Source organism: Actinomycetota bacterium (assembly GCA_013152275.1).
Lineage (GTDB): Bacteria > Actinomycetota > Acidimicrobiia > Spongiisociales > UBA4744 > BMS3Bbin01.
In genome coordinates this window covers 1-57,671 of the sequence record JAADGS010000090.1, presented here as the reverse complement: position 1 = coordinate 57,671, position 57,671 = coordinate 1, and the positions used below count along the sequence as shown (strand labels likewise).

Sequence of the window (57,671 nt, the reverse complement as noted above, 5' to 3'; positions counted from 1 at the left end):
GCGCGGATCCCCTCGGCCATCGAGCGGGTCGATTCTTACCCTCACGAGTTCTCCGGTGGGATGCGACAGAGGGCGATGATCGCCATGTCACTGGCCCTCGGCCCCGAAATCCTCATCGCCGATGAGCCGACGACCGCACTCGATGTCACCGTGCAGGCACAGATCATGGATCTCCTCGCCGAACTCCAGGGTGAGACCGGGATGGGGTTGATCCTCATCACGCACGACTTGGCGGTCGTCGCGGAGGTGGCCGACCGAGTCGCCGTGATGTATGCGGGCAGACTCGTCGAGACCGCGCCGATCCGTGAGCTCTATCGTGACTCCGCTCACCCGTACACACGCGGCCTCATGCGGTCCCTCGCCCGAGCGGATCGTAAAGGTGAGAAGCTGCATCCGATCGTCGGGTCCCCTCCGGATCTCATGTTCGTCCCATCCGGCTGTGCCTTCCACCCGCGTTGCCCATACGCTCGAGACATCTGCCTGCGAGAGATTCCGGCGCTGCACGAAGTGGCGCCAGAGCGGATGAGTGCGTGTCATTTCGCGGAGGATGTGATGGCCGATGGCTGAGCCGATCCTCGTGGTTCAGGATCTCGTCAAGCATTTTCCGATCTTGCGGGGGATCCTGCTGAAACGTCAGGTCGGCACGATCAAGGCGGTCGACGGCATCAGTTTCGACCTCCACAAAGGGGAGACGCTTGGCCTCGTCGGCGAATCCGGCTGTGGCAAGTCGACGGTGGCCCGGACGCTCTTGCGACTAGAGAAAGCGACGAGTGGCGCCGCGTACTTCGATGGACACAGCATTTTCGACTTGCCGAAGGCGGAGATGCGGGAGCTGCGGAGAAACATCCAGATCATCTTCCAGGATCCCTACGCGTCACTGAACCCGCGCATGACCATCGGAGACATCGTTGCGGAGCCGTGGGCCATCCACTCGTCGATGGTGCCTCGAGAGCAGCGACGCGCACGAGTCCGGGAGCTCCTCGAGGTCGTGGGATTGAATCCGAACCACGTCAACCGTTATCCCCACCAGTTCTCGGGGGGACAGCGCCAGCGGGTGGGAGTGGCTCGCGCCCTGGCGTTGAATCCGAGCATCATCCTGTGCGACGAACCGGTTTCGGCACTTGATGTCTCGGTCCAGGCCCAGGTTGTGAACCTGTTGGAGGAGCTTCAGGGGGAGCTGGGTCTTTCGTACCTCTTCATCGCTCACGACCTGTCGGTGGTTCGACATATCTCCGATCGGGTTGCGGTGATGTATCTGGGCAAGATCGTCGAGTTCGGTACCGAAGCCGAGATCTACGACCGGCCCGGCCATCCGTATACGCAGGCTCTGTTGTCTGCAGTGCCGATTCCGGATCCCGACATCGATGCCCGCAAGGATCGGATCCTGCTCGAAGGTGACGTCCCGAGTCCGGCGAATCCACCGTCGGGGTGCAGGTTTCGAACGCGATGTTGGAAGGCCCAAGACATCTGCGCCGAGGAGGAGCCGGAGCTGAAGATTCGTCCGGGTCTCGATCACCCCAGCGCCTGTCACTTCGCGGCACTGCGAGAGCACTCGAACTGATCCACGATTGCCCGTTTACACTCGCTGTGATGGCCTATCAGCGCACCGACATCGAGCGTGTCAGATCCTCTATCAATATCGTGGATCTACTCGAAGCCGTCACCACCGTCAAGAGGACGGGCCGCAGCTACAAGGCGATCTGTCCGTTCCACCAGGAGAAGACACCGTCGCTGTCCATCGACGTCGCTCAGGGTCTCTATCACTGTTTTGGCTGCGGTGCCGGTGGAGACATCTTTCGATTCGTACAGGAAACACAGGGTCTCGAATTCAGTGAAGCAGTCGAGTACCTCGCTGCGCAGGCGGGTGTCACACTGCACCGTGATCCGCAGGCCGCCCGCCGCAAAGGGGAGAGGGAGGCCCTGGTCGACGCCGTCCGGATTGCTGTTTCGTTCTACAACGAGCGTCTTCGCAGCGGTGTCGATGCAGGCCGGGCGCGTGCCTACCTACGTGGCCGTGGCTACGACGGTGACGTGATCGATCGGTTCCAGATCGGCTTTGCGCCTGAGCAGTGGAGCGCCCTCATCGATCACCTTCGAGAGCGCAAGGTGTCGGAGAAGGTGATGGTGGGTGCCGGCCTCGCAACACGGACGAGCAACGGGCGGCTCAGGGACTGGTTTCGAAACCGGGTGATGTTCCCGATCTTCGATCTTCGTGGCGACCCGGTCGGATTCGGAGCCCGCCTCCTCGAAGGCACGGGGCCGAAGTACCTGAACAGTCCCGAGACCCGTATCTATCGGAAGGCGAGGCTGCTCTACGGCTTGAACTGGGCGAAGGGGGACATCAGCCGTTCCGGGTTCTCGGTGATCGTGGAGGGATACACCGACGTGATGGGCATGCATCAGGCCGGGATCCCCCAGGCCGTGGCAACGTGTGGCACCGCTCTCGGTGAGGATCACTTCGACGTGTTGCGCCGCTTTGCCGACCGTGTGGTTCTCGCGTTCGATGCCGATCAGGCGGGAGCCGGAGCAGCGATCCGTGGCGACGAGCTGCGCACCCCCGTGCAGCTGGACCTCGACGTGCGTGTCGCCGTCATGCCCGAGGGAAAAGACCCTGCAGACATGGTGCAAGACGGGAGGGTCGATGAGCTGCGAGAGGCGATCGAGCAGTCCCGGCCTCTGCTGCAGTTCCGGATCGAACGGGAACTGTCCGGGTACAACCTGGACGAACCCGAGGCCCGGGCACGGGCGATTCGGTCGGTTGTCGGCTTGCTCGCCCGACAGCCCGACTCGCTGGTGCGTCGTGAATACGCCCGTTTTCTCGCGAGGAAGGTCGGCTCCGAATTCGCACCGGTTCTCTCTGCCGTCGAGGAGGCGTTTGTCGGTGGGCACGGCAAGCCGGTGAGGGACCGTCCACCCGCACGCCGGTCCGGAATCGAGAAGGCGGAACGTCAACTCCTTCGGGCTCTTGCCGTCAACGATCCCGGACTCGAAGGACTCGAGATCGACAGGGATCTCTTTGGTGCAGAGGATCATCGCGATGCATATGATCTGCTCAAGGGGGTGTTGGCCGGCCTTCCTCCCGGCATGCGCCCTCAACTGGGTGGTGTGGTTGGTGAACGGAACGACCGGATCGGCCAGATGATTCGAGCATTGATCGTCGACGAACAACCGCTGGAGGATCCTGTAGCACTCGTCCGCAGGTTGGAGATTGCCCGGATCGACTCCCAGGCCGCGGAGATTCGCCGGCGCCTGGAGCAGATCGATCCCGGATCGGAACCACAGACCCATTCCACGTTGTTCGGTGAGTTGATAGGTTTGGAGCACAAGAAGCGCGAGATGGGAAAGAGGAGCTAGTTGGAATCCTTCCGTGATCTGATCGAGGTCCTCGTCAAACGTGCTCGCCAGCGTGGATTCGTGACCGTGGGCGAGATACAGCAGGAACTCGAAGACCTGAAGGCACCCGTCGAGGCGTTTGACCACGTTGCCGATCGGCTGAGGAGCCGAGATGTACGCATCGAGGAGGACAGCGAAGATGTTCTCGACATCCGCGTCGTCGAGGATGATCTGATGGCGGTCTCCGATCCCGTGCGAATGTATCTGAGGGAGATCGGACGAGTTGCGTTACTCACCCCTCAGCAGGAAGTCGAGCTTGCAATGCTGCTCGAGGCGGGGCGGCGCGCCGCAGAGCGGCTCGAGAGCGAAGACACGTCGCTGAGCACCGAAGACCGTGCGATCCTCGAGCGTGACCGGCGCCGAGGGGACTCGGCGCAGCAGCGACTCGTGGAGGCGAACCTCCGGCTGGTGGTGTCCATCGCCAAGCGGTACGTGGGACGCGGCATGCCGCTCCTGGACCTGATCCAGGAAGGGAATCTCGGCCTCATGCGTGCAGTGGAGAAATTCGACTATCGCAAGGGGTTCAAGTTCTCGACGTATGCAACCTGGTGGATACGACAGTCGGTGACACGGGCCCTGGCCGACCAAGGGCGAACCATCCGGGTTCCGGTGCACATGGTGGAGACGATCAACAAGCTCGCCCACGCGCAGCGGCGGCTGTTGCAGGAGCTCGGCCGTGAACCGACGATTGCAGAGATTGCCACCGAACTCGAGGTCGACCCCGACAGAGTCTCCGAGCTTCGTCGCATCGCTCAGGATCCGGTGTCGCTCGAGACGCCGCTGGGGGAGGAGGACGACTCCACACTTGGCGACTTCGTGCAGGATCCGGAAGCCGCCGTTCCGGTCGAGGCGGCAGCGTTCAAGCTGCTCCAGGAGTACGTCGCGCACGCGCTCGAAGAACTCAACGAGCGGGAACGACAGGTCATCGTGATGCGGTTCGGCCTCGAGGACGGGCAGGTGCGCACGCTCGAAGAAGTGGGGAAACATTTCAACGTGACCAGGGAGCGGATCCGCCAACTCGAAACGAAAGCCCTGGCGAAGCTGCGTCATCCGGCCCGCTCGAAGCGGCTCGAAGGTTTCCTTGGTGACGACTGAGTCGGGGCGTCGCGAGGTCAGGTCTCTATGCGGTCCCGGATCAGCTGCGACGCCGCCGTCATCCCTTCGCCAACGGTCTCTTTCACCTTGCCGGTCGCGCTCTGGACGCCCTCGACTTCGGTGAGTCCACGGCATGCTTTGACGATCTGCTCGTAGCGTTCCCTGCCGGCCTTTGCGCCAAGAATGTATCCGAGGGCGAAACCGAGCAGCAGTCCGAGTCGAAATCTCATCATTGCTCCCTTCGTATGAGACCCAATTCTACGGTGGTACCATCCCTCTCCGATCCGGGGTAGCTCAATTGGCAGAGCATCGGACTGTTAATCCGCAGGTTGTGAGTTCGAGTCTCACCCCCGGAGCGATCGAAAGCCCTTGTGCCGACAGGAGTTTTCGTGTTTGGTCGTTTCGTGCCTGCAGGCCGCGGGGAGGGCGCGATAATTCGTGCAGCGGCGCGTTCGGCGGGCGATTTCCCTGTCCCGATGAGCCTCCAGACGCCGGGCGATTTCGTCCTTGGAGTCCTCGTAGAGATGCCCGTAGACGTCCATCGTGACGCGGATGCTCGAGTGGCCGAGGTGCTCCTTGACGTGGCGAGGATGGGCGCCGGCGGCGATGAGGAGCGAACCACACGAAGGTCGGACGCAACAAACCGTGCCCGTGCGGGTCGGGACGCAAGTACAAGCACTGCCATGGCGCGGCCGGCAGCCGAACATAAATGCCAGATATGGGAAGGCGATGTGTCAGACTTGGAAGTGTGATCCCTCGGTGTTTGACACAGGCGACGGCCAGATGACCAGACCGCGTTCTCGTTCGAGTGTCGGAGCGGTAGCGCTGGTGGTAGTCCTGGGTCTCATTGGGGCTGGATGTACTGCGGAGTCGTCCGATTCTGATGGCGCTGTGAACTTCTACGAGTCTCTTGATTTGGAGTCTCCGTCTGCGGCGGTCGAGACGTTCGCCGATGCGTTTGCACGGAATGACTTCATGACGGTATGGCTCACGTTCGACATGAGAACCCAGGAGATTCTTGGGGCCTCATTCGACCTGTTGCAGTGGCGCAACGTCATTGACACTGACGCCGTGCCGGACATGGGTTCCGAGATAGCTTCAGTCTTGTCGTTCGACAACCTCGAGACCACCGACCGGTGGTACCTCTTTAGCGAGGTCATGATGATTGCCGATCGCAACGATGCGTATCTCATCGATCTGAGCGGTGATGTCACCCCAGGCGATGAGACACAGGTGGGGGACGACATCGAGGTTTCCTCCGTCGTTGCAGGGATCGATGGAGAAGTCCGGTTCCGCTTGGCGCAATCACCTAGCGGCAGGTGGCGTGTCTTGCAGGTCATCGTTCCTGGCGGGGACGAAACCGCCATTCCATGGTCGGTTCCATCAGGCTGAGGTCGCGCATCGGTATGAAACCGGAACGTCCCGCGACACCGCCTGCATCATCAATCAGACACTCATCGCGGCCTGCCGAGGACGCACAGGTTTCTACAGCAGGAAGATGTCGCCGAAACCCGGCGGTGGAACACACTGGGCCTGGGCCGCGAGAGGTTGAGAAACGACGGGAACCGGTGCAAACCGGTGAGCGGCGAGAATTGATGTGCCGCATGGATTTCAGCCGTGTCCTCAAGATTGCGAGGAGCCGTGCTAATGAGTACGGATCAGCGGGTGAAGAGCGACTGATGGGACCGACCGCGCCCTGTCGTCCAGATTAGATACACCGTGCGCATCGAGGCAGTGTTCCACGACACATCCGATTCGGGGTCGGTTCTCGCGACCACATCGCGTCCACATGATGCTGAGAAACACCGAGAAGAGACGCGAAACGATGAGAGCCGGAAACCCATAGTGCACAAGGCTTCTCGTCCTATCACCCCGATTCTGCGCAGACGCACCAAGGCCTCCAGAAACCTTCACACGGCAGATGTCACCGATTCGATCCCAGTATTGCCCACCACGCGCAACCCCTGGTAGACGGGGGTTTCTGCGCCTTCACTGACCTGATATCTGGGCACGCTCTTGGAGCCCACGACCACAACGCGACTCTGAAAGCTCTTGTAGCGCCGTTCCGCAACCGATCCCATATTGAGGGACGGGGGCTCCACCCCTTCTGCATTCGCTTGGACCAACCGGAGATTCGGCCACCCTCCGGTTGTACCGCAATGATGAGGGAAGGCGGTGGAAGGCGTCGAGTTCGAGGGGCTCGACCTTTCGGACGTGGCCACGGAAGACTCGATTGACTCCGGTCCCGACGGGACCAGCTTGCCTGGTTCTTCGACAGCGAGCGGAGCATCATCAACCTGATTTCAGGTTTGCTGCGTGGCCGCGGCATGATGGTGTCTGTGAGATCGAGATCTCTGGCATGGACCTTGGCCGGCTTGGCGGTGCTGGCGGTGGCGGCGATTCTGGCGTTGGTGCTCGGCGGCGGGGGAGACGAGAGCGGCGATGGCGCGGTGCCGGACGAACTGGTCGCGGCGGAGACCTCCGTGACCGAAGCTTCGCCGCCGGACCCCGCACCCAGGTCCGCTACGGCGCCTTTGCCTCCCGCTACCACCACGACGACCACTTTCGCACCCTCGACCACCACCACTGCACCGCCGGCGACGACGACTACGTCAGTGTCCCCGGCCTCGCCGGCGAGCGGGTACGCCCCAGTACCCAAACCCACTGCGGGGCCGGACACGGTCGCTCCGGGCGGCGCTCTCACCAAGCACCTGGCGGCGGATATCGCCACCGCTTTTGGATTCAACACCGCCGAGGTGGAGGTGGCGATCGCCGAAGTGGAGCTGCCGCCCGAGGCCGGCGGCAACGCGGAGGGCTGGCTGGCGCCCGGCACCTACGAACCGGCCGACGGTGCAAGCGCAGGGGAGATCGTGCAGGCGATGGTGGATCGCCGGGTGGCGCAACTCGAAGAGCGCAACGTTCCCCGGGATCAGTGGCACCGGGTGCTGACCGCCGCCTCGGTGATCGAGAAGGAGACGTACAACCAGAACGAGAAGCCCAGAGTGGCGCGCGTGCTCACCAACCGGCTGGCTGGCGGCGGGCCTTTGCAGATGGATTCAATCATCCTCTACCCCGTGCCCGAGGACCGGATCTTCACCACCAGTGAGGAACGGGCATCCGACCAGCCGTACAACTCGTACCGGCACGACGGTCTGCCGCCCACGCCGATCTGTTCCCCAGACGATGCGTCGCTCGACGCCTTCCTGGCCCCGCCGCCGGGCTACGTGACCATCGACTTGCACTCGGGCGAGACCCGCTATGCCGTCACCTACAAAGAGCACCAGGCGAATGTGAAGCTGCTCCGAGCCTGGCTCAGGGACCACCCCACCCCGTGAACCGGCGCCCGCCGGTCGGGCCGAAGTGATCTTGGGCGGCGGGAGGGGTGGCCTCGCCGGGTCTCATCAGTGGGGACATTCGAGTTTCCTGAGTCGGGGTCCGGCACGAATGGTGCATCGAGAGAACCACCGGTACACATCTCCCCGTGGAGCAGGGGCAGGGGGAGCGTCTCAGCCCTTGACGGAGCCGGTGAGGAGGCCTCGCACGAAATACCGCTGGAGGCCGAAGAACACGGTGAGTGGGAAGATCATGGAGATGAAGGCGCCCGCCGTGAGAAGTTGCCAGTCCGTACCGTAGCTGCCCACCATGTTGAGGAGCTGCACGGTGAGGACCTCGACGTTGCGGCCGGACCCCAGGAAGATGAGTGCGACGAGCAGATCGTTCCAGACCCAGAGGAACTGGAAGATGGCAAATGAGGCAAGCGCCGGAACCGCCAGGGGGAGAACAAGCCGCGTGAACACGGTGAAGTGGTTCGCTCCATCCACGAACGCCGACTCGAAGATGTCCCTGGGAAGCGCCGAGATATACGTGTACATGAGGTAGATGGCAAGCGGTAGGCCAAAACCCGTGTGTGCGAACCAGATGCCGACGTAGGTGCCGGCGATACCACCCGAGACATAGAGGCGGAGAATCGGGATCAGGGCGATCTGGAGCGGGATGACGAGCAGGGCGACCACCATCGTGAAGAGGATCAGACGGCCCGGGAACCGCATCCAGGCGAATCCGTAGGCGGCCAGCGCCGCGATGAAGATCGGGATGATCGTGGCGGGAATTGTGACGGCAATGCTGTTGAGCAGGGCATTCCCCAGATCGATTTGCCCTGCATTGCCCGATGCTCCCAACACGGCCGCGTAGTTCGCGACCGTGAAATGTGCCGATCCCGGATGAAGGATGGCGGACCACCACCCTGTCTGGTTGATGTCGGTCAGGTGTCGGAACGAGGTGACGAGCAAGCCGGCGGTCGGCAGGATCCACAGGAACGCGATGAGCGTGAGGGATCCGTAGACAGCGGCCCTGGCGAGAGGTCGACGGCTGGTCGGGTTCACCGAAACGCCTCCGTCTGACTACGGAAATTGCGGAGGTTGTACCACATCACCGGGGTCACCAGCAATAGCAGGACGATGGCGATGGCAGATGCCCGACCAGGTTGAAAGAACTTGAACTGCTGGTCGTAGTAGGCGTTGGCGATCACCTGGGTTCCGTAGTTGCCGCCAGTCATGGTGAGCACGATATCGAAGATCTTCAGCGTGAAGATCACGATTGTCGTGGTGACCATGACGACCGTGCCCCGGATGTACGGAAGCGTGATGGCGAAGAAGATCCGAGACTCGTTGCCGCCGTCGATTCGCCCCGCTTCCACCAGTTCAAGCGGGACGCCTTTGAGCGCGGCCGAGAAGATGACCATGGCGAAGCCCGTCTGGCCCCAGATGAGAATGGCGATCAGGAACAGCGTGTTCCAGGGTTGACCGAGCAGCCACGCCTGAGGTTGGCCACCAAGACCGGTCAGGACCGCGTTGAGAATGCCGATCTGCGGGCTCCCCGGCGGACGGTAGGCGTAGACGAACAGCCAGATGATGCTGGCGCCGACGAGTGAGATCGCCATTGGCATGAAGATGATCGACTTGACCGTGAGCTCGAACCAGTGGGCGGTACGTTCTGCCAGGACGGCGATGAGTAGTCCGAACCCCACACTGAGCCCCGTTCCAAAGATGAGCCAGAGAGCATTGTTCCTGAACGACGTGGTCATCGACTCGTCGGTGAAGGCGAAGATGTAGTTGGACAAGCCTACGAACTGGTGGGACTTGGGGCCCAAAAAGGATAGATACAGGGTCTCCACGGTCGGATAGACCAGGTAGAGGCCGAGGACGAGGACGGCGGGACCGACGAAGATGAACGGAGACAGACGCTGCTGTGCAGATAGCCGGAGGTGCCCGACGTAGGTGGCGGCAAGGGCGAAGAGGGCGATGACGCCTCCCACACCCCATACGATGGCGATCGCAGCGACGAGGAGCTTGGGGGCGGTCAGGGCATTGTCTCTGAGGAACAGGAATCCGCCGACGAGGGCGGCGACGACGAGGAGGGGTCCGCCGATCAGCCAGGCAGCCCGCAATACCCCCACGAGGGTGTCGCGTCGATTCGTGGTTTGAATCCGGCTGTTGGCGCCGTCCTTGTGCTTCTGTTCAGTCATGGTCCAGAAAAGTTGGAGGGTGGACCTCCGGGGAGGCCCACCCTCCAATCGGGTCAGCTACCGCTCGACCATGCCGCATCGATGTCGCTCTCGGCTTTCGAGAGTGGTGTACCTGTGACCCAGTCGGTCACGCCTTTCCAGAAGGCCTGGTTAACCGCAGGCGGCATCTGGTCCGACGCGTCGAACTGGACGCTCTCGGCGGTGGTCAGGTCCTGGGCGAGAGTCCGAATCACCTTGTTCGGATAGATGTCCAGGTTCTGGCCCTTGTGGGGGAACAGCGCGTTTCCGAGCGCAGCCCACGGCTCCGCCGACGCCGGCGTCGTAAGGAACTCCATGAACTTCGTCACGGCGTCGCTCTCGTGGCCCTTGAAGATGACGAACTGGTCGCCACCCACTTCGAGTGTGAATGGAACGTCGCCCATCTTCGGCCATGCGAAGACACCGAGCTCGGAGTCGAGGTTCTTCTGGACGCTGTCCGGGAAGAACCCGGTCACGAAGGAACCCTGCATGACGAGCCAGCACTTCGGTGTGGGGTCAAAGAGCATGGCGGCCGACTCCTTGAAGCCGGTGGTGGCGATCGTCTTTGGTCCGCCGTATGCCATGTCCGGGTCAAGCCAGATCTTTCCGACATCGGACCAGGCCGTATCGACCTGGGTCGACTCGAACTTCAGCTTGCCGGTGTACCAGTCGATGTAGTCACTGGACGGGTACATGCGGAGCATGTAGGTCTCCACCCAGTCGGTCCCCGGCCAACCGCTCGCATCACCGGACTCGTTTCCGATGCAGAACGGTGATGTCCCGCTCGACTTCATCTTGTTGAGGAGGCTCTGGAATTCGTCCCAGGTCTTGGGTGCCGTGTAGCCGGCGGCATCGAATGCCGGCTTGTTGTACCAGACGAAGCCCTTGACGTTCACCCGGTGGAACACACCGTACGGGGTCCCGTCGACCGATCCAAGATCGAGCCATCCAGGCTGGTAATTCGACTTGATACTGGTGACCACCGAGCCGGGAAGTGCCACGAGATCACCCGATTGCGCGAACTGTGCCACTGCTCCCGGCTGCGGGAACGCGGCGATGTCTGGCGGGTTGCCTGCCTTGACGCGTACCTGGATGTCGGTCTCGAACTGGGCCGAACCCTCGTAATTCACCTTGATGTTGGGGTTCTGCTTCTGAAAGACGTCGATGACTTTCTGGAAGTCGTCGGCCTCGGCGCCTCGAAACGCCCCCATCACGTCGATGGTGACCGTTTGTGCGGCTGCCGTGGTAGCTGTGGTGGCGGATGTCTCCTGGGTAGTGCTGCTGCCGCTGCTGCAGGCGGTTACCAACAGGGCCAGTACCGCACCCATCGTGAGCCATCTCACCCATCGGGTGGATAATGCCATTGTTTGCCTCCTTCTGGCTTGAATGTGATCTCTCGCTGTTCCGCCGGGTTCTCATCGACCGCGGCGGTAACACGACAATTCAGCCTAGCTTCCCGGCTGCCGTGCGTGTCGAGAGGTACGGTCCGGCTCGCCGGTATCACGTCAAGGCGCTACCTGTTCGCCGGCCAAGAATCCGTCTCGACTGCTCTTTGCATCTCTGGGCGAAACATGGGTCATATCCCAATGAAACATTGGCGACAACGCCGATTCCTTTCGGTGGCACGACCGCCGATAGTGCGGGTGGAACACCTGTGAAACACAGTGATGCCACCGATGGGAAGTCGAGAACAGGATGCGACAAGGGCATCGTGAAGATCTCGTGCCCGCCGCCGAATCGGGCAACGGGGAGTATGCGGGAGTCGACATCTTGGCGAGGTCGTCGACGGGCAGTTTGTGGCCGGGAACTCACTTCTATCTTGCGCGTGTACGGGCACCGGAGCGGCTTCCCACGCGGAGCCGGGAAGACCTTGGATGGGTGTGCCGGTCCGGGTTTTGCGGAGGCTCCATTTCCTGAGAGGACGCTCCTATTGGTTGTCAAGTCCGTTTTGAGGGTGCGGCAAAGATCGCGGGCGATCTAGCGTTTGAGGCAGCGTCGGATTTCGCGGTCGGTTTTGGCCTCGGCGTGCCGTTTCTCGAAGTGGGCGCGGAGTCGGGTGTCGTGCCGTTGGTGTTGGATCACGACGATGTGTTGGGCCGAGTTGAGATGACGATCGCCACGCCTGGTCAACCGGTGTCTGGTGGTGAGTTCGGAAGACGCGGGGATCGGTGTGACCCGGGCGAGCATCGCGAACGCGGCTTCGCTGCAGATTCGGCCGGGGTGTGACAGGAAGGTGTCGATCGCCGACACCGTTCGTGTATCCATGCCTACGCTTCAATGGTTGTGATGGGTCTGGAGCAGCATGAAGGCGCAGCGCCACGCCGTGAGATGACGGCGGACGTTGTCCACCGTTACGTTGATCTGTTCGATGAGCTCGGTCTTGCCGTCTGGCTGGATGGGGGCTGGGGCGTCGACGTGCCGGTTGGTGAGCAGACGCGCCCGCATGCCGATCTCGATACTGTCATCCAACGGGAAGACGTGCAGGAGCTGCGTGACGCACTCGCCGGATCTGGCTTCGAGGATGTCGAGACCGACGATCGTACCGATTGGAACTTCATCATGGCGAGTCAGGCCGGCCAGAGGATCGACTTCCACATCATCGTGATCGACGAGCAGGGTCGAGGGAACCACGGTCCTCCCGAGAGTGGCGTCTTCTACCCATCCTCATCGCTCCAGGCCACCGGAACGGTCGACGGGAGAACGATTCGCCGCCTCTCAGCCGAGCATCAGGTCCAGTCGCATACCGGATACGAGTTGGATGAGAACGACATCGAGGACGTCACGGCGATGCATGAACGTTTCGGTGAAGCGCTGCGTGACGGATACCCGGCGGACTTGTGGAAGATCGAAGAGGACTGATCCGTGACAAGGAAGCACCCTCAACGGACCCCCAGGTGCCACGTCCGTGGACGCAACCGGCGATCGGACCGGTGATGTGATGTCGTCTGCCGTGTCGAAACCGTCGTCTACGTCGCTCTTGACCGTTGCCGGTTGCCGGCTGGAGTATCGTGTCGTGAACGAGTCCGGCCTGCGGCCGACGGTCGTGTTCCTGCACGACGGGCTCGGCAGCATCGAGCTGTGGCGGACATTTCCCGACGATGTCGTGGGGGCGACCGATCATCGCGGCCTTGTCTACAGTCGGTATGGGCATGGCTGGTCCGACCCGGCCACCGAACCACGGCCGATCGACTTCGTCGACCGCGAGGCGCTCGTTGTCTTGCCGTCGGTGCTCGAGCAACTCGACGTTTCTGTCCCGGTGCTCATCGGGCATTCCGACGGCGGGTCGATCTCGCTTGTATACGCCGCTCACCATCCCGTCGCGGCGCTGGTCCTCCTGGCCCCTCACGTCTTCGTCGAGGCGGTCGGCCTCGACACGATCGCGACCTTGGGGCAACGGTTCGCCGATGGCGAGTTGGCCGGGAAGATGGCGAAGTACCACTGTGACCCGGTCGCCACGTTCCGGGCGTGGCATGACGTCTGGCTCGACCGACGCTTCGCCAGTTGGAACATCGAGTACCTGCTCAACCGGATCGAGTGCCCCGTGCTCCTGATACAGGGCAGGGATGACGAGTATGGGACGATGGCCCAGATCGATGCCATCGAGCGGCAGATCGCCGGGCCGGTGGAACGCGTGGATCTGAGCGAGTGCGGCCACGCACCGCACCTGTCCCAGCCGGTATCGACACTCGAGGCCACGGTCGGCTTCGTTCGCGACGTCTGCGGAAGCGCGTGATGGGCGCATCGACGACCATTCGACGGCGACTCGAGTGGATTGACACGGATGCCGCGGGCATATGGCACTACTCCACGGTCATCCGATACGCGGAGGCCGCCGAGAGCGCCCTCCACCGTGAGCTGGGCATCGTCGAGTTCACGTTCGGAGCGCTGCCCCGGGTCCACGTGGAGTTCGACTTCGTGCGCCCGGTCCTCTTCGATGAGGTCGTCTGTGTCACACTGACAGTCGACGAGGTCGGGGACAGCTCGTTGACCTACCACATCGAGTTGTCCGTGGATGGGCAGCAGGTGACAACCGGCAAGGTCGTCGTTGCACTCATAGATCGACAGACCGGGCAGGCAACGGCATGGCCGGAAGATATCCGTGCCAAGCTGGCGGGCACGTCGTAGGAACCCGTCTGGCAATGCTTCGTGGCGCCCTTGCATGGTTCGGCACGGTCCGGCGGAATCCATGAGGGTTCTCTCCCGCTCGACGCCGACGGCCGACCTTCCGGATGGGTACGATGGCATCTGCGAATTGTGCGGGCCGGGCAGATGGAGGGGGTGCGATCGTGCAGGACCATACCGTAACCGTGGCTCCGGAAGGGCTCACTCTGTCGTCGACGTTCAACGTCGCCGTGCCCTTCGTCGATCGGCACCTGGAGGAGGGACGCGCCGACAAGCCCGCCATCAGGACGAACCACGGGGCCGAGGTCACCTACGGGGAGCTGGCGGAGCGGGTGAACCGGGCAGGGAACGCACTGCTCGGCCTGGGCCTGGCTCGCGGGGATCGCGTCCTGATGGTGGTGAAGGATGACCCTGCCTTCTTCTATGTCTTTTGGGGCGCAATCAAAGCCGGGCTCGTCCCCGTCCCGTTCAATACGTTGCTGCGGGCCAAGGGCTACGAGTTCGTCATCGCCGACTCGCAGGCGGCTGCGGTCATCTGGTCTCCCGAGTACGACGAGGCGGTGGTTCCGGCCCTCGACGCCGTCACTCCCGGCCCTGCCCACCGTATCCGCACCGAAGGGGAGGGCACGACGCTGCGATCTCTCCTGGAGGCGGCTTCCCCCGATCTCGAGCCTGTCGCCGCGTCTCCCCTCGACGACTGCTTCTGGCTGTACTCCTCGGGGTCGACCGGTAACCCGAAGGGTGCGATTCACCGCCATCGGGACATGGTGGTCACGTCGCAGCACTATGGCGTGGAGATCCTCGGCGCCCGGGAGGACGACGTGTTCTTCTCTGCCGCGAAGCTGTTCTTCGCCTACGGCCTGGGCAACGCCATGACCTTCCCCCTGTGGGTGGGAGGCACCGCCGTCCTCTTCGATGGCCGCCCAACCGCCGAGTCGACATTCGATGTGATCGGCCGGTTCCGGCCCACGCTCTACTTCGGGGTTCCGACCCTGTACGCGGCGCAGCTTGCCGCTTATGACACCCTGGAGCCCGATACCTCGTCGGTACGGTGCTGCATCTCTGCGGGTGAGGCGCTTCCACCGGACATCCTCCGGAGGTGGAAGGAGCGCACCGGGCTCGACATCCTCGACGGCATCGGGTCGACGGAGCTCCTGCACATCTTCATCTCCAACCGGCCCGGAGACATCCGGCCCGGCTCGACCGGCAAGTCCGTCCCGAGCTACACGGCCCGGATCGTCGATGACGACGGCAACGACGTACCGGCCGGTACGGCAGGGCGTCTCCTCGATCGCGGCCATTCCGCCGCCCGGGCATACTGGAACGACCCGGAGAAGACCGCGGCGACGATGTCCGGCGGCGACTGGCTCGATACCGGTGACACCTACCTGTGCGACGAGGACGGCTACTTCTACTACCAGGGCCGTAGCGACGACATGCTGAAGGTAGGCGGGATCTGGGTCTCACCCTTCGAGATCGAGGCGAAGCTCATGGAGCATCCCCTCGTTCTCGAGGCGGCCGTCGTGGGCCGCCGGGACGACGCCGGCCTGGTGAAACCGGCCGCATCTGTCGTTCTCATCGACCCCGCCGCCGCCGGCGAGGAATTGGCGGTGGAGCTGCGAGCCCTGTGCCGGGAGGGCCTCGCACCCTACAAGTACCCCCGCTGGATCGAGTTCGTCGTCGACCTACCGAAGACCGCGACCGGCAAGATCCAGCGGTTCAAGCTTCGTTAGCCCCGAGACCGTCCAGTTCGGACTGCAGCGCGCGTATCGGGGGATGTCACGTGCAGGATGGAGGGAAGCGGCGTCGCCGAGAAGTGGAGTCGGCGTTGGATCACCGTGGACACCTCCCGTGTTGCGCTCGCTCTTGCTCGAACCCGCCTGATGCCGGCGCGCTTCCGCCACAACCTCGTGTCCGACTCCGCGGAGGTCGGCCGGAGGAATCGCCTGTTGTAGCATCCGGCCGATGAGCCGCCCTTTTGAGATGATCGACGTGTTCGGTTCCGGCGCGGTCTCGGGCAATCCGCTCGCTGTCGTGCATGACGCCGAGGGGTTGACATCAGACGAGATGGTGGCAATCACACGGTGGTTGAACTTGTCCGAGACGACGTTCCTGCTCCCACCGACGAGCGAAGCAGCCGACTATCGGGTGCGGATCTTCACGCTCAGGGGTGAGCTCCCCTTCGCCGGACACCCGACGCTCGGCACCTGCCACGCGTGGCTCGGCGCGGGTGGCACACCGAAAGGCGACATCATCGTGCAAGAGTGCGGACTCGGACTGGTCCCGTTGAAGAGAGGCGAGCGCCTGTCGTTCGAAGCACCTCCTCTCATCCGCAGCGGACCGGTGGATGATGCCTTCGTGGATGAGGTCGCCGCGGTGCTCGGGATCGGTAGGAGTGAGATCCTTGCATCGCAGTGGGTGGATAACGGTCCCGGCTGGGTTGGGATCATGCTCGAGGACCGCGACGCGGTGCTCTCACTCACACCTGACATCGGACGCCATGGCGGGGTCGGGGGTTTGGACATTGGCGTGGTCGCGCCACATCCGACCGGCAGCCACGCCGACTTCGAGGTCAGAGCCTTCTTCACCGACGACAAGGGCCGGCTGCTCGAAGATCCTGTGACCGGTAGCCTCAACGCATCCCTTGCCCAGTGGCTGATCGGAAGCGGTCGGGCTCCAGCTTCGTACATCGCGGCACAAGGAGCTGCCATGGGCAGGGCGGGTCGCATCCACATCACGAGTGACGACTCCCAGATCTGGGTTGGAGGGTCCACCGTCACGGTCGTTTTGGGCACGATCCACTGAGGTTCACACCATCTGTCTCCCGTGGCGTCGAGGCATCCGTGAACTCGGCTGCGGGCGGGCGTATTCGGCGAGGTCATCGACTCGGGTGGGGAACGTGATGTGTCGGGATTCCGCACGAGCGAAGCGCGACGATGACGGTACCGAAGTCGACTGGATCTCGTGATCCGACACTCTCGCGAGGCGACCCGCCGCGAACCGGTCCCGGACCTACCCCATGCGAAGTCGGGAGCAGGCCACCGGTCTCCGGCCGCCGGGCAGGGTCAGGCCCAGCGTTGGGCGACGATCTTGCGGTCGGTGAAGAACAGGTACGACTCGCCCCGACCGTGCACGGCTCCGTACCCGGACTCCTTGAGGCCGCCGAGCGTCGCCCACGCCTGGGTCGCCGGCACGCCGACGTTGATGCCGATGTTGCCGACGGGTACCCGTGACTCGAACGACCGAGCCGCCGAACCGCTCTTGGTGAAGAGCATGGCCGAGTGTCCGTAGCGGCTTCGCTCGATCAGCGCGATCGCCTCGTCGAGGCTGTCGACGGGGCTGATGGCCGCGACCGGGCCGAACACCTCATCTTGAGCGATCTTCATGTCGGGAGTGACACCGTCGAGAATCGTCGGACCCACGAACGCGCCGTTCTTCCAGTCCGGAACGTCGGGATTGCGTCCATCGAGCAGGGGGATGGCGCCTTCGGCCACGGCAGTGTCGATCATGCCGTTGATCCGGTCGCGATCGCGATGCGTGACGACGGGACCCAGGTCCACGCTCTCATCGAGTCCGTACCCCAGCTTCCACCGTGACGCCGCCTCCACGAATCGGTCGCGCAGAGGCTCGTAGATCTCACCGACCGGCACGAGCACCGATCCGGCAAGACAGCGCTGTCCTCCCGCTCCGAAGAACGAGGCGAGCGCGGCGTTCACGACGGTGTCGAGATCGGCGTCGGGCATGACCACGAAGTGGTTCTTGGCCTCGGTTGCCGCCTGCCCCCGTTTCCCCAACGATGCGGCTTTGGCGTACAGGGCCGCGCCGACGCGGGTGGATCCGACGAAGGAGAAACCTTCGGTATCGGGGTGCTCCATGAGGGCGTTCACGACGTTGGCTCCTCCATGGACCAGGTTGATCACGCCCGGTGGGAAACCGCACCGGTCGATCAGTTCGAAGATGCGTACCTGCGTGATCGGTACCCGCGACGACGGCTTGTTGATGTAGGTGCAGCCGGCTGCCACGGCGTACGGCAGGTACTCGAGGGGAACCATCGCCGGGAAGTTGAACGACGGGACCATGAAGAACACGCCGCGAGGGATGTAGGTGACCTTGAGGTCCAGGTTGGGGCCGATGTTCTCCTGCTGGTAGCCCCTGGTGGTGGTCGGGATCGCACAGGCGGCCTCGATCTCTTCGACGGCCCGCAGCATCTCGGCACGGGCGTCCTTGATGGTCTTGCCCATTTCCTGGACCAGCGAGCGCGCCAGGTCCTCCTTGTGCTCCTCGAGTAGGCACTTGAGTTGGAAGAACGGGCGGGTTCGCTTGACCACCGAGGTTTGCTTCCACTCCTGGAACGCTTCCTTGGCGACTGCCACGGCCTCGGCGACCTCCTGCGGGGTCGAGTCCGGCACGCGGGCGATGACCTTTCCCGTTGCGGGGTTGACCACGTTCCGAAGAGAGCCCGTCGACTCCTTCCACTCTCCGCCGACGTAGTTCTTGAGCGTGCCGTACTCCGCCTGTGGTTCGGGTAGCAGCGTCATCTTGTCTGTCCTCCTTCTTCCCGGGGTGGCGGGTGGTGTGTGCGTTTTGGAAACTCGTCTCGTTACTGGAGGCCGTCCTCGCCGATGACGTCTTCGAGTAGCAGGCCCCCAAGACGGAAGTTGGGGCGGCCCCGGTTCACGCCAGCGATGATGACGACGACCTCGTCGGGCTCGGGGGCGTCGTGGATGGTCACGGTCATCGTGTCGTAGAACGACCGGACCTTGAGAGCATCCTTGTGGGCGAGGGGCACGTCGATCGTCGTGCCTGGGGCGCCCCGCTTGCCGGTCGAAGAGATCCAGGCCTTGCCGCCGCCGACGGCCTCCCGGAAGCGATCGGCCATGGGGGTCGTCAAGAAGGCGTGGCCGTGTTCGATCTCGCCGTTCACACCGACGATGCTGGCCTTGCCGTACCCGTTGACCTGGTCGCCCATTGCAGTGACGAGCCGGCCGGCGAGCAGATCACCGAGGCCGACGCTGAAATCGATGATCTCTCCGAGATCCTCGGAGAACTTTCCGGCGTAGGGGTTCTCGATGACGGCGGCAACGGCAACCTTGCGGTACGGCGGGTCTACCGGAATGCCCGCCTCGGTGAGGCCGTCCTCTATGAAGGTGACGATTTTGCGGATGCTCGGCATCGATTGGGTCCTCTCGTGTGCGTGTGCCCGCCTGCGGTGCGGTGGGGCCCGGCCGAGTTCCGGTTGTCGCCGCACCGGCACCGATGGTAGGCTGTCTCTCTGTAAGAGACAACCCTAGTGCCTGACGGCGTGTCGGGCCAGGAGAGGAGGACTTCATGGTGGGCGAGCCTCTCGACGCAAAGGTCGTAAACGGGACCGTCGTCCTCGGTGACGGCCGGTATCGTGTCGGAGTCGGTATCAAGGACGGCAAAGTCGCTCTGTTGGCTCCCGACGAGTTGCTCCCGGACGCCAAGGAGACCATCGACGCCAGGGGACACTATATCCTCCCGGGCATCGTCGACTCCGAGGCCCACCCGGGCTGCTATGTGCCGTTCGACTACGACATGACCAGTGAGTCACGTGCCGCGGCCTGCGCCGGGGTCACCACGTGGGGCATCCAGGCGCCCGTCACTCGGCTCGGCACCAAGCCCTTCAAGGAGGTCGTCGCCAGAGCGGACGTCGTCTCGTTCAACGAGTCGTTTCCCGCCGGCAAGGAGGTCGTCGAGACGGTCAGCCATGTCGACGCGTATTTCACCTACATGCTCGAGACAGACCAGCACGCCGATGAGATTCCCCAATACGTTGAGGAGCACGGCGTCACTTCGTTCAAGCTGTACCTGCAGACCCGCGGCATGAAGGGAACGGCCGACGACGTCGACACCAACTGGCCGAGCCGCAGGGCGGGCCTCGGCACCGGTATCGACGACGGCACCGTCTATCGCGTGATGGAGGAGGTCGGGCATCTCGGTTATCCGGGGATCGTCCACATTCATCCGGAGAACTGGGAGATCGGCCGCATCTTCGAGGACCGTCTTCTCGAGGCCGGCCGTACCGACTTTGGCGCGTGGACCGATCGCTCCCCCGACTTCCTCGAGGCACAGCACGTCAGGGCGTACGCGTATCTGGCGGCACAGACTCCCGGCAACGTGCCGCTCTACCTGCAGCACTGCACCACCCGTCTCAGCTTCGAGGAGGTCCTCAAGGCCCGTGCCGAGGGCCTGGAGCTGTACGCGCAGACCGGCCCGGCCTGGCTGTGGGCGGAGCCGGAGTACGGTTGGCGGATCAACGTGCCACTGCGCCGCCGTGACAACATCGAGGCGCTGTGGGAGGCTCTCGCCGGAGGCATCGTCGACGTGGTGGGGTCCGACCACGTGGTCGGCTGGGAGCCGGCGTCGCGCGAGGAGATGTACAACGAGAATATCTGGAAGCTGCGCACCGGCTTCAGCCGTGTGGAGCTGTTCTTGCCGGTGATGCTGTCCGAAGGCGTGAACAAGCACCGCTGCTCTCTGGAGCGCGTCGTTCAAGTGTCGTGCGAGAACCCGGCCAAGACGTCCGGCCTGTGGGGCAAGAAGGGCTCACTCATGCCCGGCTTCGACGCCGACATCGTGATCGTCGACCTCGGGCGTGAAGTCGAGGTCAACAAGAAGCACATCAACACGAGGGCCGGCTGGTCCCTCATGGAGGGTCACACCTTCACCGGATGGCCCATCAAGACGATCATGCGCGGCAAGGTGACGGCGGAGTGGGCTGACGACTCACCGGGCATGCGGCCGGTGGGTGATCCTCGCGGGCAGTACCTGCCCCGCACTCTGCGCGATGCCGGCCCGCCGGCCCAGCTCACGAGTCCGGTGCGCTTGGCCCCCACGGATCGCTGGTTGAACGACGCCTTTGTCAAGCCCGGCTTCAGCCCTGAGACCACCAAGTACACCGGGCCCATCGGAGGCTGACCCATGGCGATCTGGGACGACGTGATCACCGACACCGACCGGGTCGTGTTCGAGGCTGCCGGCTGGGGCAGGCGCGCCGGCTACGGCAAGCGGCCGGCGGTAATGGTGATCGACGTGAACTACAACTTCTGCGGTGATCGTGAAGAACCGATCCTCGATTCGATCAAGCGGTGGCGGTACTCGTGCGGCGGTGTCGCCTGGTCTCGGGGCATTCCGGCGATCCGGTCGATTCTCGAGGTGGCACGTCGTAAGCGACTCCCGGTGATCTATACGACGAACCCGCGGCGCGAGGATGGATTCGACCTCGGCGTGTGGACGCTGAAGAGTTACCGAGCCGAGGACGAGGTCGATGTCATGGGTCACAAGGGCAACGACATCGTTGCCGAGGTTGCCCCCCTGCCGGATGATCTGTTCATCGAGAAGCGCAAGCCGTCCGCGTTTTTCGGTACGACGCTGATGAGTCATCTCAATCAGATGGGCGCCGACTCGCTCATCCTCACCGGGAGCACCACGAGCGGGTGTGTGCGGGCGACGGCAGTCGACGCCCTCTCCTACGACCTGCGGGTGACCATCCCACACGAGGCCGCGTTCGACCGGGGTGAGGTGTCTCACAAGATCGCTCTGTTCGACCTCCACATGAAGTACGTGGACGTGACCGACGTTGCCGATGTGCTCGAGTACCTCGAGGGTCTCGAAGAGGGGTTGTTCGACGAAACGTACCCGCCGGCGGCGAAGGCGGCACGACAGGAGGGCTAGCAGGGCGACAGCTCGGCGCGACCGCGCCGAGGCGCCATCACGGAGAGAGGAGGCGACATGTCCGAGCCGAAGACCACAGCCGTCATCAACATCGGGACATTGCTCACCGGTGATCTCACCGCGCCCGTCGCCGAGGCAGAGTCGCTGCTCATCGAAGACGGGCGGATCGCGACCGTCGGTGGTATCGCCGCGGGGGATGCCGAGCGGGTGATCGACGTCCACGGCGCCACCGTGGGTCCCGGCCTCATCGACTCGCATTGTCATGTGGTGATGGGCGATTTCACGCCGCGTCAGAACACGATCGGGTTCCTGTCGTCGTATGTCCACGGGGGGATCTGCCAGGCCATCTCGCCCGGTGAGATCCACACGCCGGGGCGGCCGCGAGACCGCATCGGTGTCAAGGCGCTGGCCGTGGCGGCAGCGCACTGGTGGGATACGTATCGGCCGAACGGCATGAAGGTGCACGGTGGAGCGGTGGTCATCGAACCGGTGCTCACCGACGAGGATTTCCTCGAGATCGCATCTCAGGGCGTGTGGCTGGCCAAGTTCGGGTTCGGGAACTACCAGGACCCCGCAGACGGGCTGCCTCAGATCAAGGCCGCACAGGCGGCCGGCATCAAGGTGATGTGTCATTCCGGTGGGGCGTCGATCCCCGGGTCGAAACCGATCACCGTCGACCATCTGCTGTTGCTCCGGCCCGACGTGTGCGGGCACATCAACGGTGGGCCGACGTCACTCGATGACGACGGCTTGCTCACCCTCATCAACGAGACCGATCTCGTTCTCCAATTGGTCCAGGCCGGCAATCTTCGCAGTGCCATCCACATCACCGAGGCCGTCCGAGAGGCCGGTGTGGAGCATCGGGTCATCCTCGGCTCGGATACGCCGACCGGCACCGGGGTGATTCCCCTGGCGATCCTCAAGACGATGGCCGAGCTGTGCTCGCTGGCCGGCGTGGAGCCCGAAATGGCGTGGGCGTGGGCATCGGGGAACATCACCGATGTCTATGACCTGGAGTCGGGCAAGGTCGAGGTCGGTCGGCCGGCCGACCTCGTGGTGTGCGATGCGCCGTGGGGAGCGCTGGCCGATGATGCGCGCGGCGCGTTGACACGAGGCGACATTCCGGGCATCGGCGCGGTCATCATCGACGGTGTCGTCCGGGCGCTGCGGAGTCGCAACACGCCGGCCGCTTCCCGGGCGGTCACGGTCACTCCCGAGATTCCCGAGCCGCCCGGTTCAGGCCATGTGTGAATGAGATCCAACGAGAGGAGCAGCGATGAGTACGACAGTCGAGGAGGTCCTCGTCCCCTCACGCGAGGGACGGGGCGTCTATGTCAAGAAGGGCCAGTTGCTCGACATCGTCGACGTTGTCGGCCACCAGGTGGGCGACATCGTCGCCTGGTTCCGCAACGACCCTTCGGAGTACATGTCGCCGACGCACACCGTGTCCTGCAATCAGTCGGTGGTGCTGAAGACCGGGTCCCAGGTCTTCTCCAATCATCGCAACCCGGTGTTCACCATCGTGCGGGACGACGTCGAGAAGCACGACATCATCGTGCCGTGCTGCGATCGTGAGCGGTACCTGAACGACTACGGTCTCCCCGATCACGCGCATTGCCTCGGCAACCTGGAGCAGGCCAGGGACCTCCTCGGGGAGGAGTACGAGCTGCACGGCGAGACCGCCTGGAACGTGTTCATGCACAACCGCGTCGAACCGGACGGCTCGGTCGTCACCGACCCTGCCGCCCACGGCGCGGGCGCGACGATCACGCTGAAGGCCCACGAAGACCTCGTGGTACTCCTCTCGGCATGTCCCCAGGATCTCACCCCCTGCAACAATTTCAACCCGACGCCGATGCTGCTGCGCGTCATCGACGAGGGCTGAGCCGATGAGTCTCCTGCCGGCCGATCGTCTCGCCGATTCACGGCGGAAGATCCGCGCTCCGTTCGAGCTGGATCCGACCCTGTGCATCTACTCTCCCCAGGCGAATCTGGATGCGCTCGAGCACCCGAGGGTGAAGGCGTGGGTTCGATTCCTCATGCACGAGTGGGAGCCGCCACAGGCAGGCGGCCGGCGGTTGGCGCTCATCATGCCGTGCACCAAGTACAAGCCGTACAGCACGAGCCGAGAGCACCGGGCCATCAACGGGGCGCTGCTTGCTGCGGGGTGGGAGCCGGAGGGCGACTTGGCGGTGCCGGCTCCATTGCGCGCCGTGCTCGACCCGGACGAGGATCCTGCGCTGCTGCACGTCGGACCGCTGCGCAAAGGGGACGTGGCACTGGACCGGATCGTCATGTCCGAGCCCATGGCGATGGTGCCCTATCCGTACATCTACGAGTGGCGCGGTGAGCAGAGTCCGGCGACCAGCTACGACGACCCCGGTTTGTTCGAAGCGCGGGGCACCTCGGTGTCGCCGGAGCGGGACGACTGCACCGCCATCGACCTCGGTAACGGGAAGTGGCGATGGGGCCCCAACGAGCGGGCTGCGTACGTGGAGATGCACAACCGACTCGTCGACATCATCGCCGCCACGTTGCGACGGGTGAGGCACCGCTACGCAGGCATCGGCGCCTGGGTATCACCCGGGCTCACCCACCGCTCGTTTCTGGCCGATGCGGCGCTGAGGAAGGCCGAGGGACTTCCCATGACCCGGAAGGGCCCGGAGGGCCCGATCGCGCTGCGTGGCGTGCTCGATCAGTTGCCGGGTGTCGTCACGATCATGCCGACGGTGGAGCAACTCGGCCAGGCGAAGGCGGCGCTCGCGAAGCGGCTGGCCCGCGAGGGCAGGTCGGCGACACCGGGTGCGGTCCGCGCCGTGTACGCCCGGGGCGATGGCAACGACACCCCGCTCGGGTTACCGGAGGCACTCGACCACTTGACGGCCTGGTTGGAAGGGAGGTGACGGCTGTGACCCACCCGCCGGACGGGGCGGAAGTACTGATGAAGAGAAGTGAGGAGAAAGACGGGCCATCGAAGGCCCGGCCCTGACGAAGTTGTGCCGCCGATCGGTGGCCGACTGCACGAGAGGAAGCCAACTCATGACACGACGATGGATACACTTGATCGGACTACTACTGACGATGGCCCTGCTGGCTGCGGCCTGTGGGGGTAGCACCACCGCGACGACCGCAGCCTCACAGTCGTCGACCACACAGGCAACCACGACGACCGCAGCCTCACAGTCGTCGACCACACAGGCAACCACGACGACCGCGGCGGCGGAGCCGATCAAGGTGGCTCTGGTCCTGCCGGGCTCGGCAAATGACAAGGGCTTCAACCAGCTGGCCTTCGAGTCGCTGGCGATACTCGAGAAGCAGTTTGGTGCGAAGACCGCGTACTCGGAGATGACGCCGGTGCCGGAGTTCGTGAAGGCGTTCGAAGACTATGCGTCGGCCGGATACGACATCGTGATCGGCCAGGGGTTCGAGTTCGGAGACATTGCCAAGAAGGTTGCGCCGGAGTATCCGGAGACCATCTTCCTTGTCACCAACAACAATGACCTGTCCGGTCCCAACATGCAGGGTCTGCAGCCAGAGTCCCAGGATGCCGCCTACCTCGCCGGAATCGTCGCCGCCATGGCAACGAAAACCGATCAGATCGGTGGGATCGCCGGCTTCGAGTTCCCGGTCATCGTCGCACAGATGGAGGCATATCGTCTCGGGGCGCAGTCCGTCAACCCCGATATCAAGGTGACCCTCACGTACCTCGGAACCTTCGACGACGTCGAGAAGGGCAAGGAGACCGCCCGGGCCATGATCTCGGAAGGTGTCGACGTCGTGTATCAGATAGCCGATGCCGCCGGTATCGGCGTCATCCAGGCGGCGCGGGAAGAAGGTGTTTACGCTATCGGCTGGGGTGGCGACCAGTACGATGTGGCACCGGAGGCGGTCATCACGTCCCAGATCGTGGATCAGCGTGCTCTCATCGTCGATGCAGTGGGTGACATTGTGAACGGCAAGTTCAGCGGCAAACAGCGCTTCTTCGGTCTTGATTCGGACGTGCTCCGTCTCGCGCCGATCAGGGCTGTTGATGACGCGCTCGCAAGCAAGATCCAGGCGGCCGTTGATGCAGCGAGTGCTTCGATCGTCGACGGCAGCATCAAGGTGCCGTTCATTCCGGAGCCGCAGAGCTGAGCGGTCTCGCTGGACAGCAGGCCATGGAGCCGCCGGTGGGTGGGACGCCCTCCGGCGGCACCGACCTGCTCCGGTTGGAGAGGATCCGGAAGCAGTATGCGACGACCGTCGCTCTGAACGGCGCATCGTTGTCGGTTCGACCTGGGGAGATTCACGCACTCCTCGGTGAGAACGGGGCGGGCAAGACCACATTGATGAGGGTGCTCGACGGGATCACGCGACCGAACTCGGGCGCGATCTTCTGGCGAGGGCGGCGTGTCGAGATCGCTTCGCCGCAGGCGGCCGCCGCATTGGGCATCGGCATGGTGCATCAGCACGATCGACTCGTCCCGGCGCTCACGGTCGCCGAGAACTTCGCGCTCGCCATGGGCGATCACTTCTGGCTCGCCATGGATTCCGTGCGGGCCGTGGTCAAGGACGTCGAGGGTCGGTTCGGGGGGAACGTCGATCCGGACGCGGTCGTCGCCGACCTCTCCGTGGGTCAACGACAGTGGGTGAGCCTGCTGCGAGTACTGGCCCAGGAGGTGACGCTCCTGGTCCTCGACGAGCCGACCGCCACGCTCACCCCACTCGAGCGTGACGTGCTCTTCGACGCTCTGCGCGAGTACCGGACTTCGGGACTCAGCGTCATTTTCATCACACACAAGCTGGACGAGGTGTTTGCGTTGAGCGACCGGGTGACGGTTCTGCGGAATGGCCGCGAAGTGGCGACGCTCGACACTGCCGCCACAGATCGCCAGGAGCTCGTCACGTTCATGGTCGGACGGCGGATCGAGACGGGTTTCGATCCTCCTCCTGCGACGGTGGGGAGGCCGCTGCTGAGGATCGAAGGCCTGCACATCTCCGGTGAGCGTCGTTTGGTGCAGGACGTCGAACTGGAGGTACGGGCCGGCGAGATCGTGGGCATCGCGGGCGTGGATGGCAACGGCCAGCGGGAGCTGATCGAGGTGATCTGCGGGATACGTGAGGCCGACGGGGGAGGGGTCTGGTTCAGCGACGGTTCGAGATGCTGGAATCGCGGACTGTCGGCGTCCATCGCTCGCATCCCGGAGGATCGGCATCGCCACGGCTTGGCTCTCGGCCTGGCGCTCTGGGAGAACCTGCATCTGGGACGCTGGGGACAGCGCGGCCTGGTGCACCAGGGATTGATCGATCGCCAGAAGGCACATCGCCTATGTGTGTCGCTCCTCGAGCGATTCGACGTGCGGGCCGCCGGACCGGACCAGCCGGCCGGTGAGCTGTCGGGAGGCAATCAGCAGAAGGCCGTCCTGGCTCGCGAGCTCGGCGATGAACCCGAGCTGGTCATTGCCATGAACCCGTGTCGGGGCCTCGACATCGCCGCAGCCAGGTTCGTGCTCGAACAACTCCTCGCCGTCCGGGGTCGGGGAGGGGGAGTGTTGTTCGTGTCGTATGATCTCGACGAGATCCTGTCGGTGGCGGACCGGATCCTGGTGATGTCGTCGGGCCGAATCGTCGGCGAGGTGATCCCGGGTGATGGGGCCGACCAGCGCATCGGTCTGCTCATGAGCGGTGAGAAGCTGGATCGGCCATGACCACGCGCCGCTTCACTCTCGCGAACCTTCTGACCTCCCAGCGAGCGGTCAGCATTGCGATCGTCGCCCTGGGCGTCGGCCTGTCCATCGCGTTCCTCGCGCTGAGCGGCGTCGATCTGGGCCAGGCGCTGCCTGCGCTCGCGAGGGGAGCCGTGGGAGACGCGCGAGCATTCGAGGAGACGCTTCGTCAGACCATCCCTCTCATGTTCATCGGCCTCGGTGTGGCCGTCGGGCTCAGGGCGGGCCTGTTCAACCTCGGGGGAGATGGCCAGCTGTACGTAGCGGCCCTCGCAGCCATAGCGATCTCCCAGGCAGTTCCGATCGGCATCCCGTTCGTCGCGGTCATGATGATCCTCATCGTGGGGGCGGCTGCCGGCGTGGTGTGGGGCGGGTCCCCGGGGTGGATGCGAGCACGCCTCGGCATGAACGAGGTCATCACCACGATCCTCCTGAACGCGATCGGCATCTTGCTCGCCGGATGGGCCATCCACGGGCCGCTGCGCGATCGGGCGGGCGGCGGATACCCCTGGTCCAAGGAGATCGCCGTCCAATTCCGTCTTCCGGTCCTCGAGATCGGACCCCTGTCGATCCCGTTCGGCATCGTGCTCGCGGGTGTCGCCGCCATCGGCGTGTACGTGCTCCTCGAGCGGTCCCGCTTCGGGCTGCAGCTCCGCACACTCGGGGACAACCCGCACGTCGCCGAGTTCGCGGGAATGTCGGTACGCCGGCTCACCATCCTTGCGATGGTGATCGCCGGTGGACTCTCGGGGCTTGCCGGTGTCGTGGAACTGGCCGGAACGCAATACCGCCTCAGCGACTTCTTCTCACCCGGGTACGGGTTCACTGCCATTGCCGTGGCACTGGTCGGAAACGCGCGATCCGGCGGAGTCGTTGCAGCGGCTCTCCTGTTCGGAGGTCTGCAAGCCGGTGCCTCCTCGATGGAGCGGATCGCCCAAGTGCCGGCCGCCACCAGCCTGATCGCCCAGGCCATCATCATTCTGCTACTCGTCATAGCCCGATCGGAGCGGCTGTCCATGTGGATCAAGCGCCGAAGAGCCGTCAGCGAGTTACTTGCCGCCGATGGGGAGGAGTGACCGTGGACACCATCGTCGACCTGTTCATCTCCACCGCCTTCTTTGCCAGCGCCGTGCGTTTGGCGGTACCCATCATCTTTGCCGGTACCGGAGAGGTGATCTCGGAACGCGCCGGCATCCTCAACATCGGCCTCGAGGGGATGATGCTCATGGGCGCCTTCACAGGTGTGGTGGGTGCGGAGGTGACCGGTAACCCTTGGCTCGGAGCCGTGGCCGCCGCACTCGGCGGGATGGCGGTGGCAGCACTTCATGGTGTGGTGGTCATCCGATGGGCGGGTGACCAGATCGTGAGCGGGATCGCTCTCAACCTCGGCGCTCTCGGGCTCACCACGTACTTGTCACGGCTGATGTTTGGTACGACCCAGCAGTTGGAGGTCGCCCATTTCGAGCCGATCAACATCCCCGGCCTGTCCGGTATCCCGTTCTTCGGCGAGGTCCTGTTTCAGCAGTCGCCGTTCTTCTATCTCGCCGTGGCGATTGCGGTCATCCTCAGCCTTGTGCTGTTCCGATCGAGGCCAGGTCTTCGCTGGCGTGCGTCCGGCGAGGATCCGGATGCGCTCGACAGTGTCGGCGTGTCGGTCGTCCGGAGCCGGTGGGGGGCACTGCTTCTGTGCGGCGCCCTTGCCGGGCTCGGCGGCGGGGCGATCTCACTCGCACAGCTGTTCACCTTTATCGAGAACATGACGGGAGGGACGGGTTTCATCGCTCTCGTTCTCGTCATCGTCACGAGATGGCGCCCCATGTGGGCCATCGGCGTCGCGCTGTTCTTCGGGGCGGCAGATGCCATCGCGGTGCGGGTGCAGGCACTCGGTATCGTCTCTATCCCATTCCAGATCACGCTGATGATCCCGTTCGTGCTGACACTGGTCGCCTACGCCGTCGCGGCGCGCAGCGGTAAGCCCCCCGCGGCGCTCGGCAGACCGTGGATGAAGACATGAAGAAGGCGACGCTGATCCGCGCGCGTCATGTGTTGACCGCGGCAGAACCGGCGGTGATCACCGATGGGGCGGTCAGGATCCTGGGCGACAGGATCGACGCGGTCGGAACCTGGAAGGACCTTCGGGCACGGTTCCCCGAGGATGTCGTCGCCGGCGGGCCACACGATGTGGTCACCCCGGGGTTCATCAATACCCACGGGCACTTCTCGGAGCCGCTCATCACCGGTATCGCCAAGCAGTACACGCTCTGGGAGTGGATCGACGCCTTGATCGGACCCGTGGCCCCACATCTCGACGACGAGGCCGCCTACGTCGGCACGCTGATCGGCGGGATGCAGATGCTGCGAAGCGGGATCACGATGGCCAATGACATGTTCGTGTGCGACCCGCAGCAGGGTCGTCCGGTGACACCCGGCGTGGTGCGTGCACTCGACGATCTGGGGCTGCGTGGTGTCGTGTCCTTCGGGGCGGCCGACATCAGAGGCGTGAGGATCCCGGTGCTCCTCGAAGAGCACGCCGCCCTTGCCGAAGCCGCAGCACAGAGCCGGCTGTCCCGCTTCAGAGTGGGGATCGCCGCCCTCGGCGCGCAGTCCGAGGCGTTGTTCGCGGAGAGCGTCGATCTTGCAACGTCGGGCGGACACGGCGTGCACATCCATCTTCAGGAAGTCAGGGAAGAGGTGACCGTCATCCGTTCCCGCTACGGCGTCTCACCCATCGGGCACTGCGCACGTTCGGGGCTGTTCGCAGCGCCGACCATCGCAGCTCATTGCGTGTGGGTCGATGCCGACGATCGCGAGCTTCTCGCCGAACACGGGGTGGGCGTGGCCCACAACCCGGTGTCGAACATGATCTTGGCGTCGGGAGTGTGTCCGGTGCCGGAGCTACGTGCGCTCGGTGTCGCGGTGGGTGTGGGAGTCGACGGCCCCGCCAGCAACGATCGCCAAGATATGCTCGAGGCGATCAAGACGACCGTGCTGCTACAGCGGGTCGATCGGCTCCAGGCAACCGCGTTCTCGGCGGGCGAGGCGTTTGCGATGGCAACGATCGATGGTGCTCGATCGCTCGGCCTGGATCACGAGGTCGGGTCGCTCGAGCCCGGAAAGGCTGCCGATCTCGTTGTCTTCGATGGAGAGGCTCCGGCGTTGGCCAACGTTCACGATCCATTTGGAGCGATCGTTTACTCTGCCGGGCCCACGGAGGTCAAGGATGTCTGGGTCGCCGGTACCCGGTCGGTCGTGGGTGGCCGGATCGTGCATGTCGACCCGGTCGAGGCGGTGGAGCGCTCCCGTCCGATCGCCCGCAGAATCATCACCGCGGCCGGATTGGGCTGAATCTCCCTCCGAATCGTGCTCACAGGAGGTGAACGCCATCGTTGATCAGGCCGGAGAGCCCCGGGCGGTCGGTGCGTCCATCGGAGACTTCACCGTCGACGGCGGTGATCCCTCCTTCGGATGCGCTTGTCGGGTATGTTCGTCGTTCTCGACAAAGTGAGCATTCCGGCACGAAATCACCGCCTGGGCCGTGCAATCGGCGTTTGGTTCCTGTAGACTGTGTCTCTGTTAGAGACAAGAGCGGCGGGGTGCATGGCCGGTTGGTCGAATTCCAGGCAAGGTAAGCGAGGGTCGTCTCCATGATGATCGCCTCGGGTACCGAGCGAGTGATCCACGCCCCTGCCGACGGCGTGGTTCTCGGCTCGGTCCGCGAGGCGACTCCCGATGACGTCATCCGTGCCGTTGCCGTTGCCAGGCGGGCGTTCGGCGACTGGCGGCGGGCTGCCCCACACGAGCGGGCGGCCGTCCTCTCCCGGGCTTCTGCATTGCTCGAGGAGCGGGCCGGGGAACTCGGACCGGCTCACGCCCGCGAGAGCGGCAAGGTCATCACCCAGGCCCGCAAGGAGGTCTTGGGGGCAGCGGCTCTCCTCGACGAAAACGCTCATGTGGGCCGGTTCGATGCCGGCTACCTGGCACCCACGGGGGCCCTGCCCGGCGGCGAGCGGGACCTGACTCTCGTCGAGCGGGTGCCTCTGGGGGTCGTGGCATGCGTGATTCCTTTCAATTTTCCGGTGGAGCTCACCGTCGAGAAAGCGGGGGCCGCGCTCGCTGCGGGCAACACGGTGGTGATCAAGCCGCCTCCACAGAACCCGCTGGCGACCATCGCCACCGCACAGGTCCTCATCGATGCGGGGCTGCCGGAGGGCGTACTGACGGTTCTCCCTGGTGACCGTGTAATCAGTGCCGCCCTCTGTGCAGCCCCAGGCGTCGATGCCGTCTCGCTCACCGGAAGCGTCGGAGCCGGAATGGCGGTCGCACAGGCGACCGCCCGGATGCTGCGGCCGCTTCACCTCGAGCTGGGCGGGAACGGTGCCGCCGTCGTGTTCGATGACGCCGATTTGGACCTGGTGGTGTCCGAGACGATGAGGGGTCGGATGCTCATGAACGGTCAGGCGTGTGCGGCGACCAAGCGACTGGTCGTGCACCGTTCGGTTGCCGCAGAGGTTGCCGAGCGGCTGGAGGCGGCGTTGGCGGCGGTCACCGTCGGCGACCCGACCGACGAGCGCAGTGAGGTTGGCCCACTCATCGATGCCCGCAGTGCAGCCCGGGTTGCGGCCCAGGTCGCGAACGCCGTTGCCCAGGGCGGGACCCTTGTGCGCGGTGAGGTGTCGGCGAGGGACGCGTGGTACCGGCCGGCGCTGCTCGACTCGGTGCCGACCGGTGCCGACGTGGTGGCCGATGATGAGATCTTCGGGCCCGTCGTCACCGTGATCCCCTTCGACACGGAGGAGGAATCGATCGAGATCGTCAACTCGTCGCGGCTGGCCCTCACCGCTGCAGTCTTCTCCGGCGATCTGGAGCGGGCGCTGGCCGCGGCGGAACGCTTCGAGGTCGGTGGCGTTGTGATCAACGGCACGAACAACTATCGACCACCGGTGGTTCCGTTCGGAGGAGTCGGGCTCGCAGGTGCCGGCAGGGAGGGCATCGGCTACACGTACGAGGATCTGACGCGGACCCGGTTCATCGCCATTCGGGGCGTGCGCCCTCCCGGTGTTCCATTGGGAGGTGGGGGGGATGGATGAGCGTGCCGTCCGCGAGACCGTTGTTCGGACCGCCCGGATGATGGCCGGTGCCGGACTGGCCGAGGCCTTCGGGCATGTCTCGGCCAGATGGCGCGACGGGTTCGCCATTACGAGCACACTCCCGTTTGTCGGCGCCGGTCCGGACGATGTGATCATCGTTCCCGACATGGCGGTCCCGCCGTCGGGGGTCGGTGGAGCGCCGCTCGAGACGGCGATGCATGCTGCCGTGTATATGGAGCGTTCCGACGTCGGGGCTATCTGCCGAGGGCATCCGCCCGCCGTCGTCTCATGGGGCGCGGGCATCGAGGATCTGCCGCTCCTGCACGGCCTGGGAGCGCTTGCGGGCGAGCAGGTTGCAGTCCATGACGACGTCGACCTCGTCGCTACCCTCGTCCAGGGTGCAGCGGTCGCAGCGACATTGAACGACGCCTTCGCGGTGATCTTGCGGGCGAACGGTGCTCTGACCGTCGGGGCGACACCGCTCGAAGCGCTCACCCGCCTCTATTTTCTGGAGGAGCGGGCGCGTGTGGCTCTCGACGGGACGACCGAGAGAGGGGAGACCGATTGGGGGAATCGCCTCCGGCACACCGCCGCGGAGCTGCCGCGAGCGATGGCATGGGTGGAGGCGACCTTCGGGGATCCAGGGTCTCCGAGACCGCGTGGAAGAACATGAGTCCGACGACCGACGACATGCGAACCGACACAGAGAGGAGCAAGGTATGACGAGTCGAGTGAAACGAGGACGGATCGCCAGGTTGATGGTACTGGTGCTATCCATCTCGCTCGTCGCCGCAGCCTGTGGCGGCAGCGGGGGAGGCCTCGCCGAGAAGACGGATGCCACGCTGATCCTGGACTTCGTTCCCGGCGGCATCCACACCGGCATCTACGCTGCGCTTGCCGAGGGCTATTTCAACGATGCCAACATCAACATCGATATCCAGCCGCCGACGTCGTCGGCAGACACGTTGCGCCTGGTGATGGCCGGGAAGGCAACCATCGGCATAGCGCCGATCGCCGACGTTGCTTCGTTGCGCGCCCAGGGCGAGGACATCCAGATCTTCATGGCTCTGGAGCAGGTACCGCTTGCTGCCCTGATGTCGACTGCCGCGATCGGCATCACCGATCCGAGTCAGTTGGGTGGAGGCACGATCGGTGTCACCGGCGTGCCGTCGGATGAGGCGATTGCACGGGTGATCTTGTCGAGCTCCGGTGTCGACGTGAACAGCGTCGAGTTTGTCACGATTGGTTTCGATGCGGTCAGCAACCTCATCGGCCAGACGGTCGATGCGGCCATCGGCTTCTGGAGCGCGGAGGCCGTCGTATTGGAACTCGAAGGCGAAACACCCTACGTGTTCCGGCCTGACGAGTATGGGGCACCTCCCTACCCGGAGCTGGTGCTCTTCGCCAGTGGCGACACGATCAAGAACCGGCCGGAGGTCTTGACCGCCTTCGCCCAGGCATTGGCGCGCGGTTATGACTTCGCTCTGAACAACGAGGACAAGGCCATCGCCGATCTGGCCGACAACGCGGACGGCATCGACGTCGAATTCGCAACCGCGGAGTTCAATAACGTCAAGCCGTACTTCCTTGGCCCGAACGGCAAGTTCGGCGAGATCTCCGACGAGGGGATTGCCGACTACCTAACCTGGGCAGTCCAAGTTGGCGTGCTCGAGTCCATGCCGGAGAACCTGATTACCACCGAGTTCCTTCCCTGAGCGGTGGTGTCGGCCGGGGGGGAAGCACGCCGTATTCCCCCCCGGCCATCAATCACGGAAAGGGCCCCATGAACGAACGCATCAGCGTCAGGAACATCTCGAAGGAGTTCGGGAAGGGCTCTGGCCGTGTCGAAGTCCTCGACGGGATCAATGTTCAGGTCGGCCGGCATCACTTCGTCAGCCTCCTTGGTCCCAGCGGCTGTGGCAAATCCACCCTGTTCAACATCATCTCGGGACTCTTCGAGCCGACTGACGGCGAGGCGCTGGTCGATGGTTCGCCGGACCGACTCGGCACTTGCGGGTACATGCAGCAGAAGGACCTGCTCATGCCATGGAAGCGCATCACCGACAATGTGGCACTCGGCCTCATGGTCAAGGGGACATCCCGCCGGGAGGCGCGGGCCAGGGCCGAGGAGATCCTGGAGCGGTTCGGGCTTGGTGGGTTCGGCCATTGTTACCCCAGTGAGATCTCCGGGGGGATGCGGCAACGGGCGGCACTCGCCCGGACCTTCCTCGCCGGTGACGACGTGTTGCTGCTGGATGAGCCGTTCGGGGCGCTCGACAGCCTTACCCGGCTGCAGATGCAGTCATGGCTGCTCGATATCTGGCAGGCGTCGGCTGCATCGATCCTGTTCATCACCCATGATGTGGACGAGGCCATCCGGTTGTCCGATCGTGTCTACGTTCTGTCGGAACGTCCGGCGAGCGTGGTGCTCACCCTCGAGATCGACCTGCCCAGACCCCGACCCTACGAAACTGTCCTGTCACCCGAGTTCGCGGCCCTGAAGGCGCAGGCCATCCGCTACCTGCACCCCGACACACAGGACATGAGCGCCAAGGAGATGACGTCGGATGCCTAACTGGCTCAAGAAGACGCTGCCGCCGGTGGCCTTCGGGCTGCTCGTGGTCCTCGGGTGGGAGCTGCTCACCATCGTCACCCACGCCGATCCCCGGATCTACCCGGCGCCGAGTGAGATCGTGGTCGCTCTGTTCAAGAGTCCGGGCAGCATGCTGAGCAACGCACGGATCACGACCCTCGAGATGGTCCTGGGCTTCACGCTCGGAGCGGTGGTCGGCATCAGCATCGGCGTTCTGCTCGCCTACTCGAAGGTCGTGCGTTCTGCCGTATACCCTTGGCTCATCGTCAGCCAGACCATCCCGATTCCGGCCGTTGCAGCAGTGCTGGTGATCTGGTTCGGTTTCTCGATCTTGCCAAAGGTGCTGGTGGTGGTGCTGATCGCCTTCTTCCCCATAGCGGTCAGCACCGTCGACGGCCTGAAGGCGGTCGATCCGGAGATGGTGCGACTCATGCGGACGTTCGGGGCGAGCCGCGCCCGGATCTTCAGAGAGGTTCGCATTCCCGTGGCCCTACCGCACATCTTCACCGGGATGAAAGTGGCCGCGGCGTTCAGTGTGCTGGGCGCAGTCTTCGGGGAGTGGGTCGGAGCGAAGGGCGGGCTCGGCTACCTGCTGCTGTTGAAGAATCGTGCAGTCAACACCGACGAGGTATTCGCCATTATCTTTGCCCTCTCGGTGCTCGGCGTGGGGTTCTTCAGCCTCATCGTCCTCATCGAACGGATCACGATTCCTTGGTATCACAAGGCTCGTCAGATGGAAGGTGCTCAATGACCGACTCCATGCCTACCGAGGTTGCCGAACGATACAAGGACGGCTTTCTCGCCCACTTGTCCCAGACGGTGCCTGGACGGAAAGAGATGGTGATCACGGGCGCCTCCGGGTGTCGGATCACTGCCGCCGACGGCATCTCCTATCTCGACATGATCTCGGGCATCGCCGTGTCCAACGTCGGTCACTCCCATCCAGAGGTCGTCGCCGCCGTGGAACGTCAGATGCGACGCTTCGCACACGTCAACGTCTACGGACGCTTCGTGCTGCCACCCCAGGTCGATATCGCCGAGCGCCTCACCAGGGTCGCCCCCGGCGACCTCGACGTTGCATTCCTCACGAGCACCGGCACAGAGGCCAACGAAGGTGCTCTCAAGCTGGCGCGCAAGTACACGGGTCGGCCCGGGTATGTGGCGTTCGAAGGGTCCTTTCACGGCCGCACCTACGGGTCGTTGTCGGTGAGTTGGCGCGAACGATATCGGGCACCGTTCCGTCCACTCCTCGAACGGGTCACGTTTGTGCCGTTCGACGATCTCGATGCGGCGGCGGCGGCCATCGGGGATGACACTGCAGGCGTGATCGTGGAGCCCGTGCAGGGGGAAGCGGGTGTCCGGATCCCGTCGGACGGCTTTCTCCCCGGCCTCAGGGATCTGTGCACCGAGCGCGGGGCGCTGCTCATCGCCGACGACGTGCAGGGAGCCATGGGTAGGTCCGGTCACTGGTACACCTGCCAGGAGTGGGGTGTCGTTCCCGACGTGATCACCCTCGCCAAAGCCGTGGGTGGAGGGTTGCCGCTGGGCGCCTTCATCTCGACCGCAGAGATATTCTCCACGTTCCTCGACCCGCCCCTGTCTCACCTCACCACGTTCGGCGGCAACCCGGTATCGTGCGCTGCCGCCACCGCCACGTTCGACATCATCGAACGCGAAGGCCTCATCGACCGAGCCCGCGAGATGGGGGAGTATCTCGGTTCGGGGTTTGCCCGGTTGATGGATCGCCATGAAACTTTGGTGGCGGTGCGCGGGCTCGGGCTCTGGTGGGCATTCGACGTCGCTTCCGACGATCTGGCAATGCCGGTGGTCCAGGCGATGGAGCGGCGCGGCGTGATCGTTGGCTCCATGCTGAACGCCGACGGGACGATCCGCGTGGCACCACCGCTCATTGTCACAACCGACGAACTCGACGAGCTGCTGGGTGTGCTCGACGAGTCGCTCACCGAAGTCGAGGGTGTCGTGTGAGCCTGCCGGCACGCGAAGACGTGCTCGTGCGCGGGGCCTGGGTGCTCACGTCCGGTCCGATCGGGGAGGTTCGCGACGGCGCCGTGTTGATGCGCGACGGCGCGATCGCCATGGTCGGCTCCTATGCGGACGTACGAAGGGCGCATCCCGGTGTCACCGTCATCGGTGATGGCACGGGCGTGGTCATCCCGGGTCTGGTCAATGCGCACACCCATCTCTCCGAGGCACTGATCCCGGGGATGGGGTCCAACCTGACGTTGTTCGAGTGGGGCACGCGCGTGGTCACTCCGGCGGGCGCGGTGCTCACGCAAGAGATGGCCAGGGAGGGCTCCCTTCTGAAGGCGGCCGAGTTGCTCCACTCGGGTGTGACCTGTGTCAACGACATGTTCCATCACTACCACCCGGGCTCGTTCGCCAGTCTCGGGGTCGTCGAGGGCCTCGCCGAGGCAGGACTTCGCGGCATGGTCGCCTTCGGGGCAGAGGACGCCTTCGATCCTTTTGGAGGTCGTCGATTCACGGTGGAGGCCGCCATCGAGGAGCACCTGGCACTCGATGAGGCGGCTGCAGGGGCCGAGTTGCTCGATTTCCGGATGGGTGTCGGGACGATGCTGGGATCGAGTGACCCTTTGCTCGAGGCTGCCGTTGCCACGGCATCCGAGCGGGGCTGGCCGGTACACACCCATCTGGCAGAGGTCCGCGAGGAGATCGTCGAGGCGCGGTCTCGCTGGGGCAGGAACAGCATCGAACAGGCGGCGGCCATCGGTCTGCTCGATCTCGAGGTCATCGCCGCCCACCTCATCTGGCTCTCCGAGGGCGATATCGAGCTACTCGCCGCTCATGACACCGCCGGCGTCCACAACCCGGTCGCCAACATGATCCTCGGATCGGGAGTGAGCTGCGTGCCCAGGCTTCGGGCCGCCGGTCTGCGTCTCGGGCTCGGTACCGACGGCGCGGCATCGAACGACTCCCAGAACATGCTCGAGGTCATGAAGATGACGGCACTGCTGCAGAAGGTCGACCGGCTCGACCCTGCGTCACTGACCGCGCCCGAGGTACTGCGAATGGCGACGATCGGTGGAGCCGAGGCGCTGGGGGTTGCGGACCGTATCGGCAGTCTGGAACCGGAGAAGCGGGCCGACGTCGTACTCCTCGGTGGAACGGCGGAGCTGGCCAACATCCACGATCCGTACCAGCAGATCGCATACTGCACGAGCCCGCGTTCGGTATCGGATGTGTGGGTCGACGGGAGACGGCTCCTCACGGAGGGAGTGCCGACGACCGTCGACGAATTGGAGCAGATCGCCCGATGCAGGCCCCTCGCCGAGACCCTGGCGAGGGAGTCCGGGCTCGTGGCGGAGGGGATGTCCAGGTTGTGCGAGATGTAGCCGTTATCGGCGGAGGCCACAACGGCCTCGTGTGTGCCGCCTATCTGGCGGCCGCGGGACTCGACGTCGAGGTCCTCGAGGCCAATGATGACGCCGGCGGATGTATCTGGACGGAGGCACTCGACAGCGGACACCGGCTCGAACGGGGGGCCGTGGACCTGACGATGATCGACGACGTCGTCGCCGACCTGCACCTCACCGATCACGGACTGCACCTGCTCGATCGTGAGATCCTCGTCGGTGCCGGATTCGGCGATGGTGCCCGCTTGCTGTTCCATTCCGACCTCGAAGCGACCATCGATGGGTGGGGCGGGATCGGGCGGGCCGACCGTGAGTCCTACCGGTCCTTTGCAGACCTGGCGGCGCGCGCGGTCGACGCGTTCGACGCTCTCCCCGGCGTGCCCGCCTTCGGCGAGGTCATCAGGCTCGCGGAGTCGCTCTCGACCGACGTTGATCTCGCCCGGCTGCTCGTTTCATCCGCCGAATCGGTGATCGGGCGTCGCATCCGCGACGGACACCTTGCCGGTGCCGTGGCGATGTACGGGGCTCACGGCCAACTGCCGCCATGGCTCCCCGGGACCGGGCTGTTCGCCCTGATGTTGCCCGGCTCTCACGGCAGCAGGAGCCACCGTCCGAGGGGCGGGGCGGGTGCCTTCATCGATGCCATCGCTTCCGCGCTCGAGGCGTCGGGTGGCACGCTGCGGACCAACGCCAGAGTGGTTGGCATCGATTCCACGGCGGAGGGAGCGGTGATCCGTCTCGAGGACGGAGAGTTCGTGGCGGCTCGCCGCGTGATGTCGTCGCTCGACATCCGCCGTACGGTGCACCTGCTGGGTGATCCGCCTCCGACCCTGCGGTCGGCCGCCGAGGCCGTGCAGTCGGGTGCCCTCAATATCGGGGAACTCAAGATAGATCTGGCGCTGTCGGCTCCGGCGACGATCGTGGGCGGAGACGCAGATGCCGCCTTGTGGCTGCTCCAGGAACGGTCCGACTCGCTACACACCTCCTTTGGGGAGATCATCGCCGGCCGTATGCCCGGCAGTCCTGCGATGATGTGGGCAGCCCCATCGGTGCTCGACCCGACCGCGGCGCCCGACGGAGGGGGTACGGTATGGCTCTCGGCCTTCGTTCCGGTGCGGCTACGCGATCGCTCCTGGGATGGAGCGGCCGAGGAGCAGGCCGTGGACGGCGTTCTCGACGGGTTCGCACGGATCACCGGCATCGACCTTCGACCGATCACGGTCGACCGGAGAGTCCTCGGCCCGGCCGGCTGGGAGCGGCGTATCGGCGCTCCGGGAGGAAACCCGAACCACCTCGACCTCACACTCGATCAGCTGTTCGATTGGCGTCCGCCGGGGGCCCGCGGGTATCGGACCGAACTACCATGGCTCTACTTGACGGGGGCCGGGACCTTCCCGGGCGGTGGAGTCTCAGGGCTGCCGGGTCGCAACGCAGCGCAGGCACTACTTGCCGATCTGGGAGCACCTCCGCGTCGCGTGAGCAGATGGCGACGGGAGATCAAGGGACTCTGGGACGCGTTCGGCCTATATCGATCAATGAGGAGGAGCGCGTGAGCGAGATTACCGACGTCTTCGGGTTCATCGACCTACTCACCGGGTATCAGCCCGCCATGGTGGTCATGGCGGCACGACGCCTCGGCGTGTTCGAGAACCTGACCAGTGAGCCGTGCGACGTTGCCGACATGGCGGCGACCATCGGAGTCGATGCCGCAGCCCTGGGAGCACTGCTGCGCTCCCTCGCCGGTATCGGTCTCGCCGTCGAGGATGGTGGCCGTTTCGCGACCACTCCCTTCGTCGCCGCCCACATGGCAGGTGGCCGGGACCTCGCTTTGGTGATCGAGAAGGAGGAGTACTTTGCCAGGGCCTGGCTGTCACTCGGCGACGTGGTGAGAACGGGCCGGCCGGCACTCGAACCGTGGAAGAGCCGCCTCGCCTCCGATCCGGCGACCGCACACATGTTCCTCGATGCACTGAACGTCCTCGCCGAGCACACCGGTCCCAGACCGTGGGACCTCCCCGAGCTTGCACCCGGCCGGCGGGTCCTCGACGTCGGCGGTGGTTTCGGGTATTTCGCGTTCCGCCTCGCCGAGGCGGGCTCGGCCGTCGTGCTGGTGGACCTGCCGCCGGTGATCGAAGCGTTGGAGCGGCGTCTGAACACGCTCCCGGACGTGTCCATCGAGTTGATCGCAGTCGACGTGATGACGGCCCCATCGTGCGGAGTCGATGCCGGCAGCGTCGACGCCGCCCTCGTCTCACACATGGTCCACGACCTGTCCGAGGAGGAAGGGGTCGATCTGCTCCGCAGGGTCTGCTCGGCGGTGCGTTCGGGGGGCACCGTCGTCGTGAACGACTTCGCCGGGGATGTGGGGCCGGGCGCCTTCGGACCCTTGTTCGATGTGATGATGCGTGTCGAGACCGGTGGCGCCGCCTATCCGCTCGCGACGCTGCGGTCCATGCTCGAGGCGGCGGGTTTGCAGGAAGTCCGTGCCGTGGAGGTTCCCGAGCCCGTCACACTCCTGATGGGGAGGGTGGCATGAACGTTCGAGTTGCGGGTGTCGACGAGGTCTATGTTGCCCTGCTGGAACGGATCGGTGCAGGCATCATCGAGGTCGGCGCGAAGTTGCCGTCGTGCCGGGTGCTCGCCGAGGAGCTCGGATCGAACCCGAGCACGGTGAATCGTGCCATCCGGCGGCTGTCGCGTCACGGCCTGGTGCGGACGGAACCGCGACGCGGGGCCTTCCTGGTGAACGCCGGTGCAGCCCCCGAACTCGGCCATGACGAGGTGGAGCGCGTCGTACGCGATGCCGTCCTCACCGCCCGGCGCGCCGGCCTCGGTCCGGCGCGGATCCAGGAGCTGTTCGAGTCCGCGCTCGCGGTCGGCGGGAGGGGTGTCGGTGCAGTGGCGTTCGTCGAGTGCAACCGATACGACCTGGACCACATGACTCCGCTGGTCGAGAACACCACCGGTGTCGCCCTGAGGCCGTTGCTCTTCGACGAGCTGACGCCTGGATGGGCGGACGAGATCGATGTCGTGGCGACTCCGGTATTCCACCTGGCCGATCTCGCGGAGCTGTCATGTGATCTCAACCGGGTCGTCGATCTGAACTTCATCCCACCGCGCTCTGTGCTGCGCCAGTTGGCGATGATCTCGCCGTCGGCCGTTGCGGCGGTGGTGGCTCCGACCCCGCGTGGGGTGGAGCGGGTGAGGGCGCTGGTGAGTCAGTACTACGCGGGGACGATCCTCGCACCGGATCTCGACGGCGATGCGCCGTTCGAGGGCGTGGATGTCCTCGTTCATCCGGGAGCCATTGCGATCGATGGCGATCTTCTGGTCGGTGTTCGCAAGGAGATCGTCATCGATTGGGAGTTGGATCCTGGTTCGGCGGCGACGTTTGCGGGCCGGGTCGCGGCGGCGGCGGGGAGGTGACAACGCGCAGGGCAGGGCATCGATGGTGATGTGAACGGCATCTGAAGGAGGACAGTGACATGCCGAAGACGGGCGGCGAGATCTTCGCCGATTACCTCATCGCAGAGGGAGTGCCGTATGTGTGCGGTATTCCCGGGCACGGGAACATGAGTATCTTTGACGCACTGAAGGATCGCGGGAGTGACATCACCCTGGTGAAGTCCAGACACGAGCAGTCGGCTGCCCATATTGCCGACGCCTACTGTCGGGCGAGTGGCTCTCCGCTCGCCACGGTCACCTCGATCGGTCCGGGGTCGGTGAACACGATCGTCGGGTTGGCGACATCGTTCGTCGATTCGATTCCGGTGGTGGCGGTCACCGGTGGTCCGCAGACCTACATGGAGGGCACCGGGGTGTTGCAGGAGATCGAGCGGCACGCCGATGCAGATTTCTCGAATCTGATGCGTCCCGTGGTGAAACGCAGCTTCGTGGCCCATCGTGGCGACCGGGTTCCGTCGATCATCGCCAGGGCCTTCAATGAAGCGCTCACCGGGCGGCCGGGCCCCGTGCACGTCGAGATGCCCATGGACGTCCAGTCGGTTGCCGTCGAGGCCGAGGCTCTGCTGCCGGTGGAGCGGCGGCCTGCGGGCAGAGTGCGGCCCGATCCTCAGGAAGTCGAACGGGCGGCCCGGTTGCTCATCTCTTCCAAGAGGCCGGTGATCCTCGCCGGCGGAGGATGTGTGCGTGCCGATGCTGCGGCAGAACTGCGAGCCCTTGCCGAGTACCTGCAGGCACCGGTCGTGACGACGATGATGTCCAAGGGCATCTTCCCGGAGGATCACGCGTTGTGCGCCCAACACACGGGTGCGTGTGGCACGTCGTGTGGCAATGCGCTCACCGCCGCAGCAGATGTCATTCTTGCCGTCGGAACGCGCTTCGCCGAGCAGACGGCCTCATCGTATGTTCCGGGCAAATCATTCAACATACCACCGACCAAACTCGTGCACCTCGACATCGATCCATACGAAATCGGGAAGAACTACCCCGTCGCGGTCGGAATCGTGTGTGATGCGAAGACCGGTCTTGCCGATCTGCTGGATGCGGTGCAGAGCCTCGCGGGCGGGCGGGCTGACCGTGGAGACTACGTCGCCGAGGTGCAGGGGCGTACCGAGGAGTGGTGGAAGATGGTTCGTGCCCGTTGGCGTGAGGACACCCTGTCGATGAGCCGGGTCCTCGCCATGATCCGGGATGCCATGCCGCGTGAGACGATCGCGATCGCGTCGGCCGGTCATCCCCAGATCCAGGCCTTTCAGGAGTTTCCGGTGTTCGAGCCGTGGTTGTCGCCCGGCGGCTACTCGACAATGGGGTACACGCTCCCGGCATCGATCGGCACCAAGCTCGGGAAGCCCGAGTACCCCGTCGTCGCTCTCGCCGGTGACGGTGACCTGCTGCAGACGGTGCAGGAGCTGCACCTTGCGGCCGAGTTGGGCGTACCAGTCGTGATCGCCTGTCTGAACAACGCCGGTTGGGTGTCGATCCGTGACTTCCAGCGCGGCATGTTCGGTGAGGAGCGGCCGGTGGCCGTGGACTTCGTCAAGGCCGACGGGTCGTCGAATCCGATCGACTTCGCCGGAGTCGCCCGGGCCATGGGGTGCGAGGCCGAGACGGTCACCGAAGTGGAGCAGGTGAACGCGGCGCTCGGGAGGGCCCAGGCGAGCGGGGGTCCATACCTCATCGACTTCCGTCTCAGCCGGGATCCTGCCGACACGGAGAACATCAACGTCGGGCATTGGGATCTGCCGAAGCCGGCGTATCTCGGAGGAGCGAGCGATGGGTGAGGAATCGCTGCTGCGGTTCTACGGATCCTACGAAGAGCTCCGCGAGGTCTCTCGGCGGTACGTACTCAAGAGCATGGGCGATGAGCCGATCGGCATCGCCAAGGCCCAGGGTGTGTGGGTTACCGCTGCAGACGGGAGAGAATACCTCGATGCCATCTCCGGTGAATGGGTGGTCAACCTCGGATACAACCATCCGAAGATCCGTGCGGCGGTGCTGGAGCAGATCGGGAATACGGAATACACGACGCCGGTGTGGGAGTCCGAGACGCGAACGCGGCTCGCCGAGAAGCTGGCGGCACTGGCACCGGGCGACCTTTCGAAGACGCTGTACGCCCTCTCGGGAGGTGAGGCCGTGGAGGGAGCCATGCACATGGCGATGCGGACGACCGAAGGCACCGATTTCGTGTGCCTCGACGGGGCGTTCCACGGCAGGACGTTCGGGACGATCCCGTTGAGCTACGTGTATCCGGGCATGTACGAGGGCTCCAACAAGGGATTGGACAGCTACCTGAAACGCCAGATCAGGGTGCCGCAGTACTACTGCTACCGCTGTCCGCTCAATCTCGAGCGTGAACGCTGCGGGCTGGCATGCGCCGAGTTGATCGACTGGTCGCTGGAGCGGGCGCACACCCACAAGCCCGCGGGCGTGATCGTCGAGACCTTCCAGGCGAACGGCGGCATGATTCCCGCTCCGGACGGGTATATGGAGCGGGTTGCCGAGATCTGCAAAGACCGAGAAGTACCGTTGATCGTGGACGAGGTTCAGGGCGCGTTCTGCCGATGCGGCCCGATGTTCGCGAGCGAGAACTACGACATCGAGCCCGACATGATCGTGCTCGGCAAGGCCATCGGCGGCGGGTTCCCCGTGTCCGCGACCCTGGCAACACCCGAATACGCCAACCTGGCAGCATGGGAGTACGGCTTCACGATGTCCGGTCATCCCGTGTCGTGCGCTGCAGCCATCGCCATGATCGAGGTGATGGAGGAGGAAGATCTGCCGGCACACGCTCAGGAGATGGGGGCGATCATCGTCGACCGTCTTCGCGACCTGCAGGAGCGTTCCGGCTTCATCGGCGACGTGCGGGGGCAGGGCCTCATGATCGGCATCGAGTTGGTCGAGGACGAGACCACCCGCGAGCCTGCCTTCGAGAAGGCCGCGGAGGTCGTCCAGGCCGCTCTCGACCGAGGCCTGATGGTAGGGCGCACCGGCCCGGTGTTCGGCAACCTCGGTAACACGATCAAGCTCAAACCGGCAGTCAACTCGACGCGGGACGAGCTCATGGAGATGGTCGATCGCTTCGAGGCCGCGCTCACCGATGCGGGGGCGATGTCGTGAGACGCCCCATCGCGTTCCTTGCCGAGATCGGCTTTGCCACGATGCCGGCCGATGAGGTCGCTGCGGCGATCACCGGAGCGGGCTACGACAGCATCGAGTGGACCATGGCGCACATCGACGACTTCGTCGAACCGGCGTGTGCCATCGCGTGCCAGCAAGATCTGGTCACGGACCCCGTCGGCGGACTCGAGCGCACCAAGTCGGCGATCGACGTGGCCGCGCGGCGCAGTGTGCCGACGGTCAACGTGCTCACCGGCCCAAACCTGTGGGAGGACGGCGCCGCGGCGCGCCACGATGAAGCCGCTTGGACCGACTCGCTCCGGGCACTGGAGGCCGCCTGCGCCTACGCCGAGCCTCTCGGTGTGAAGGTTGCCTTGGAGCCCTGTTGGGGCACCCTGGCCCACGACGCGGCCACGATGCGCAGGGTGCTTGCCGAGGTTCCCTGCGCGGTCAACTTCGATCCGAGCCACTTCGTGATGGAGAATGACGACATCCCCGGTTTCGTACGTGAGGTAGGCGATCGAATCGTCCACGTCCACCTCAAGGACGCGTTCGGAGCGCCGGGCATAGAGGGCGAGGACTTCCTGTTCTGTCTGCTCGGCGAAGGCAAGGTGCCGTGGCCGGAGTTCTTCACGGCGCTCGATGACACCGGGTACACGGGCCCGCTCTCGGTCGAGTTCGAGGCCTATCGGTACCTCGACCAGGTGCTCGGAAACGACCCCGTCGCGGCGGCGCGGCTCGCGATGGACCAGGTGCGCGCCCTTGTCCCGGGAGCCGCCTGATGGTGGGTGTCGGCCTGATCGGTCTCGGGGAGATCGGCCAGGTCCATCTCGCCGGACTGCGCGAATCGGCACATGTTGGACCGGTGACTGTCTGCGATCTCGATGCGGATCTCATGGAACGGTCTCGGGGCGATGGGCGGGTGGCCTCGTCGCTCGACGAGTTGCTCGCAGACGATGACATCGAGGTTGTCGATATCTGCCTGCCACACCACCTCCATGCGTCCCACGCGTTACGGGCCCTGGCGGCCGGACGGCACGTATTGCTCGAGAAGCCGATGGCGATGTCCGTTGCCGAGTGCGACCAGATCCTGGCCGTCGCAGCGGACGCAGGTCGCAGTGTCGGAGTGTCGCACAACCAGTTGTTCTATGAGCCGCATCGTAGGCTCGCCGGAATGCTCGAGCGGGGGGATCTCGGGGACGTGCTGACGATCCGGGCGAGGCTTGCGATCGGGGGCAAGTACGGTGGATGGCGATCGAACCCCGCTCAGGCCGGCGGTGGTCTCCTCATGGACGCCGGGGTTCACCGCGTCTACGTACTCGAGGCGCTGGGAGGGCCGATCACCGCCGTCACTGCAGTGATGGACCGTCCGGGAAGTGAGGACCGATACTCGATCCTGTTCGAGTTCGCCACGGGTGCGATCGGCACGATCGATGCGACCTATGGGGGCCCGGCCGGCCTGTTCGACGATCAGATCGAGGTGGTCGGCACCGAGGCGATCGCCCGAGTGGCCGGATGTGAGGCCCTTTTCGAAGGCTTTGCCACCGGCCCGGCTCTCCGGGTGTGGCGCAACGGCACCTGGACGGAGCGTGATTCGGCCAACGACTGGGCCGGGTCGGTCAAGGTGTCCGTGGACGCGTTCTGTGCCGCGGTGGCGAACGGGACGGAGCCTCCGGTGACAGGTGCCGACGGCCGCCGGATCGTGCAGATCATCGAAGCCGCCTACGCCTCCGCGCGAGAAGGAATCCGTGTTGAAATCGACTCGAGCCGATTCGACCTGTCAAGGAGGTCATCACCACAGAGATCTCGGATCTCCCTGCCGCCTGAAGTGATGGGATAGCCACCGAGAGCCACGTTGTCGCATCCATCGCTCGGCAGGACACAGACCGGCGGGATTCGAAGGGACGAGCAGGAACCGAGCAAGCAGGCCAGATTGGAGCGTAGTGTGACACGAGCAGCCGTTATCAACAGTCGTATCCACGATTGGTCCTCCGAAGGTGGCGCTCTCATCGAGCGCACCGAGCCTTGGACGGGGGAGCCTCTCAAAGCCGTGCGGGAGGCTTCTCGGAAGGATGTCGCGCTGGCATGTGAGACCGCGGTTCATGCACAGAGAGAATGGGTCGCGCTCCCGCTGGCGGATCGGGAGTTGGCACTTCGCTCGATCGCGGACGAGCTCGAGCGGCGAGATGACCTTGCTCCCCTTCTGGCACGGGAGGTTGGCAAACCTATCGTTGAGGCAGAAGGTGAGGTGGCCCGGACTGTCGCCATCTTCCGGTTCTATGCGAGCATGCTTCGCATCGGCACCGGCGAGGTTCTCCAAGGCCCGGTTCCGTCGATGCGAGTGTTCAGTCGACGGCGGCCCCTGGGCGTCGTGGGTCTCATAACGCCATGGAACTTCCCGCTGGCCATTCCGGCGTGGAAGATGGCGCCCGCGCTCGTCGCCGGGAACGGCGTGGTTCTCAAGCCGGCCACCGCCGGTGCCGGCGTGGCGACCGTACTGATGGAATGCGTTGAGGAGGCGCCGATCCCCGACGGATTGGTTGCGCTCGTTACGGGCAGGGGATCCGTCGTTGCAGATGCTTTGGTGGGCGATCCGAACATCCGCGGGGTGAGCTTCACGGGCTCTGTCGAGGTTGGTCGGGTGCTGCGGGTGGCCTGCGCCGAGAGGGGCATCCGCATACAGACCGAGTTGGGGGGTCGGAACCCGGCAATCGTCCTCGCCGACGCCAACCTGGAGGCGGCGGCTGCGGCGGTGGCCTCGGGGGCGTTCGGCTACGCAGGGCAGAAGTGCACCGCCACCCGGAGGGCGCTCATTCAAGACTCCGTGTATGGCCATGTTCGATCACTCTTGTCGGGGGCCGCCGAACGGATGGTCCCCGGAGATCCCCTCGATCGATCCACCTTGGTCGGGCCCCTCATCAGCCGGAGCGCCGCCGATGCCGTGAGGGCGTCGATTCGCGAGGCGGTCGAAGCCGGGGCAGAGCTCATCTGTGGGGGTGCGGAGGGTGATGGCGGCGTCGTCGTGCCGACCATCGTGGCCGGTGTGCCCGCCGACGTCGACCTCGGCTGCGACGAGGTGTTCGGCCCGGTCTTGGTGCTGGAGGCGGTTCGCGATCTCGATCATGCGATCGCCAGCGCCAACGCAACCCCGTTCGGCTTGTCGGCCGCCATCCACACCGCGAGTCTCGCGTCGGCAGCGAGATTCGAAGCAGAGATCGAGGCCGGCGTCGTGGTTGTGAATCGCCCCACCTCCGGTGTCGAGCTACATGCGCCCTTCGGGGGAATGAAGGCCAGTGGCTATGGGTGGAGGGAACAGGGTGTGGTCGCGTTGGCTTTCTACTCGGAACTGCAGGCGATCTACGAGGCGTAGCGAGACACGAAGTGGATGGCCGTCCCTCATTCCCGTTCTCGTGACGCCTGGGTGGGATTATTCCTGTGAAGCGTCACGAGAACGGCGGGTTGTTGTTTAGACGGATCGCTCGCGGACCACGGCCGCGATGTCCAGCCGTTTGATCGATCGAATCCCGGGAATCAGCGACAGTAGCGCTATCACCAGTATCGACACTGCTGCGAGGAGAAGCGTCAGAGGACGTGTCGTCAGCTCGAAGTTGAAGGCGTCGCTGTTGAACGTTGCCATCAGCAGGCCCGAGATCCAGACGCCGAGGACGATACCCGGGATGATTCCGGCTGCGGTGAGTAACAGATTCTCACCCACGATCATCCACGCGATCGTTCTGTCCGATATGCCGCTGGCCTTGAGGGTCGCGAACTCGGTCGACCGTTCCGCGACGTTGACCGAGATCGTGTTGAACATCAGGGAGAATGCCATGACGCTACCGAAGATGAACATGATCCCGATGAACGTGTCGAACAACGAGAATTCTTCCTTTATCACGTTGAAGAGCGTTCGGGAATCCTCCACATAGACCACGCCCGGGATGTTCTTCAACGCCGCAAGTGTGGCCGTGCGGCCGGCCGCCGGGTCGAATCTCGTCATCACGGTGGCGACCGTCGGTTCGGCCATGACGGTCTCCGGGTCGTCGACACCCGCCTCGCGTAGTGCCTTGGCAATCACGTCATGCCGTGCGTAGAGGGGAGTCCCGAGAGGCTCGTCGACGAACCCGACGAGCTCGAGCTCGATCGAGACGTCCTGTGCTGGGATGCTGATGGTGATCCGGTCGCCCGGGGAGAGGCCCAGGCGGTCTTTCAGAAGTTTGGCGGCGAGCATCCCGGAGGGAGGAAGAGCCCCCGAAGGATTCGTCCATCCGTGCATCTGTGTGTTGTCCTCGAATCCTTGAAGCGTGGTCGCGAACGTGGTGCCGTCACGGGTGATCGACACATCGAAGCCGGCGACTTGCTCGGCGCCGGCCACGCCCGGCACGGCATCGATGGCGGCGAGCAGTTCCTTGTCGACCGGTTTGTCCACGATCACGGATGCATCCTGAAGAGTGATCTCCTTGAACTGCTTGGCGATCAGGTGGTTGGTCGTGACGAGCATCTCACCTGCCGCGACGATCAGGATCAGGGCGAGCACTACGCCGAGGACGGTGGTGAGGCTTCGCCGTTTTGCCCGTCCGATGCCCCTGAGCGTCATCCGGGTTCTCACGGGAAGACGCGATACGCGCGGGAGGATCCGTTCCATGAGGCTCTCGCCGCCCGACGTCGACGGAGTAATCCCTCGCATCGCCTCGGCCGGTGGGATCCGGTATGCGGCTCGTGCAGGGATCCATGCCGATACCGCTCCCATCACGATCCCGAACGTCAGTCCGATGAACATCGTGATCGGCCTGATCCTGACGATGGTGTCTGGAATGTCGAGTGTTCGCGTGTAGAGGCCCGTCATCCACGCGCCGAAGGCAACACCGAGGATGACACCGACGATCGCCCCGACAGTTCCGACCCGCAGTCCGTAGCCGAGGTAGTGGCGTCGGAGGGCCCGTGCCGACATGCCTGAGGCGCGAAGCGTACCGATGATCGAGCGTTGGGCGAACACGATGCGCGTGAGGAGCACGTACACGGCCATGCCTGCAGCGGTGAGGAACAGGATCGGAAATGCAATGGCCATTTGGGCGAACATGTCGACGTCGAGTTGGAGGGCCTTGTTGGAGGGCTGGTCGGCTCGGGTGAGGATGTTCGTGGCGCCGGCTCGCGTGGCCGCAGCGCGTACGGCGGCGTCGACGTCCTTCGTGACGACGCCTTTGTCGTACAGCACGAGCGTTTGGCGGACGGCGACCGACTGGGGAAGTTGCTTCAGGAGTTCTTCGTCTACGAAGAAGACGCCGAATTGCTTTGGGTCGATGAAGCTTTCCTGCGTGCTGGGTGCAGGCCACAGGTACTCGGCCGACACGGCGACACCGGTGATCGTGAACTTCTGTTTCTGCCCGACGGCCACGGTCAACGGGTCTCCGATCTGGAGCCCGTAGGTGTTGGCGATGTGGTCCTCGGCGATCGCTTCGTTGGCGCCACCCGAAAGCAGATAGGAACCTCGTTGGACCTGGATCTTGTCGACATCGGGTTGCTCGTCTGTCGGCATACCGATGAATCGCCCGCGAAGCGTTGCCGCACCGATCGTGACCGGGAGATCGGCGGTGTGGCGCACCGTGACCGCCCGCACGCCGGGGATCGCTGCGAGGGAGGCGGCCAGACTCTCGTCGCCTCCGGTGATTGTCATGTCGGCGAACGCAAGTCGATCGTACGTCCGTTGGTAGCTGACCTCGAGGTTCCGGTATGAGTCGTAGGTTGCGGCGAACATCATGACGCCGATGACGACCGTCACGCCGACCGCAAGGAACTGCCGTCGACGGCGACGCATGTCTCTGCGACGCTTACGTGCGAGGTAACTCACCAGCGAAGTTCCGAAGCAGGTACCGGATCCGCGATCGCTTGGACGCCGACGATCCTGCCGTCACGTAGTCGTATGACTCGGTCGGCCATCTCGGCGATCGTCGAGTTGTGTGTGACGAGGAAGACCGTCCTGTCGGCGCCCTCGGTCGTGGATTTGAGCAGTTCGAGGATGGTCCGACCGGTCTCGAGATCGAGCGAGCCCGTGGGCTCGTCGCACAGCAGCAGGGGCGGGTCCTTCACGATGCTGCGGGCGATCGCCACCCGCTGTTGTTGGCCTCCCGACATCTCGCCCGGGAAATGCTCCGCCCTGTCGGCGAGGCCAACCTTGGTGAGCACCGCCTGAGAGCGAGCATCCGGGTCGGTGCCCGTGATCTCGGCGATGAGTGCCACGTTCTCGTGTGCGGTCAGGGTGGGCACGAGGTTGTAGAACTGGAACACGAATCCGATCGTCGACCTGCGGTACTCGGTACGCTCCTTGGCCGACATACCTGCGATCTCGAACCCGTTCACCTTCAGGCTGCCCGAGGTGGGTCCCTCGAGCGCACCGATCTGGTTGAGCAGCGTGGTCTTTCCCGAACCTGAGGGACCCAGCAACACAACGAATTCGCCTGTCTCGATCGAGAACGACACGTCGTCAAGAGCCGTCGTCGCCGCTTGTCCCTCGCCGTATACCTTTGTCAGGCCTTGTGCAACGACTGCCGGTTGGTTCACGCTATCCTCGTTTCACTTGTGGTGACAGGAACAAGTCGGCGATTAATGTAGTCACTACAAAATTCGGATTCAACCGGGTGGTGGAGACGGTGTCGGGCATCAGAGAGGAGAACAAGCGCCGAACCTTCGAATCCATCGTTTCGGCGGCTTCGCGATGCTTCGCCGAACGTGGCCATGCGGCCACGACGATCGAGATGATCGCGTCGGCTGCGGGCGTCTCTCCCGGAACCGTGTACAACTACTTCGGCACGAAGAACGCCATCCTTGGGGCGGTTGTCACGGTCGATGTGGAAGAGACCTGGTCCGCGGCGAGTGACGCCGTCGATCTGACCGCGGACGATCCTGTCGATGCGTTGATGCCTGCGATCGCCGTATATGTCGATGGGATAACGGCGTTGGGGCCACAGGTGCTCACCGATGTGTTTCGCTCCGGATTCCACCCTGCCCACTCGGACCTGCTGGATGACCTGGTGTCCATCGACGACAGGGCCATCTTGCAGATCACACATGCCTTCGAGCGATTGCAGGGAGCCGGCCTCGCCTCGAAGCATGTCGATCCCGGTGATGCGGCCAACCTCTTGTTCTCCGTGATCGCCGTGGCGATGCTCACCTACATGTCGGTCCCCGACACCACGCCAGGCGATGTGAAGGCAATCGTGCGGCGGCAGTTCAGGCTCGTGTTCGACGGACTCGGAGCTTCGTAGCGAGGTTCCCGGCTGCGGGCACCGTGCGGTCATGGATGCATGTCACGTCGAGGGCTCTCCGTTCGCCCGGGGCAGGTGGAGGCGTCGATCGCGTACGTGCATCGTCTGCGATGAGCGAGATGACGCCGGGGGAGAGCGATGTCGTGTCGGACTGCTGCGTTCATCGTCACACGGAGAACGAGGTGCGAGTCGGCGGCCGAGATGGTGGCATCCTCCAACTTCTTCTCCAGCAGGTGAACGCGCGTGGCCTGCAAAGAGATGATTCGTCCTGACGCACACGTTGGAGACTGGATCCTCCGCTCACCGGTGAGGGGGCGAGACCATCTGGTAGCTGCCGGCGGAAGGCCGGAAAGGCCGTCGTGGAACGACTACTCGTTGGATTCGCGTTTCCGCGCCAAGATGCCGGAGGTTCGCGACGCACACATCGATCGCCACGGCCTCCGAACCCCAACACGGCATCCGATATCGGTTACGATGCTCACCCGATGAGTGGTCACCAACGGCGGGCACCCTCGATCGGACTTCTCAAGTGCCACGTTCGTGGACACACTCCATGAACGTCGTGGTGCGTGCACGGAACACAGATCACGACCACCTGTTTTCACCTTGGGTACTGTCGGCCAACGGCATCGCAGCGGGCCTCTGCAACACCGGATGGCCCGCTCTCGATCTGGACCGGACTCGAGGCTCCACGTGTCGACCGTGACTTGGCTCAGATTGGACGATGTCGTTTGCTCGAGATGATGCCGGTGTCGAATCCGCCGAGATGGAGTCCGCCGTGCCACCGGGCGTGCTCGATCTTCAGGCACCGGTCCTGAACGACCTGGAGGCCGGCATCGAGGGCTCGGCGGGCAGCCTCATCGTGGCGCAACCCGAGCTGGAACCACACCACCTTGGCTCCGATCTCGATTGCCTCGTCGACGATATCGGGTATCGCTTCGGGTCGTCGAAAGATATCGACCACGTCGGGGATCTGGGGGAGATCGCGCAGCGACGGATAGCACTTCAGTCCCAGCACCTCGTCGTAGGCGGGATTGACGGGATAGACATCAAAGCGGGTGCGTACCAGGTAGGCGGCGACGAAGTTCGAGGAGCGGATCGGGTTGGCGGAGACGCCCACGAGGGCGACGGACTTGGCGTTGCGGATGATGTCCAGGCGCTCGGCGGGTGTTGCCTCGGGAACGGTGACCGTTGTCATGTCGCCTCCAGTGCTCGTCCGAGATCCCACAGGATGTCGTCGATGTCCTCTATCCCGACCGAGATTCGGATCATGTCGTCACCTACTCCCATGGCCGCTCGTTCGTCCGTGGGTACCTGCTGATGCGTGGTCGAGGCCGGATGGATGACGAGCGTCTTGGCATCGCCGACGTTGGCGACGTGAGAGGCCAGCTCGACATTCTCGATGAACCTGACTCCGGCGGCAAAGCCTCCCACGAGGCCGAACGTGAAGATGGCTCCGGGACCCTCTGGCAGGTAACGCCGGGCCTGAACCGTCCAGTCGTTGTCATCGAAGATCGGATAGCCGACCCATGCGACCTTGGCGTGGTCACGCAGGAACCGAGCGACCGCCTTGGCGTTGGCAACGTGCTGTCTCATCCGAAGCGACAGCGTCTCGAGGCCCAGCAGCAACAGGAACGAGTTGAATGGCGACAGCGAAGCCCCCGTGTCGCGGAGCAGCTCGGTGCGGGCCTTCGTCAGGTATGCATACTCTCGAAAGTTCTCCCAGAACCGGAGGTCATGGTAGGCAGGGGAGGGGTCGGTGAGAAGAGGGAAATTGCCATTGTCCCATGGGAACCTACCGCTCTCGACGATGCAGCCGGCGATCACGGCGCCGTGGCCTCCGATGAACTTCGTGGCCGAATGGGTGATGATGTCGGCGCCGTGCTCGATCGGCCGGCACAAGTAGGGAGTGGCGAACGTGTTGTCCACGATGAGGGGGAGTCCGTGGCCGTGGGCGACATCCGACACCGCTTCGAGATCGAGGACATCGGCGCGCGGGTTCCCGATCGTCTCTGCATACACGGCCTTGGTGCGGTCCGTGATCGCGTTGTCGATCGCTTCGGGATCGTGGATATCCACGAAGGTGACATCGATACCCATCCGGCGCAGGGTCACATCGAACTGGGTATAGGTGCCGCCGTACAGTGACCTCGAGGCGACGAGTTCATCGCCTTTCTGAGCCAGGGTGAGAATGCTGATCAGTTGAGCCGCCTGCCCCGACGCGGTCGCCAGCGCCCCGATGCCGCCTTCGAGTGACGCCATCCGTTCCTCGAATGCCGCCGATGTCGGGTTGCCGATACGCGTGTAGATGTTGCCGAATGTCTGGAGGGAGAACAGGTCGGCGGCGTGCTGAGCATCGTCGAACACGTAGGAGGTCGTCGCATAGATGGGCATGGCCCTGGCACCGGTCTCAGGGTCGGGCCGCTGACCGGCGTGAATGGATCTCGTTGCGAAACCGTAATCGTGGGTATCTTCGGTCATGAACACGCTCCGGTGGATCGATCGTCGTCGAGCGTAGCCCGTGTACCACCGTTGTGGCAGCAGTCGATGCCCAGGTGGGCGACACACGATGCGACGGCGAGGGAGAACACAATAGTCCTTATCGGGGTAGGGCCAGGGTCCGGACCCGACGGATCCGGACCCCAGGATTCCTAGGCAAGCTCGATGGTGAGCGGGACGGCCCGGCTCAACGTGTGGCCTACGGGTGACGTCGACACAACCTTGTTGTGAAGCTCGGCAACGGTGGCATCGTCGGCGTCGGTGGTGATGTGGACCGTGGCCCGCAGCGTCTCATAGCCGGCATTGCCCGGTCGCAGGCCGAGGAACACTTCCAGGTTGAGCTCTCCTTCGATATCGATTCGGAGGTCGTCGATGCGGATCCCCGCGACACTGGCATTTGCGGCGTACCCGATGGCCAGGCACGACCCGAGCGCACCGAGAAGTTGCTCCACCGGGTTGGGGGCGGTATTGGTGCCGCCGAGTGTCTCGGGTTCATCTGTTGCGAAGGGTGCAAAGTTCCCGATCCGGGTGGTTGTCCGAAATCCTCGATCCCAGGAGACAGAGGCCTTCCATGTCGTGTTGCCCTTCGCGGGCTCGGTCTGGATCGCTTGTGCGAGAGTGCCGACGGCTTCGATGTTGACGTCGTTCAATGGAATGGTTGATGTCGTCATGTGAGTCCTTTTCAATATGATCGGGATGACCGATCCGGTTGAAGTGGAACGCCGGAGGGACCTCTCGGGCGGTGGCAGTTCCTAGGAGCGCAGTGCAGGTGCGCTCGGGTGGGCCACCCGAGAGCCGAGCATGCACATACACATGACGAAGTCACACGCGGAAACGAGCGAGGCGGGTGCTGGGCTACCCATTATCTGCTCCTCTCGTATCCGGCGTCACACCTGTTGGCATGTTGGCGGGTGAGTGAAGCGCTCCTTCGGCGACATGTCAAATCCGCGTTCTTTCGCAACCATCGTGGTGGGCGTAGGCGCCCAGCATCTCGGGAGACGGATGGTCGGTCCTGAACCACGGAACCGACGGTCCTCTCGGAACACGATGTGCCGAGCGGTCGTGCACTGTCGCGGCCACAGGTGGGTACTCGAACCATCGAGTCACAGGGAATCCGCGCACCTTCTGGTGGGCCGGGTGTCACTTCTGGAACGGACTGTTAATCCGCAGGTTGTGAGTTCGAGTCCCACCCTCCGGAGCCAACGAAACCCGTGGTCAGCGGGGGGTTTGTGCTTGCTGAGGAAGGTCGACAACCTCGCCCAGGACGCTCTCAGGGCGCGTTGTGGACGCGATCTCGTCGTCGAGACGGTCCATCACGGCCTCCAAGGTCACCTTCGAAGAGGTGCGTCTTGGTGGTACCGAAGTCGAGGCGGGCGACCTGTTCGGCGGTGAGGTAGCGGTGCTCAGGTTCTTCGAGCCGAGGAAGCTCGGCGCGGCGGGCGGGGTTGCGGCCGATGAGGCCATCGGCGACGGCCTGTTCCAGGATGGCCGACAGGCATTGGTGGGCCCGGCGGATTCTCGATGCAGGCAGGCCGTGGTCGGTCATGGTCCGGACCCACGATCCGACGAACGCCGGTCGATGGTGGCGAGGCGGATGGGTCCGGGGGTGGGCATGATGCGGGAGCGGAGTAGTGACCGGTAGCCCCCGCGGGCTTTCGGCTTGATGCGGGTCTTGGCGGCCAGCCACGACAGGGCGTAGGTGTCGAAGGCGACCTGCCCTGCGGTGGGGTCGATCCACATGCCGCGGTTGAGTTGAGAGAGCTGGTCGGCCAGCCAGCGTTGCGCGTCGACCTTCCGGTCGAAAGTGCGGCTGCGCCACCGCCCGTCGGGTGCTTCGTAGCGTGCCCGGTACCGGCCGTTGTCTCGTCGGTCGATCGCTCCTCGTGCCATGATCCTTCCCGTCGGTCAGTCGAGGCCTGGTTTCAGGTATGCCCGACGAACCTCACCGGTGGGGACGGCTGGTGTCTTCGAGTTGTCCGGTGATCTACCGCTCCACGTCGGCGAGCCGGTAACGGAGATGCCGTCCGGCCCGGAATCCTGGTGGGCCTTGCCGGCGATGCCGCCATGCGTCGATCGTGGCGATCGGCACGCGCAGGTAGTCGGCGAGTTCTGCGGGTGACAGCGGGCGGTCGAGCTTGTCCGTGAGCGAATCCTGGACGGTGACCCTTTCAACAGAGTGCCAGTGGCCTTTTCAAGAAACCTCCAACTCGGCTCCGATCGGGCGTCTGTTCATTCCGGGGAGATCGGTGACAGATCGTTCCGGAATGAACACGCTGGTACCTTCCGGCACACTGCGGCTGGATCGCGATCCAAGCGGGTATTCAGGTTGCCGAAGCCGCTCGATATCTGAGACACGTCAAGCCGGTGGTCGTGCTTCGCGCATGTACAAGTTTCGCCCGAGAAGATCAGGAAGCTGCTGTCGCAGCGCCCGGATGGGCTCTTGGGGCATCATGGCACGGGCAAGACTGCCGGCAGCTCGCTTGGGAGAGGCCATGTCGTGTTAGGGCTCAACCGGGTAACTGTCTGGACGGTCGACGTCACTCGGGACCGTCGCTATCGTGTCGCGTCTACCGCGAGGATCTTGTGGCCTTCGTTAGGAGGGACGCACGCTTTGGTCGATGAGCTGGACAGGGTGAGCGATTCGAGGCGGCCTCTTGATGCCGCGGATCTGACGAATGGGCGTGTGTCGGATGCCGAGTTGCTGGTGCTG

At 64.4% G+C, this 57,671-nt stretch carries 52 protein-coding genes, 1 tRNA gene and 1 pseudogene (1 of these 54 running past the window's edge); 39 read left to right on the top strand and 15 right to left on the bottom strand.

Annotation, left to right across the window (positions count from 1 at the left end; genetic code table 11):
* The 4 genes in view from GXP34_13880 to rpoD are tightly spaced (at most 29 nt apart) and all read left to right on the top strand, a layout consistent with a single transcriptional unit that may run on beyond the window.
* A protein-coding gene (locus GXP34_13880; protein NOY57055.1) for an ABC transporter ATP-binding protein crosses the window boundary here: on the top strand, positions 1 to 567 show its 3' portion. Its footprint begins 372 nt before the window's first position; only the last 567 of its 939 coding nucleotides appear in the window; the start codon falls outside the window, past its left edge; it ends in the stop codon at positions 565 to 567.
* Positions 560 to 1,561, top strand: a complete 1,002-nt coding sequence (locus GXP34_13875; GenBank protein ID NOY57054.1) for a dipeptide ABC transporter ATP-binding protein — start codon at positions 560 to 562, stop codon at positions 1,559 to 1,561. The genes GXP34_13880 and GXP34_13875 overlap by 8 nt, the downstream gene beginning before the upstream one ends.
* Before the next feature lie 29 nt (positions 1,562 to 1,590).
* The gene (locus GXP34_13870) at positions 1,591 to 3,354 is read left to right on the top strand and encodes a DNA primase (GenBank protein NOY57053.1); all 1,764 of its coding nucleotides are present in this window, start codon (positions 1,591 to 1,593) and stop codon (positions 3,352 to 3,354) included.
* Positions 3,355 to 4,488: an RNA polymerase sigma factor RpoD gene (rpoD, locus tag GXP34_13865; GenBank protein NOY57052.1), complete on the top strand. Its 1,134-nt coding sequence runs from the start codon at positions 3,355 to 3,357 to the stop codon at positions 4,486 to 4,488.
* 17 nt (positions 4,489 to 4,505) lie between these two features.
* Here the strand turns inward: rpoD and GXP34_13860 are convergent, their stop codons facing one another.
* A complete protein-coding gene (locus GXP34_13860; GenBank protein NOY57051.1) occupies positions 4,506 to 4,721 on the bottom strand; it encodes a hypothetical protein in 216 nt (71 codons plus the stop codon).
* 50 nt (positions 4,722 to 4,771) lie between these two features.
* On the opposite strand from GXP34_13860, the gene GXP34_13855 reads away from it, so the two are divergent.
* The 4 genes and pseudogenes from GXP34_13855 to GXP34_13840 all read left to right on the top strand — a co-directional run bounded on the left by GXP34_13855 (position 4,772) and on the right by GXP34_13840 (position 7,823).
* A tRNA-Asn gene (locus GXP34_13855) sits at positions 4,772 to 4,844 on the top strand.
* A gap of 278 nt (positions 4,845 to 5,122) precedes the next feature.
* Positions 5,123 to 5,197: pseudogene (locus GXP34_13850) on the top strand (hypothetical protein).
* A gap of 182 nt (positions 5,198 to 5,379) precedes the next feature.
* Positions 5,380 to 5,880, top strand: a complete 501-nt coding sequence (locus GXP34_13845; GenBank protein NOY57050.1) for a hypothetical protein — start codon at positions 5,380 to 5,382, stop codon at positions 5,878 to 5,880.
* Positions 5,881 to 6,863: 983 nt separating this feature from the next.
* Positions 6,864 to 7,823 (top strand): endolytic transglycosylase MltG, encoded by a 960-nt coding sequence (locus tag GXP34_13840; protein NOY57049.1) that lies wholly within the window; start codon positions 6,864 to 6,866, stop codon positions 7,821 to 7,823.
* A gap of 171 nt (positions 7,824 to 7,994) precedes the next feature.
* Here the strand turns inward: GXP34_13840 and GXP34_13835 are convergent, their stop codons facing one another.
* The 4 genes from GXP34_13835 to GXP34_13820 all read right to left on the bottom strand — a co-directional run bounded on the left by GXP34_13835 (position 7,995) and on the right by GXP34_13820 (position 12,295).
* Positions 7,995 to 8,870 (bottom strand): carbohydrate ABC transporter permease, encoded by an 876-nt coding sequence (locus tag GXP34_13835; protein ID NOY57048.1) that lies wholly within the window; start codon positions 8,868 to 8,870, stop codon positions 7,995 to 7,997.
* Positions 8,867 to 10,012 carry a sugar ABC transporter permease gene (locus tag GXP34_13830; protein NOY57047.1) on the bottom strand — a complete coding sequence of 382 codons (1,146 nt, stop codon included), beginning with the start codon at positions 10,010 to 10,012 and terminating at the stop codon, positions 8,867 to 8,869. The genes GXP34_13835 and GXP34_13830 overlap by 4 nt, the downstream gene beginning before the upstream one ends.
* Positions 10,013 to 10,065: 53 nt before the next feature.
* On the bottom strand, positions 10,066 to 11,358 hold the full coding sequence (locus GXP34_13825) for a carbohydrate ABC transporter substrate-binding protein (protein ID NOY57046.1): 1,293 nt from the start codon (positions 11,356 to 11,358) through the stop codon (positions 10,066 to 10,068).
* Between the two features lie 649 nt (positions 11,359 to 12,007).
* Entirely contained in the window at positions 12,008 to 12,295 is a 288-nt protein-coding gene (locus GXP34_13820; protein NOY57045.1) for an IS110 family transposase, read from the bottom strand.
* A gap of 18 nt (positions 12,296 to 12,313) precedes the next feature.
* Here GXP34_13820 and GXP34_13815 point away from each other — a divergent pair, with 18 nt between their 5' ends.
* The 5 genes from GXP34_13815 (at position 12,314) to GXP34_13795 (ending at position 16,957) form a co-directional block, all read left to right on the top strand.
* Positions 12,314 to 12,889 (top strand): hypothetical protein, encoded by a 576-nt coding sequence (locus GXP34_13815; protein ID NOY57044.1) that lies wholly within the window; start codon positions 12,314 to 12,316, stop codon positions 12,887 to 12,889.
* A gap of 79 nt (positions 12,890 to 12,968) precedes the next feature.
* Positions 12,969 to 13,763 (top strand): alpha/beta hydrolase, encoded by a 795-nt coding sequence (locus tag GXP34_13810; GenBank protein NOY57043.1) that lies wholly within the window; start codon positions 12,969 to 12,971, stop codon positions 13,761 to 13,763.
* A complete protein-coding gene (locus tag GXP34_13805; protein NOY57042.1) occupies positions 13,760 to 14,155 on the top strand; it encodes an acyl-CoA thioesterase in 396 nt (131 codons plus the stop codon). The genes GXP34_13810 and GXP34_13805 overlap by 4 nt, the downstream gene beginning before the upstream one ends.
* Positions 14,156 to 14,268: 113 nt before the next feature.
* Positions 14,269 to 15,885, top strand: coding sequence for a benzoate-CoA ligase family protein (locus tag GXP34_13800; GenBank protein NOY57041.1), 1,617 nt, complete (start codon positions 14,269 to 14,271; stop codon positions 15,883 to 15,885).
* A 232-nt stretch (positions 15,886 to 16,117) separates the two neighbouring features.
* The gene (locus GXP34_13795) at positions 16,118 to 16,957 is read left to right on the top strand and encodes a PhzF family phenazine biosynthesis protein (protein ID NOY57040.1); all 840 of its coding nucleotides are present in this window, start codon (positions 16,118 to 16,120) and stop codon (positions 16,955 to 16,957) included.
* 260 nt (positions 16,958 to 17,217) lie between these two features.
* Here GXP34_13795 and mmsA read toward each other — a convergent pair whose 3' ends face one another.
* Positions 17,218 to 18,690, bottom strand: a complete 1,473-nt coding sequence (gene mmsA / locus GXP34_13790) for a CoA-acylating methylmalonate-semialdehyde dehydrogenase (protein ID NOY57039.1) — start codon at positions 18,688 to 18,690, stop codon at positions 17,218 to 17,220.
* A 62-nt stretch (positions 18,691 to 18,752) separates the two neighbouring features.
* Complete coding sequence (locus tag GXP34_13785; GenBank protein NOY57038.1) at positions 18,753 to 19,325, bottom strand: amino acid synthesis family protein; 573 nt, start codon at positions 19,323 to 19,325, stop codon at positions 18,753 to 18,755.
* A 155-nt stretch (positions 19,326 to 19,480) separates the two neighbouring features.
* Between GXP34_13785 and GXP34_13780 the strand changes: the two genes are divergently transcribed.
* The 25 genes from GXP34_13780 to GXP34_13660 all read left to right on the top strand — a co-directional run bounded on the left by GXP34_13780 (position 19,481) and on the right by GXP34_13660 (position 48,573).
* On the top strand, positions 19,481 to 21,091 hold the full coding sequence (locus GXP34_13780; GenBank protein NOY57037.1) for an amidohydrolase family protein: 1,611 nt from the start codon (positions 19,481 to 19,483) through the stop codon (positions 21,089 to 21,091).
* A gap of 3 nt (positions 21,092 to 21,094) precedes the next feature.
* Positions 21,095 to 21,847, top strand: coding sequence for an isochorismatase family protein (locus GXP34_13775; protein ID NOY57036.1), 753 nt, complete (start codon positions 21,095 to 21,097; stop codon positions 21,845 to 21,847).
* A 57-nt stretch (positions 21,848 to 21,904) separates the two neighbouring features.
* Positions 21,905 to 23,098 (top strand): amidohydrolase family protein, encoded by a 1,194-nt coding sequence (locus GXP34_13770; GenBank protein NOY57035.1) that lies wholly within the window; start codon positions 21,905 to 21,907, stop codon positions 23,096 to 23,098.
* Between the two features lie 25 nt (positions 23,099 to 23,123).
* Entirely contained in the window at positions 23,124 to 23,732 is a 609-nt protein-coding gene (locus GXP34_13765) for an urea carboxylase-associated family protein (GenBank protein NOY57034.1), read from the top strand.
* A 4-nt stretch (positions 23,733 to 23,736) separates the two neighbouring features.
* Positions 23,737 to 24,750: a hypothetical protein gene (locus tag GXP34_13760; GenBank protein NOY57033.1), complete on the top strand. Its 1,014-nt coding sequence runs from the start codon at positions 23,737 to 23,739 to the stop codon at positions 24,748 to 24,750.
* Positions 24,751 to 24,907: 157 nt separating this feature from the next.
* Positions 24,908 to 25,981, top strand: coding sequence for a BMP family ABC transporter substrate-binding protein (locus GXP34_13755; GenBank protein ID NOY57032.1), 1,074 nt, complete (start codon positions 24,908 to 24,910; stop codon positions 25,979 to 25,981).
* Between the two features lie 35 nt (positions 25,982 to 26,016).
* Positions 26,017 to 27,534, top strand: coding sequence for an ABC transporter ATP-binding protein (locus GXP34_13750; protein NOY57031.1), 1,518 nt, complete (start codon positions 26,017 to 26,019; stop codon positions 27,532 to 27,534).
* The gene (locus GXP34_13745; protein NOY57030.1) at positions 27,531 to 28,628 is read left to right on the top strand and encodes an ABC transporter permease; all 1,098 of its coding nucleotides are present in this window, start codon (positions 27,531 to 27,533) and stop codon (positions 28,626 to 28,628) included. Before GXP34_13750 ends, GXP34_13745 begins: the two co-directional genes overlap by 4 nt.
* A gap of 2 nt (positions 28,629 to 28,630) precedes the next feature.
* Entirely contained in the window at positions 28,631 to 29,566 is a 936-nt protein-coding gene (locus tag GXP34_13740) for an ABC transporter permease (GenBank protein NOY57029.1), read from the top strand.
* Complete coding sequence (locus tag GXP34_13735) at positions 29,563 to 30,897, top strand: amidohydrolase family protein (protein ID NOY57028.1); 1,335 nt, start codon at positions 29,563 to 29,565, stop codon at positions 30,895 to 30,897. Before GXP34_13740 ends, GXP34_13735 begins: the two co-directional genes overlap by 4 nt.
* Before the next feature lie 302 nt (positions 30,898 to 31,199).
* On the top strand, positions 31,200 to 32,639 hold the full coding sequence (locus GXP34_13730; protein ID NOY57027.1) for an aldehyde dehydrogenase: 1,440 nt from the start codon (positions 31,200 to 31,202) through the stop codon (positions 32,637 to 32,639).
* On the top strand, positions 32,632 to 33,312 hold the full coding sequence (locus tag GXP34_13725; GenBank protein NOY57026.1) for a class II aldolase/adducin family protein: 681 nt from the start codon (positions 32,632 to 32,634) through the stop codon (positions 33,310 to 33,312). Before GXP34_13730 ends, GXP34_13725 begins: the two co-directional genes overlap by 8 nt.
* A 46-nt stretch (positions 33,313 to 33,358) precedes the next feature.
* On the top strand, positions 33,359 to 34,354 hold the full coding sequence (locus tag GXP34_13720) for an ABC transporter substrate-binding protein (GenBank protein ID NOY57025.1): 996 nt from the start codon (positions 33,359 to 33,361) through the stop codon (positions 34,352 to 34,354).
* 68 nt (positions 34,355 to 34,422) lie between these two features.
* Positions 34,423 to 35,214, top strand: a complete 792-nt coding sequence (locus tag GXP34_13715; protein ID NOY57024.1) for an ABC transporter ATP-binding protein — start codon at positions 34,423 to 34,425, stop codon at positions 35,212 to 35,214.
* Positions 35,207 to 35,983, top strand: a complete 777-nt coding sequence (locus tag GXP34_13710) for an ABC transporter permease (GenBank protein NOY57023.1) — start codon at positions 35,207 to 35,209, stop codon at positions 35,981 to 35,983. Before GXP34_13715 ends, GXP34_13710 begins: the two co-directional genes overlap by 8 nt.
* Positions 35,980 to 37,218: an aspartate aminotransferase family protein gene (locus GXP34_13705; protein ID NOY57022.1), complete on the top strand. Its 1,239-nt coding sequence runs from the start codon at positions 35,980 to 35,982 to the stop codon at positions 37,216 to 37,218. The genes GXP34_13710 and GXP34_13705 overlap by 4 nt, the downstream gene beginning before the upstream one ends.
* 89 nt (positions 37,219 to 37,307) lie before the next feature.
* Complete coding sequence (locus GXP34_13700; protein ID NOY57021.1) at positions 37,308 to 38,603, top strand: amidohydrolase family protein; 1,296 nt, start codon at positions 37,308 to 37,310, stop codon at positions 38,601 to 38,603.
* Entirely contained in the window at positions 38,591 to 40,177 is a 1,587-nt protein-coding gene (locus GXP34_13695) for an NAD(P)/FAD-dependent oxidoreductase (GenBank protein NOY57020.1), read from the top strand. The genes GXP34_13700 and GXP34_13695 overlap by 13 nt, the downstream gene beginning before the upstream one ends.
* Positions 40,174 to 41,160 carry a methyltransferase domain-containing protein gene (locus GXP34_13690; protein NOY57019.1) on the top strand — a complete coding sequence of 329 codons (987 nt, stop codon included), beginning with the start codon at positions 40,174 to 40,176 and terminating at the stop codon, positions 41,158 to 41,160. Before GXP34_13695 ends, GXP34_13690 begins: the two co-directional genes overlap by 4 nt.
* Positions 41,157 to 42,050, top strand: a complete 894-nt coding sequence (locus GXP34_13685; GenBank protein NOY57018.1) for a GntR family transcriptional regulator — start codon at positions 41,157 to 41,159, stop codon at positions 42,048 to 42,050. Before GXP34_13690 ends, GXP34_13685 begins: the two co-directional genes overlap by 4 nt.
* A gap of 59 nt (positions 42,051 to 42,109) precedes the next feature.
* Positions 42,110 to 43,867: a thiamine pyrophosphate-binding protein gene (locus GXP34_13680; protein NOY57017.1), complete on the top strand. Its 1,758-nt coding sequence runs from the start codon at positions 42,110 to 42,112 to the stop codon at positions 43,865 to 43,867.
* The gene (locus GXP34_13675; GenBank protein NOY57016.1) at positions 43,860 to 45,203 is read left to right on the top strand and encodes an aspartate aminotransferase family protein; all 1,344 of its coding nucleotides are present in this window, start codon (positions 43,860 to 43,862) and stop codon (positions 45,201 to 45,203) included. The genes GXP34_13680 and GXP34_13675 overlap by 8 nt, the downstream gene beginning before the upstream one ends.
* Positions 45,200 to 45,985, top strand: coding sequence for a sugar phosphate isomerase/epimerase (locus GXP34_13670; protein ID NOY57015.1), 786 nt, complete (start codon positions 45,200 to 45,202; stop codon positions 45,983 to 45,985). The genes GXP34_13675 and GXP34_13670 overlap by 4 nt, the downstream gene beginning before the upstream one ends.
* Positions 45,985 to 47,043 (top strand): Gfo/Idh/MocA family oxidoreductase, encoded by a 1,059-nt coding sequence (locus GXP34_13665; GenBank protein NOY57014.1) that lies wholly within the window; start codon positions 45,985 to 45,987, stop codon positions 47,041 to 47,043. Before GXP34_13670 ends, GXP34_13665 begins: the two co-directional genes overlap by 1 nt.
* 105 nt (positions 47,044 to 47,148) lie before the next feature.
* The gene (locus GXP34_13660) at positions 47,149 to 48,573 is read left to right on the top strand and encodes an aldehyde dehydrogenase (protein NOY57013.1); all 1,425 of its coding nucleotides are present in this window, start codon (positions 47,149 to 47,151) and stop codon (positions 48,571 to 48,573) included.
* 96 nt (positions 48,574 to 48,669) lie between these two features.
* Here GXP34_13660 and GXP34_13655 read toward each other — a convergent pair whose 3' ends face one another.
* Together GXP34_13655 and GXP34_13650 are read right to left on the bottom strand one after the other, a co-directional pair.
* The gene (locus tag GXP34_13655; protein NOY57012.1) at positions 48,670 to 51,015 is read right to left on the bottom strand and encodes an ABC transporter permease; all 2,346 of its coding nucleotides are present in this window, start codon (positions 51,013 to 51,015) and stop codon (positions 48,670 to 48,672) included.
* A gap of 29 nt (positions 51,016 to 51,044) precedes the next feature.
* Positions 51,045 to 51,758, bottom strand: a complete 714-nt coding sequence (locus GXP34_13650; protein ID NOY57011.1) for an ABC transporter ATP-binding protein — start codon at positions 51,756 to 51,758, stop codon at positions 51,045 to 51,047.
* A gap of 89 nt (positions 51,759 to 51,847) precedes the next feature.
* Between GXP34_13650 and GXP34_13645 the strand changes: the two genes are divergently transcribed.
* Complete coding sequence (locus GXP34_13645) at positions 51,848 to 52,462, top strand: TetR/AcrR family transcriptional regulator (GenBank protein ID NOY57010.1); 615 nt, start codon at positions 51,848 to 51,850, stop codon at positions 52,460 to 52,462.
* A gap of 712 nt (positions 52,463 to 53,174) precedes the next feature.
* Here GXP34_13645 and GXP34_13640 read toward each other — a convergent pair.
* The 6 genes from GXP34_13640 to GXP34_13615 all read right to left on the bottom strand — a co-directional run bounded on the left by GXP34_13640 (position 53,175) and on the right by GXP34_13615 (position 57,083).
* Entirely contained in the window at positions 53,175 to 53,660 is a 486-nt protein-coding gene (locus tag GXP34_13640; GenBank protein ID NOY57009.1) for a CoA-binding protein, read from the bottom strand.
* Complete coding sequence (locus GXP34_13635; GenBank protein NOY57008.1) at positions 53,657 to 54,943, bottom strand: O-acetylhomoserine aminocarboxypropyltransferase/cysteine synthase; 1,287 nt, start codon at positions 54,941 to 54,943, stop codon at positions 53,657 to 53,659. The genes GXP34_13640 and GXP34_13635 overlap by 4 nt, the downstream gene beginning before the upstream one ends.
* A gap of 170 nt (positions 54,944 to 55,113) precedes the next feature.
* Complete coding sequence (locus GXP34_13630) at positions 55,114 to 55,632, bottom strand: OsmC family protein (GenBank protein ID NOY57007.1); 519 nt, start codon at positions 55,630 to 55,632, stop codon at positions 55,114 to 55,116.
* Positions 55,633 to 56,231: 599 nt separating this feature from the next.
* Complete coding sequence (locus GXP34_13625) at positions 56,232 to 56,507, bottom strand: hypothetical protein (GenBank protein ID NOY57006.1); 276 nt, start codon at positions 56,505 to 56,507, stop codon at positions 56,232 to 56,234.
* A complete protein-coding gene (locus tag GXP34_13620) occupies positions 56,504 to 56,851 on the bottom strand; it encodes a hypothetical protein (GenBank protein ID NOY57005.1) in 348 nt (115 codons plus the stop codon). Before GXP34_13620 ends, GXP34_13625 begins: the two co-directional genes overlap by 4 nt.
* 94 nt (positions 56,852 to 56,945) lie before the next feature.
* Positions 56,946 to 57,083, bottom strand: coding sequence for a helix-turn-helix domain-containing protein (locus GXP34_13615; GenBank protein ID NOY57004.1), 138 nt, complete (start codon positions 57,081 to 57,083; stop codon positions 56,946 to 56,948).
* Positions 57,084 to 57,671 lie beyond the last annotated feature (588 nt).

Coding starts and splice junctions, on each gene's coding strand:
- GXP34_13725 (NOY57026.1), top strand. CDS start 32,632: ATGGATGAGCGTGCCGTCCGCGAGACCGTTGTTCGGACCGCCCGGATG.
- GXP34_13730 (NOY57027.1), top strand. CDS start 31,200: ATGATCGCCTCGGGTACCGAGCGAGTGATCCACGCCCCTGCCGACGGC.
- GXP34_13680 (NOY57017.1), top strand. CDS start 42,110: ATGCCGAAGACGGGCGGCGAGATCTTCGCCGATTACCTCATCGCAGAG.
- GXP34_13640 (NOY57009.1), bottom strand. CDS start 53,660: ATGACAACGGTCACCGTTCCCGAGGCAACACCCGCCGAGCGCCTGGAC.
- GXP34_13620 (NOY57005.1), bottom strand. CDS start 56,851: ATGGCACGAGGAGCGATCGACCGACGAGACAACGGCCGGTACCGGGCA.
- GXP34_13800 (NOY57041.1), top strand. CDS start 14,269: ATGGCATCTGCGAATTGTGCGGGCCGGGCAGATGGAGGGGGTGCGATC.
- GXP34_13775 (NOY57036.1), top strand. CDS start 21,095: ATGGCGATCTGGGACGACGTGATCACCGACACCGACCGGGTCGTGTTC.
- GXP34_13785 (NOY57038.1), bottom strand. CDS start 19,325: ATGCCGAGCATCCGCAAAATCGTCACCTTCATAGAGGACGGCCTCACC.
- GXP34_13715 (NOY57024.1), top strand. CDS start 34,423: ATGAACGAACGCATCAGCGTCAGGAACATCTCGAAGGAGTTCGGGAAG.
- GXP34_13795 (NOY57040.1), top strand. CDS start 16,118: ATGAGCCGCCCTTTTGAGATGATCGACGTGTTCGGTTCCGGCGCGGTC.
- GXP34_13830 (NOY57047.1), bottom strand. CDS start 10,012: ATGACTGAACAGAAGCACAAGGACGGCGCCAACAGCCGGATTCAAACC.
- GXP34_13675 (NOY57016.1), top strand. CDS start 43,860: ATGGGTGAGGAATCGCTGCTGCGGTTCTACGGATCCTACGAAGAGCTC.
- GXP34_13710 (NOY57023.1), top strand. CDS start 35,207: ATGCCTAACTGGCTCAAGAAGACGCTGCCGCCGGTGGCCTTCGGGCTG.
- GXP34_13860 (NOY57051.1), bottom strand. CDS start 4,721: ATGATGAGATTTCGACTCGGACTGCTGCTCGGTTTCGCCCTCGGATAC.
- GXP34_13685 (NOY57018.1), top strand. CDS start 41,157: ATGAACGTTCGAGTTGCGGGTGTCGACGAGGTCTATGTTGCCCTGCTG.
- GXP34_13735 (NOY57028.1), top strand. CDS start 29,563: ATGAAGAAGGCGACGCTGATCCGCGCGCGTCATGTGTTGACCGCGGCA.
- GXP34_13770 (NOY57035.1), top strand. CDS start 21,905: ATGTCCGAGCCGAAGACCACAGCCGTCATCAACATCGGGACATTGCTC.
- GXP34_13780 (NOY57037.1), top strand. CDS start 19,481: ATGGTGGGCGAGCCTCTCGACGCAAAGGTCGTAAACGGGACCGTCGTC.
- GXP34_13705 (NOY57022.1), top strand. CDS start 35,980: ATGACCGACTCCATGCCTACCGAGGTTGCCGAACGATACAAGGACGGC.
- GXP34_13655 (NOY57012.1), bottom strand. CDS start 51,015: ATGCGTCGCCGTCGACGGCAGTTCCTTGCGGTCGGCGTGACGGTCGTC.
- GXP34_13745 (NOY57030.1), top strand. CDS start 27,531: ATGACCACGCGCCGCTTCACTCTCGCGAACCTTCTGACCTCCCAGCGA.
- GXP34_13720 (NOY57025.1), top strand. CDS start 33,359: ATGACGAGTCGAGTGAAACGAGGACGGATCGCCAGGTTGATGGTACTG.
- GXP34_13810 (NOY57043.1), top strand. CDS start 12,969: ATGTCGTCTGCCGTGTCGAAACCGTCGTCTACGTCGCTCTTGACCGTT.
- GXP34_13870 (NOY57053.1), top strand. CDS start 1,591: ATGGCCTATCAGCGCACCGACATCGAGCGTGTCAGATCCTCTATCAAT.
- GXP34_13665 (NOY57014.1), top strand. CDS start 45,985: ATGGTGGGTGTCGGCCTGATCGGTCTCGGGGAGATCGGCCAGGTCCAT.
- GXP34_13820 (NOY57045.1), bottom strand. CDS start 12,295: ATGGATACACGAACGGTGTCGGCGATCGACACCTTCCTGTCACACCCC.
- GXP34_13765 (NOY57034.1), top strand. CDS start 23,124: ATGAGTACGACAGTCGAGGAGGTCCTCGTCCCCTCACGCGAGGGACGG.
- GXP34_13825 (NOY57046.1), bottom strand. CDS start 11,358: ATGGGTGCGGTACTGGCCCTGTTGGTAACCGCCTGCAGCAGCGGCAGC.
- mmsA (NOY57039.1), bottom strand. CDS start 18,690: ATGACGCTGCTACCCGAACCACAGGCGGAGTACGGCACGCTCAAGAAC.
- GXP34_13630 (NOY57007.1), bottom strand. CDS start 55,632: ATGACGACATCAACCATTCCATTGAACGACGTCAACATCGAAGCCGTC.
- GXP34_13700 (NOY57021.1), top strand. CDS start 37,308: ATGCGCGACGGCGCGATCGCCATGGTCGGCTCCTATGCGGACGTACGA.
- GXP34_13635 (NOY57008.1), bottom strand. CDS start 54,943: ATGACCGAAGATACCCACGATTACGGTTTCGCAACGAGATCCATTCAC.
- GXP34_13875 (NOY57054.1), top strand. CDS start 560: ATGGCTGAGCCGATCCTCGTGGTTCAGGATCTCGTCAAGCATTTTCCG.
- GXP34_13625 (NOY57006.1), bottom strand. CDS start 56,507: ATGACCGACCACGGCCTGCCTGCATCGAGAATCCGCCGGGCCCACCAA.
- GXP34_13760 (NOY57033.1), top strand. CDS start 23,737: ATGAGTCTCCTGCCGGCCGATCGTCTCGCCGATTCACGGCGGAAGATC.